Annotated in this window: 43 protein-coding genes; 15 read left to right on the top strand and 28 right to left on the bottom strand. The window is 45.8% G+C overall.

Features of this window, described 5'->3' with window-relative positions; translation table 11 throughout:
* Window positions 1-569: 569 nt before the first annotated feature.
* From QT987_RS15360 to QT987_RS15350, 3 genes are all read right to left on the bottom strand, one after another.
* Window positions 570-2,273 carry an NAD(P)/FAD-dependent oxidoreductase gene (locus QT987_RS15360; RefSeq protein ID WP_333241464.1) on the bottom strand — a complete coding sequence of 568 codons (1,704 nt, stop codon included), beginning with the start codon at window positions 2,271-2,273 and terminating at the stop codon, window positions 570-572.
* A 251-nt stretch (window positions 2,274-2,524) separates the two neighbouring features.
* The gene (locus QT987_RS15355; RefSeq protein WP_333241462.1) at window positions 2,525-2,749 is read right to left on the bottom strand and encodes a hypothetical protein; all 225 of its coding nucleotides are present in this window, start codon (window positions 2,747-2,749) and stop codon (window positions 2,525-2,527) included.
* Between the two features lie 84 nt (window positions 2,750-2,833).
* Window positions 2,834-3,580 (bottom strand): hypothetical protein, encoded by a 747-nt coding sequence (locus tag QT987_RS15350; protein ID WP_333241460.1) that lies wholly within the window; start codon window positions 3,578-3,580, stop codon window positions 2,834-2,836.
* A gap of 501 nt (window positions 3,581-4,081) precedes the next feature.
* Between QT987_RS15350 and QT987_RS15345 the strand changes: the two genes are divergently transcribed.
* On the top strand, window positions 4,082-9,994 hold the full coding sequence (locus QT987_RS15345) for an AAA family ATPase (protein WP_333241458.1): 5,913 nt from the start codon (window positions 4,082-4,084) through the stop codon (window positions 9,992-9,994).
* Window positions 9,995-10,261: 267 nt separating this feature from the next.
* Here the strand turns inward: QT987_RS15345 and QT987_RS15340 are convergent, their stop codons facing one another.
* From QT987_RS15340 to QT987_RS15330, 3 genes are all read right to left on the bottom strand, one after another.
* The gene (locus tag QT987_RS15340; protein ID WP_333241456.1) at window positions 10,262-11,449 is read right to left on the bottom strand and encodes a glycosyltransferase family 2 protein; all 1,188 of its coding nucleotides are present in this window, start codon (window positions 11,447-11,449) and stop codon (window positions 10,262-10,264) included.
* A 598-nt stretch (window positions 11,450-12,047) separates the two neighbouring features.
* The gene (locus tag QT987_RS15335) at window positions 12,048-13,679 is read right to left on the bottom strand and encodes a polysaccharide biosynthesis protein (RefSeq protein WP_333241454.1); all 1,632 of its coding nucleotides are present in this window, start codon (window positions 13,677-13,679) and stop codon (window positions 12,048-12,050) included.
* 570 nt (window positions 13,680-14,249) lie between these two features.
* A complete protein-coding gene (locus QT987_RS15330; RefSeq protein ID WP_333056086.1) occupies window positions 14,250-15,530 on the bottom strand; it encodes a PilT/PilU family type 4a pilus ATPase in 1,281 nt (426 codons plus the stop codon).
* 279 nt (window positions 15,531-15,809) lie between these two features.
* On the opposite strand from QT987_RS15330, the gene QT987_RS15325 reads away from it, so the two are divergent.
* Both QT987_RS15325 and QT987_RS15320 read left to right on the top strand, forming a co-directional pair.
* Window positions 15,810-16,979, top strand: a complete 1,170-nt coding sequence (locus QT987_RS15325) for a DUF58 domain-containing protein (protein WP_333241452.1) — start codon at window positions 15,810-15,812, stop codon at window positions 16,977-16,979.
* A 218-nt stretch (window positions 16,980-17,197) separates the two neighbouring features.
* The gene (locus QT987_RS15320) at window positions 17,198-17,653 is read left to right on the top strand and encodes a TerB family tellurite resistance protein (protein WP_333209493.1); all 456 of its coding nucleotides are present in this window, start codon (window positions 17,198-17,200) and stop codon (window positions 17,651-17,653) included.
* Window positions 17,654-17,680: 27 nt separating this feature from the next.
* On the opposite strand, the gene QT987_RS15315 is transcribed toward QT987_RS15320, so the two are convergent.
* The 6 genes from QT987_RS15315 to minC all read right to left on the bottom strand — a co-directional run bounded on the left by QT987_RS15315 (window position 17,681) and on the right by minC (window position 22,851).
* Window positions 17,681-18,382, bottom strand: a complete 702-nt coding sequence (locus QT987_RS15315; RefSeq protein WP_333241450.1) for a zinc-dependent metalloprotease family protein — start codon at window positions 18,380-18,382, stop codon at window positions 17,681-17,683.
* Between the two features lie 160 nt (window positions 18,383-18,542).
* Entirely contained in the window at window positions 18,543-19,145 is a 603-nt protein-coding gene (locus QT987_RS15310; RefSeq protein ID WP_333056081.1) for a TerD family protein, read from the bottom strand.
* Between the two features lie 12 nt (window positions 19,146-19,157).
* A complete protein-coding gene (locus tag QT987_RS15305; RefSeq protein WP_333056080.1) occupies window positions 19,158-19,733 on the bottom strand; it encodes a TerD family protein in 576 nt (191 codons plus the stop codon).
* 614 nt (window positions 19,734-20,347) lie between these two features.
* On the bottom strand, window positions 20,348-20,719 hold the full coding sequence (gene minE, locus QT987_RS15300; RefSeq protein ID WP_333056077.1) for a cell division topological specificity factor MinE: 372 nt from the start codon (window positions 20,717-20,719) through the stop codon (window positions 20,348-20,350).
* A gap of 206 nt (window positions 20,720-20,925) precedes the next feature.
* On the bottom strand, window positions 20,926-21,732 hold the full coding sequence (minD, locus tag QT987_RS15295) for a septum site-determining protein MinD (protein ID WP_333241448.1): 807 nt from the start codon (window positions 21,730-21,732) through the stop codon (window positions 20,926-20,928).
* 318 nt (window positions 21,733-22,050) lie between these two features.
* Window positions 22,051-22,851, bottom strand: a complete 801-nt coding sequence (gene minC, locus QT987_RS15290) for a septum site-determining protein MinC (RefSeq protein WP_333056111.1) — start codon at window positions 22,849-22,851, stop codon at window positions 22,051-22,053.
* A gap of 321 nt (window positions 22,852-23,172) precedes the next feature.
* Here minC and QT987_RS15285 point away from each other — a divergent pair, with 321 nt between their 5' ends.
* Window positions 23,173-24,096: an ADP-ribosylglycohydrolase family protein gene (locus QT987_RS15285; RefSeq protein WP_333241446.1), complete on the top strand. Its 924-nt coding sequence runs from the start codon at window positions 23,173-23,175 to the stop codon at window positions 24,094-24,096.
* Window positions 24,097-24,472: 376 nt separating this feature from the next.
* Here QT987_RS15285 and QT987_RS15280 read toward each other — a convergent pair whose 3' ends face one another.
* The 5 genes from QT987_RS15280 to QT987_RS15260 form a co-directional block, all read right to left on the bottom strand.
* On the bottom strand, window positions 24,473-24,748 hold the full coding sequence (locus QT987_RS15280) for a DUF1816 domain-containing protein (RefSeq protein ID WP_333157253.1): 276 nt from the start codon (window positions 24,746-24,748) through the stop codon (window positions 24,473-24,475).
* A 265-nt stretch (window positions 24,749-25,013) separates the two neighbouring features.
* Complete coding sequence (locus QT987_RS15275) at window positions 25,014-25,304, bottom strand: DUF1816 domain-containing protein (protein WP_333241444.1); 291 nt, start codon at window positions 25,302-25,304, stop codon at window positions 25,014-25,016.
* A 235-nt stretch (window positions 25,305-25,539) separates the two neighbouring features.
* On the bottom strand, window positions 25,540-26,295 hold the full coding sequence (locus tag QT987_RS15270; protein ID WP_333056071.1) for a DUF2993 domain-containing protein: 756 nt from the start codon (window positions 26,293-26,295) through the stop codon (window positions 25,540-25,542).
* A 127-nt stretch (window positions 26,296-26,422) separates the two neighbouring features.
* Window positions 26,423-27,016 carry a pentapeptide repeat-containing protein gene (locus QT987_RS15265; protein ID WP_333241443.1) on the bottom strand — a complete coding sequence of 198 codons (594 nt, stop codon included), beginning with the start codon at window positions 27,014-27,016 and terminating at the stop codon, window positions 26,423-26,425.
* Window positions 27,017-27,110: 94 nt separating this feature from the next.
* A complete protein-coding gene (locus QT987_RS15260) occupies window positions 27,111-28,520 on the bottom strand; it encodes an HD domain-containing phosphohydrolase (RefSeq protein ID WP_333241441.1) in 1,410 nt (469 codons plus the stop codon).
* A 431-nt stretch (window positions 28,521-28,951) separates the two neighbouring features.
* Here QT987_RS15260 and QT987_RS15255 point away from each other — a divergent pair, with 431 nt between their 5' ends.
* The gene (locus QT987_RS15255; protein ID WP_333241439.1) at window positions 28,952-29,689 is read left to right on the top strand and encodes a DUF2993 domain-containing protein; all 738 of its coding nucleotides are present in this window, start codon (window positions 28,952-28,954) and stop codon (window positions 29,687-29,689) included.
* A gap of 238 nt (window positions 29,690-29,927) precedes the next feature.
* Entirely contained in the window at window positions 29,928-30,512 is a 585-nt protein-coding gene (locus tag QT987_RS15250; RefSeq protein ID WP_333241437.1) for a DUF6658 family protein, read from the top strand.
* A gap of 379 nt (window positions 30,513-30,891) precedes the next feature.
* On the opposite strand, the gene psb35 is transcribed toward QT987_RS15250, so the two are convergent.
* A complete protein-coding gene (gene psb35, locus QT987_RS15245; RefSeq protein WP_333157259.1) occupies window positions 30,892-31,086 on the bottom strand; it encodes a photosystem II assembly protein Psb35 in 195 nt (64 codons plus the stop codon).
* 137 nt (window positions 31,087-31,223) lie between these two features.
* Here psb35 and QT987_RS15240 point away from each other — a divergent pair, with 137 nt between their 5' ends.
* A complete protein-coding gene (locus QT987_RS15240) occupies window positions 31,224-34,133 on the top strand; it encodes a glycerol-3-phosphate acyltransferase (protein ID WP_333241434.1) in 2,910 nt (969 codons plus the stop codon).
* Window positions 34,134-34,263: 130 nt separating this feature from the next.
* Here the strand turns inward: QT987_RS15240 and QT987_RS15235 are convergent, their stop codons facing one another.
* The 4 genes from QT987_RS15235 to QT987_RS15220 form a co-directional block, all read right to left on the bottom strand.
* On the bottom strand, window positions 34,264-35,994 hold the full coding sequence (locus QT987_RS15235) for a chemotaxis protein CheB (protein WP_333241431.1): 1,731 nt from the start codon (window positions 35,992-35,994) through the stop codon (window positions 34,264-34,266).
* 320 nt (window positions 35,995-36,314) lie between these two features.
* Window positions 36,315-37,535 (bottom strand): ABC transporter permease, encoded by a 1,221-nt coding sequence (locus QT987_RS15230; RefSeq protein WP_333241486.1) that lies wholly within the window; start codon window positions 37,533-37,535, stop codon window positions 36,315-36,317.
* A gap of 129 nt (window positions 37,536-37,664) precedes the next feature.
* Entirely contained in the window at window positions 37,665-38,882 is a 1,218-nt protein-coding gene (locus QT987_RS15225) for an ABC transporter permease (RefSeq protein WP_333241428.1), read from the bottom strand.
* A gap of 386 nt (window positions 38,883-39,268) precedes the next feature.
* Entirely contained in the window at window positions 39,269-41,155 is a 1,887-nt protein-coding gene (locus QT987_RS15220; protein WP_333241426.1) for an efflux RND transporter periplasmic adaptor subunit, read from the bottom strand.
* Window positions 41,156-41,673: 518 nt separating this feature from the next.
* On the opposite strand from QT987_RS15220, the gene QT987_RS15215 reads away from it, so the two are divergent.
* Complete coding sequence (locus QT987_RS15215; protein WP_333241423.1) at window positions 41,674-42,084, top strand: hypothetical protein; 411 nt, start codon at window positions 41,674-41,676, stop codon at window positions 42,082-42,084.
* 11 nt (window positions 42,085-42,095) lie between these two features.
* On the opposite strand, the gene QT987_RS15210 is transcribed toward QT987_RS15215, so the two are convergent.
* The 3 genes from QT987_RS15210 to QT987_RS15200 all read right to left on the bottom strand — a co-directional run bounded on the left by QT987_RS15210 (window position 42,096) and on the right by QT987_RS15200 (window position 45,533).
* Window positions 42,096-43,106 (bottom strand): ABC transporter permease, encoded by a 1,011-nt coding sequence (locus tag QT987_RS15210; protein ID WP_333241420.1) that lies wholly within the window; start codon window positions 43,104-43,106, stop codon window positions 42,096-42,098.
* A gap of 54 nt (window positions 43,107-43,160) precedes the next feature.
* Window positions 43,161-43,772 (bottom strand): Uma2 family endonuclease, encoded by a 612-nt coding sequence (locus tag QT987_RS15205; protein ID WP_333241417.1) that lies wholly within the window; start codon window positions 43,770-43,772, stop codon window positions 43,161-43,163.
* Window positions 43,773-43,877: 105 nt separating this feature from the next.
* Window positions 43,878-45,533, bottom strand: a complete 1,656-nt coding sequence (locus tag QT987_RS15200; protein ID WP_333241415.1) for an ABC transporter substrate-binding protein — start codon at window positions 45,531-45,533, stop codon at window positions 43,878-43,880.
* 648 nt (window positions 45,534-46,181) lie between these two features.
* On the opposite strand from QT987_RS15200, the gene QT987_RS15190 reads away from it, so the two are divergent.
* A complete protein-coding gene (locus QT987_RS15190) occupies window positions 46,182-46,355 on the top strand; it encodes a hypothetical protein (protein WP_333241411.1) in 174 nt (57 codons plus the stop codon).
* A gap of 131 nt (window positions 46,356-46,486) precedes the next feature.
* Here the strand turns inward: QT987_RS15190 and QT987_RS15185 are convergent, their stop codons facing one another.
* A complete protein-coding gene (locus QT987_RS15185; protein ID WP_333042238.1) occupies window positions 46,487-47,101 on the bottom strand; it encodes a hypothetical protein in 615 nt (204 codons plus the stop codon).
* Window positions 47,102-47,860: 759 nt separating this feature from the next.
* Between QT987_RS15185 and QT987_RS15180 the strand changes: the two genes are divergently transcribed.
* The 6 genes from QT987_RS15180 (at window position 47,861) to QT987_RS15155 (ending at window position 55,863) form a co-directional block, all read left to right on the top strand.
* Complete coding sequence (locus tag QT987_RS15180; protein WP_333241408.1) at window positions 47,861-49,429, top strand: serine/threonine-protein kinase; 1,569 nt, start codon at window positions 47,861-47,863, stop codon at window positions 49,427-49,429.
* Window positions 49,430-50,315: 886 nt separating this feature from the next.
* Window positions 50,316-50,648, top strand: coding sequence for a DUF6825 family protein (locus QT987_RS15175; RefSeq protein ID WP_190660406.1), 333 nt, complete (start codon window positions 50,316-50,318; stop codon window positions 50,646-50,648).
* Window positions 50,649-50,759: 111 nt separating this feature from the next.
* Window positions 50,760-52,526 (top strand): AarF/ABC1/UbiB kinase family protein, encoded by a 1,767-nt coding sequence (locus QT987_RS15170; protein ID WP_333234158.1) that lies wholly within the window; start codon window positions 50,760-50,762, stop codon window positions 52,524-52,526.
* A gap of 782 nt (window positions 52,527-53,308) precedes the next feature.
* Window positions 53,309-54,040 (top strand): PP2C family serine/threonine-protein phosphatase, encoded by a 732-nt coding sequence (locus QT987_RS15165; RefSeq protein ID WP_333224993.1) that lies wholly within the window; start codon window positions 53,309-53,311, stop codon window positions 54,038-54,040.
* A 90-nt stretch (window positions 54,041-54,130) separates the two neighbouring features.
* Window positions 54,131-55,333 (top strand): anhydro-N-acetylmuramic acid kinase, encoded by a 1,203-nt coding sequence (locus QT987_RS15160; RefSeq protein ID WP_333241402.1) that lies wholly within the window; start codon window positions 54,131-54,133, stop codon window positions 55,331-55,333.
* 98 nt (window positions 55,334-55,431) lie between these two features.
* Window positions 55,432-55,863 (top strand): hypothetical protein, encoded by a 432-nt coding sequence (locus QT987_RS15155; protein WP_445243021.1) that lies wholly within the window; start codon window positions 55,432-55,434, stop codon window positions 55,861-55,863.
* 436 nt (window positions 55,864-56,299) lie between these two features.
* On the opposite strand, the gene QT987_RS15150 is transcribed toward QT987_RS15155, so the two are convergent.
* The gene (locus tag QT987_RS15150) at window positions 56,300-56,497 is read right to left on the bottom strand and encodes an NblA/ycf18 family protein (RefSeq protein ID WP_006635253.1); all 198 of its coding nucleotides are present in this window, start codon (window positions 56,495-56,497) and stop codon (window positions 56,300-56,302) included.
* 542 nt (window positions 56,498-57,039) lie between these two features.
* Window positions 57,040-57,671 (bottom strand): RNA-guided endonuclease TnpB family protein (locus QT987_RS15145; protein ID WP_333241399.1); only part of this gene is annotated, 632 nt, incomplete at its 5' end.

Here is a 57,671-nt window from a genome sequence, read left to right as displayed (position 1 = left end):
TGAAACCCGCTCCCTGTCTGACAAAAAAAAAGTTTCTCAAAGGCCTTGCCAAATCGAGGAAGTTCAGCTATTGTTAGTAAATGTGGGTAACAAAAACCCCCAATCCTCGGTAGCTCAGTGGCAGAGCGGTCGGCTGTAATGAATGCAAGCCTTTGGCATCAACCAAAAGCCCTAGTGACATAGCAGCTCTATCCGGTAACGGATACTGAAAAATCGGGTGAATTCAAGGAAACCGCAGCACTTCGGGTGGCGGCAATCTTGAGCCAAGTCTGGCGAAAGGCAGCGGTTGCGATCGCAAGTAGCTGGAAAGGTGCAGAGACTAGAGATGAGGAGCCTAACCAATAAATCTCATAGCGCCCGACATCCGACGACAAATCACAAACATGATTTGTAGGGATGATGAAATAGTCCGCGCCCTTCGGAAACGTTGGGATAAGTGTAACCGATTGGTCGTAGGTTCAAATCCTACCCGGGGAGTTAGTAAAAGTCTGAAGTTGGAATTTTCCAGCTTCAGACTTTTTGTTTTTTAAGATTTGAGATGGTTTGGGGTCAAGCTTTCTGGTAGCGCCTTAATTCACATCCCTGTGAGTGTGAATTAACTCACCTTCCATAGGTATGGAAATATTCAACTTAGACAACTCCGGGTTTAATATCGCCTTGACAATACCAGAACTCACCATCACCTCCAAACAACCAAGGGCTTGATGAAGAGCTACTCGTGCGTGTTGCACAGAAAAACGTTCCTTAAACACCAGTACCAACTGCCGATAAATTTGTTCAATGTACTGAGTGCGGCCCAAAATGTCAATCAGCAAACCATATAAACCTGTAACAGGCAATCGCTGACCGTTCTTCACATAACACTTGATCTTGCTAATTTGACCAGCATCATAAACAGCTACAAACTCGACTTCCGCATCCAATAAATCTAACTGAAACACATTGTATGCCGAAAGTAGCCACGGAACCTCCTGCTGCGAGAAGCGTTGCATCACCTGTTTCATAGAACCCAAATCAAATCCAGCAATCACAGCTTGACCCAAAATATCATTCGTGAATCCGCCTTGAGCCAACCACTGAAAAGCTTTTTCCGGGCTTAAATTCAACCCAGAATCCCGCGCGATTTCCCTAGAATGCTCTTGTAAATCAGTGAACTGACCATTAGCAGCGTACCAGTAATCCGCGAACCGAATGTGCTTTTTAACTCGGCTGCGCTGATTGTGGTCATATTGAGATTTAAGCCAGTTGCCGTCGTGCTTCTGCTGCTCTAGTTCCAAAATTGTGTAAGCCACTTCACGGGCACCAGTGTGAGCTAAAGTCATGCCAGCAGCTAAAATTGGATCAGCAAAACCTGCCGCTTCTCCCACCAAAAACCAGTTTTCTCCTACAGTTCTATCAGCCAAAAATGACCAATCTTTTGTAGTTTCAATCTTTCCGGTACTGGTAGCATTAGCGATTAACTTGCTGATGCGGGGTTCGCTGTTGACGGCTTGAGAGTATATATCCTCTGGCCGCTGTTTCATCTGCTTGTAATGTTCCACAGGGCAAATAAAGCCGATACTGGTGCGAGTAGGGCCCAAGGGAATAAACCAAATCCACCCGTGACTCAAACTCATTACCTGTACGCGGGTGCCACCAACGCCAATTTCATCGGCCCATTCAGCGTTTGTCCAGTAGTCCCAGATAGCGATATTTTGCAACCGCGTCGGGCAGTGTGTTTCGATTCCTAAAACTCGTCGCAACACGCCAATGTGACCGGAGGCGTCGATGTAGTAGCGGGCAGTTATTTGTTCTTGCCGCAAGTGCAAAGCGGTAATTCTATCGCCCTCTGTATCTACTTTAACAACGGGCGTTTCTTCTCTTACTAAACATCCCATTTCTTCCGCGTGACGCAGCAAAATTTCGTCATATTTTGCTCGATCGACTTGGAAAGCAGTTTGCCGTCTCTGTCCCTCAAATTTAGCAGGACGCTGCTCATCTTTAAACTGTTCAGGCTTGATAAAATTAAAATCCCAAGGATTTGGATCGCTTCCCCAGCGATAGGTAGCACCGATTTTAATTGGGAAGTCGGCTGCTTCTACTTTGTCCCAACATCCCATTTCTTGAAGCACATCACTAATTTGAGGCAATTGACTTTCCCCAACATGATCGCGAGGGAATTTTTCTTTCTCTAGGATTAGCACGCTCAGATTGGGATTGTATTTCTTGATCAGAGTGCCAGCAGTGCTCCCAGCGGGGCCGCCGCCCACAATTACAACGTCGTAATGGCTCATATCACAGAGAAATAGTAGATGCGAATTTTGGGCATTTACGAGAAAAATGTCTAACTATTCAGCCTCCAAATGAGCTAGGCTGAATAGTTATTTTCAACAGGTTTTATCTGAGATGTTGCACCATTCCCAAGAACTTGTAGGGGCGGGTTCACCAACCGCTTTAAATGGTACAAACAGGTTAAGTAAACCCGCCCCCACCCACGAAAAAGCCCCAATTAACATTGGTGCAACCTTTCAGTTTGCAACAGATTTTATCCGACTGCTACTTTCTCATCTTCAGCTATGGGAGAAGTCTGAGAAATATCCAGATTCTCAGTCCAGGTATGAGCAATATCCAAATTCTCAGTCCAGGTATGAGCGATATCCAAATTCTCAGTCCAGGTATGAGCGATATCCAAATTCTCAGTCCAAGTGTGGATCAAATTCGGTTCTAGTTCATTCATGAGCGGAGAAGAATTGCTGTTAAGTTGTGACATGATGGGTCTCCTTGTAAGTAGTAGATTTTGTCTAATTCTAAGATTGATCTGGTTCTAAAAATAGCCAACTTTACATCTCGTAAGCTACGCAACTTTTAAAGGTTCCAAAATCTCGCGGGGCTGGGTAAAAGGTTGGTCAAAGCTATGGGTTTTTGCATAAACCAGAAGTTCAGCAATCTGTTTCGTGAAAATTTCAAACAAATTCTCAACTATCTCAAAAATCTCTTGACGGCTCTCAATAGTCAGTGGTATATTTTTGATCGATTGCTCCACATCCGGCGTCCCTGTAGTATGACCTGTTTCCACATCCAAATGAAAACAGCCAAAATAGATAAGCTCCTTTTTAGTAATTGATCGGAGTTCTTCGGCAATTGATGCTGTCGCTGACAAGAACACGTTACCCGATGCTTCTACCACTTCCAAAATTGCTAGCTTGGTGATGGGACTGGCTCCAAAAGCGTATCGAAAAATTTGATATGTTACCAACCGTGAAGCTTTTAGTTGTTCACTCCAGACAAAATTCAAAGCATCGCTGAACTTCAAGGATTTGTTATTAATACCCAGTGTTTCCATGTCTGCTAAAAACCACAACCAGTGATGATCGTCTTCGTAAGTATGATTGTTGATCATTGCCTGAAGAGGATCGTTGGTTGGTTCTTCTCGGAAAATAGACTGGTTCAATTCACCAAAACTCATTGCAAAGTGAGCAATGCAGGGAGCGAAAGCTAGGCGTTGTCTTGGGTCTATACTTTTGTCTCGCATAAACTCAAATAGCTCTGCTTTAGCAAATTCTTGCTTCTTCTTTTCAATCAATTCTAGGACTTCTTCCATTGTGATGCACCTGATTAATGAATCTATAGGCTAGTAACTTAATCACGACGTAAATGTGATTTAAATCAATAATTGTTGTGTTTGATATCACGTTTAATTGTGTTCTCGATCGCCTAAACCTGCGTTTTCCTGCCCCGGGCGTCCCCTTCGTTGTTGTTTACCGGACTCAAACATTGAGCAAAACTTTGAGTATATAAAAATTTGTCTGTCATGTGTGCGATCGACATCACAGAATTTGTTACAATAGTGTGAAGCTCGACTGCGTGAAGTGTCAAACCGCACATTTCAGCGGGAGATCCAAGGAGATGTGCTGTTCTGGGCCAGTTCACACCCCCTTAAACTTTTATGCATCTACTTACCTCAAAAAACACCGAGTAATTGCTTAAGTTTTTAGGTATATAAAAAAACATAATTTATTAAAAATACTTAAGTACCGCCGCCCCGCCGCCCGATCGACATCAAGCACGATGTTAACCCAACAATTAGTCACAGAATAAAAGCATGAATGCACTTCCCGGTTACAAAATCACAGAAGTTGTTCAAATTGGTGTCAAGTCAATCATTTATCGCGCTGTCAGAGAGTGCGATCGAGCGTCAGTCATTATTAAAACACTCAATACCGAGTACCCCACAATAGAAGAAATTACCCGTTTGAGACATGAATACAAAATTAGCTCGAATCTCAAACTCGAAGGGATTGTCAAACCCCATAGCTTAGAAAAATATAACAACAGTTTCGCTCTGATCTTAGAAGATTGTGGCGGTCAATCTCTCAAGCACCATCAAGCTGGTAAAAGCATTAAACTTCATAAATTTTTGCCACTAGCTATTCAAGTGGCTCAAACTCTCGGAGAAGTGCATTACAACCAGATTATTCATAAAGATATAAAACCCTCAAATATTATCATAACACCAGATTTTGAACAAGTAAAAATCACCGACTTTAGCATGGCGACGCGCCTATCGAGAGAAGTCCACCAAAATAGCAATACTATGGTGCTAGAAGGCACTCTAGCCTATATATCCCCAGAGCAAACTGGTCGGATGAACCGAGACCTCGACTACCGGACTGACTTGTACTCTCTAGGCATCACCTTTTATGAAATGCTGACAGGAGAGTTGCCCTTTAATTCAACCGACCCGCTAGAATTAATTCACAGCCACATTGCGGTGACGCCAGTTCCTCCCCATCGACTAAACAATCAAGTCCCGCAGATAATTTCATCCATTGTCATGAAACTATTAGCGAAAAATGCCGAAGACCGATATCAAAGTGCCTTTGGAGTAAAAGCAGACCTGGAAAATTGTCTAACTCAGCTACAAACTACTGGCAAAATTGAAAATTTTATTCCTGGGACACTTGACAAATCAGGTCAATTTTTGATTCCCCAAAAACTCTACGGTCGCACACAAGAAGTCGCTGATTTGATGACATCTTTCGAGCGAGTCAGTTGGGGACAAACTGAGATGGTGTTGGTAAGCGGTTACTCAGGCATCGGTAAAACCTCAGTGGTTAGTGAAATCCACAAACCAATTGTCAGGCAGCGGAGTTATTTTATTGCTGGTAAATTTGACCAATTTAAGCGGGATATTCCTTATGCTTCCCTGACTCAAGCCTTTGAGTCATTGATGCAGCAGTTATTAACAAAAAGCTCAGAGGAGTTGGCAATTTGGAAAGAAAAGCTCTTGTCGCGGCTAGGTCAAAACGGTCACATTATTATTGATGTTGTCCCTTCTGTCGAACTAATAATTGGTTCGCAGCCTGCTGTTCCACAATTGGGGCCTACAGAATCTCAAAATCGCTTTAATCGATTGTTCAAAGAATTCTTGAAGGTGTTTGCCCAAGCAGAACACCCCTTAGTTCTATTTCTGGATGATTTGCAGTGGGCAGATTTAGCTTCCTTAAAATTGATTCAGGAACTGGTAACAGACTTGGAGAGCCGATATTTTTTACTGATAGGAGCCTATCGAGATAACGAAGTCAATTCGACTCATCCTTTAGTTCAAACTGTCGAAAAAATTCAACAGACTGGTGCTCAGGTGCATCACATTATGCTCCCATGTTTAGAGTTGAGCAGCGTCACTGAGCTAGTATGCGATACTTTGGGTAATCAAACTGAAAAGTTAAAGTCTTTGAGCGAGTTAATTTTTAATAAAACTGGCGGAAATCCTTTTTTTATAACTCAACTTCTTTCAACTATTCACTCAGAACAACTGTTAGTTTTTGATTTCACTGTTGGTGCATGGCAGTGGGACATCACGGAAATTGAAGCCGCTGGCATTGCAGATTACAGTGTCGTTGAATTAGTTGCTCGGAATCTGCAACAACTGCCGGAGGAGACGCAGCAAGTATTAAAATTAGCGGCTTGTATGGGCAACCGTTTTAATTTAGAGAATTTGGCAATTGTTAGAGAAAAATCCGGTCCTGAAACGGCGGCTGATTTATGGGATGCACTTCAAGCTGGTTTAATTCTACCAATGAGCGATGCTTACAAAATTCCGATGCTTGATGAAGAAATCGTGAAAACACACGGGAGGGGTGGGAGGCCCATCCCACAAAACAATCAAAATCATCCCGCAATTATGCAACGCTCAATTGATTACAGGTTTTTGCACGATCGCGTACAGCAAGCCGCCTATTCTCTCATTCCCGACTCCCAGAAAAAACAAACCCACTTAAAAATCGGCTTCCTGCTACTGGATTCAACTCCCGCGTCAGAAATCGCAGAAAATATCTTTGATATTGTCAACCAACTCAATATCGGAGTGGAATTCATCACCACTCAGTCAAAGCGAGATGAATTAGCTAACTTTAATCTCATAGCTGGCAAGAAAGCTAAGAGTTCTGCCGCCTATGAAGCGGCACTCAAGTATTTTAATGCAGGTCTAGGACTTTTAGCTGAAGAAGCTTGGCAGAGTCACTACGATTTAATCATGGAACTCCATATCGAAGCGCTGGAATTGTCCTACATAAATACCGACTTTGAGCGAGCGTTTCAGCTATCAGATGTGATTATATTCCGCGCCCAAAAGTTGCTAGAAAAAATTAAGGTTTATGAGCTAAAAATAGTTTTTTATTTTAATCAAAATCAAGCTCAACATTCGATAGATATAGCTCTCGAAGCTTTGAAAATGCTGGGAATTTATATCCCTAAAACCCCCAAAAAACTGAATATTCTCATGGAGCTATTTCTGACAAAACTAGCTTTAAAAAACAAGCAGATTGATGATTTATTGAATCTGCCGCCAATGACTGACCCTAATAAAATTGCGGCTATAAGGATTTTAACGAATATGACTCCTGCTGCTTTTATAGTAGCACCTGATCTGTACCCACTGATCATCTTTAAAATGGTTATTCTTTCTCTGAAGTACGGGAATACGCCGCTGTCTAGTTTCGGGTATGTAGGGTATGGTTTGATTCTCTGTGGAGTGTTAGGTGATATGGATTCGGGATACCGATACGGTCAACTAGCTCAGGCAGTGTTAGAGCGATTTCATACCAACTTGCACAACTCTCTAATCTCACTAAGCTTTAATGGTTTTATCCGTCACTGGTCTGAACACGTCAGGGAAAGTCTTAGCGGTTTACTGGAGGGTATTCAGAGTGGACTGGAAACCGGAGATGTCAACAATGCTTGTTATTGTGCTAGTTTTTACAGCAATTATATATTTTTGAGTGGGGAACCTCTGGATTCTGTAGAGACTAAGCAGAGTCACTATATTCAAATGTTGGTGAATTATAAGAATGAATTTATGATTTATCAAGCCAGAGTTGGGGCGCAAGTTGTCTTAAATTTGCAAGGTAAAACAGACAATCCTTGCCTATTGACGGGCGAAAAGTTTAATGAAGAAACTATGCTACCAGGATTAAGAGATGGTCAAAACAATCTGGTAATATTTGTAGTATATATGTCTAAATTATGGCTAAATTATCTATTTAAGAATTATGCAATATCTGCTGAAAATGCCATTATGGCATCAAATTATTCTGAGGCTGTGATGGGCATGATGTATGTTCCCCTCCACAATTTTTACTATTCCCTAGCACTCTTAGCTTTGTATCCCACAGCTTCAAAATTTGAACAGAAAAAATACTTAAAAAAAGTTGCTTCGCTTCAGAAAAAAATGAAGCATTGGGCTGTGAACTCTCCGAGAAATTATCAGCATAAATATGACTTGGTAGAGGCAGAGAAAGCGCGAGTATTGGGACAATATGAAAAAGCTGCTCTGTATTACGATCGAGCAGTGAAAGGAGCTTCGGAGAATGAATACATCCACGAAGAAGCGCTAGCCAACGAACGCGCGGCAGAATTTTATCTGGCTCGCGGTCGAAACAAAGTGGCTCAGAGTTATCTAATAGATGCTTACTACGGCTATATTCACTGGGGAGCAACCGCCAAGGTCAAACATTTGGAGTCACAGTATCCGCTCTCTTTACCCCCTGCCTCGATGGCAAAAGCGGGCGCAGATAGAACTATTACTAGCACTAATTATAGCACGAGCAGCAGTCACAGCAGTTTATTGGATTTGACAACTGTTGTTAAAGCATCTCAAGCGCTAGCTAGCGAAATTGTGTTGGACAAGTTGTTAGAAAAGTTAATGAAAATGGCGATCGAGAATGCTGGTGCACAAAAAGGTTTTCTGTTGATGCCCAAGGGAGGCAAATTGCTGATTCAAGCAGCGGCATCGGTGGAGTCTTCGGATGTTGCAGTTGAACAATGCCCTAGAGTATCTCCTGCAGAGGTTTTGCCAATAACCGTGATTAATTATGTTGAAAAAACGCACTTAGATGTAGTTTTAAGTCAGGCTGCTAGAGAAGGTCTATTTACAGACGATCCCTATATTAAAAGGCAGCAAGTGAAATCTGCGCTTTGTACTCCTATTCTGAATCAAAGCAAACTCGTAGGTCTCCTTTATCTGGAAAATAATTTAGCTACTGAAGCGTTTTCTCCAACTAGGTTGGAGGTTTTGAAAATACTTTCTTCTCAAGCTGCTATCTCTTTAGAAAATGCGGTACTTGTTGCTAATTTGTCGGAGGCTAAGGAACAGTTGGAGGATTATTCGCGGACGCTGGAGGTGAGAGTAGAAGAGCGCACGCAGGAATTAAAGACTAAAGAAGCTAAGCTGCAAGAAGCTCAAAAACTGGCGCACCTCGGCAACTGGGAATTTGATTTGGAGGGGGATAAATTAACTTGGTCTGAGGAAGTATTCCGAATTTTTGGCATTGACCCTAAACTACCAGAACCCACTATTTTAGAACACAGGAAGCAAATTCATCCAGATGACCTAAAGTTGTGGTTAGAGGCAGTAGAGCAGATTAGTCTGTTAGGAAATCCTTGCGAGTATGAGATGAGAATTTTGCGCGCTGATGGAGCGGTCAGATATATTTATCTTAAGGCGCAAGCTATTTTTGATGGCGGTAAGGTGATTAAGTTATTTGGGACGATACAGGACATTACGGAGCGCAAGTTAGCGGAGGATGCTTTGCGACTGTCGGAGGGGCAATTGAGAGAAAAAGCGACACAATTAGAAGTTACTTTGTCCCAATTACGCTCGACGCAGACTCAACTAATTCAAACTGAAAAAATGTCTTCTTTGGGACAGTTGGTGGCGGGGGTTGCTCACGAAATTAATAATCCGATTAATTTCATTTATGGCAATGTTCTCCATGCTAGCGATTATAGCTCGGAGCTGCTGGGATTGATTGAGCTTTACCAGGAATCTTACCCGAATGCTAATCCTGAGATTGTTGCTAGAACAGAAGATATTGACCTCGCTTTTATTCAAGAAGATTTGCCTAAAATTCTAAAATCAATGCAGGTTGGGGTCGATCGCGTTCGCAATATTGTGCTGTCGCTGCGGAATTTCTCACGCCTGGATGAAGCCGAGATGAAACCAGTGGATGTTCACTCCGGGATTGATTCGACTCTGCTAATTTTGCAGCACAGGTTGAAAAAGGATGCACTCGGACATGGGGTTGAGGTAGTTAAAGAATACGGTCAACTGCCGAACGTAAATTGTTATGCTTCTGGGTTAAATCAGGTGTTTATGAATATTTTGAGCAATGCAATTGATGCAGTGGAGTTAGGAGTTGGGCGACCGGAGACAACTGCCCAACTAGAAAATCCTTTATCTCCAATTTTTGAGCGAAGGATTAAGATTCGGACTGAGGTATGCGACCAAAACTTGGTGAGAATTTATATTGCTGATAATGGTCGGGGGATGACGGAGGAAGTACGATCGCGAATATTTGACCCTTTCTTTACTACAAAAGCTGTGGGCAAAGGTACCGGTTTAGGGTTAAGTATCAGTTATCAGATTGTGGTAGAGAAACACGGCGGGAAGCTAATGTGCTTTTCCGCGCCCGGTGAGGGGGCTGAGTTTGTGATTGAAATTCCCGTGAAGCAGTGAACTTTTTGTAAGGATCGTCAATTAAATAATTTCCCTTTTTTCTTGTGGGATGGGCGTCCCGCCCGTCCTTTCTGGGCGGGCGGGACGCCCATCCCACAACAGTCATGAAAAGTGGATTTTATTTAATTCTCATCCCTAAGTTTTTATATATGTTTTTTTAACCGCCGATAAACGCAGATGAACGCAGATACAATTATATCTGCGTTCATCTGCGTTCATCTGTGTTTATCTGCTGATATCTGCGGTTAAAACTTCTCAATTTAAATATTAAACATCGCGTTCTGTCCGCACCCATTTAGTTTGCCGCTTCAGGAGAAAACCTAGATACAAAGGGATTTTCCAAAGGATGTAAAAAGGTACAGATAAGAGAGTTGAGCCAGAAATATCGGCACGCCCGAATTTTGCCCAAGCGCCGACAATTGAAACTAAAATCAGCAATCCTTGTACTGCTAACAAGACGGCGGGAATTGAGGATGTTCCCAAAATTGCTGCTAGTAAAGAGGTGGCAAAAGCAGCTAGCCAGATCGCGACTAAAAGCGATAGGGGAGGGACGGATAAGTCGAGGGCGATCGCCAATAAGTCAAAACGTTTTTGTTCGACTGAAGCTGCTGTCAGCCGGGGAGTTTGAGTTAACAATGTCTGTATGTGACCGTGTTCCCATCTGGTTCTTTGACTTTTAGCTGCTTGCTGCTGCTGTGGCAAACACCCGGTGACGTTGGCTTCGGGGCAGAATACTGTTGGGTGTCCGGCGATCGCCAAATCCAAACTCATCTGCATATCTTCAACAATATTGCTGCTAGCTAGGGAAACCGATCGAATTATCGACCAGGGAAAAGCCATGCCAGTACCTGTTAGTAATGATGGGAATCCTAACTGTTTTAATCCGCTGGGACGGACTAAGTTTTTCACAAGAAATGCTAAAGCAGAAATGGAATCTTTGGGAGTAGGATTTGGTGGCTGTTCCATGAGATAAGTTGCTTGCACTGGTCTTTGTTCAGTAACTGCAACCCGGGCTAATTTTTCTATAGAGTCTGGCTGACAGATGCAGTCTGCGTCAACCATGATGACTACTTCGGGGGGGTCTGATTCGATCGACTGCAAGCCAAAATCCAGTGCGTATCCTTTGCCCTTGCGTTGTGTGTCTTGGCGCTCGATCGCACTTGCACCGCAGTTACGGGCGATTTCTGCCGTAGCGTCCGTGCAGTTGTCAGCAATCACTAACAGGCGGTCTTGAGGTGTTAGCTGTGGCAAGATTGTGGAGAGGGTGGCGGCAATTCCTGCTGCTTCGTTGTAAGCGGGAATTAAAACTGCTACTTTGGGGCGGGGCGCTTTGCTTTCGGCTGTCTCGCCCTGGCCGGACAAGAAAGCTGCACTGCATTCTAGAAATAGAACTGCAACGGGAATTAGAAGGATTAGGGCGATCGCCAATAGCACAACATCAATCAATAGGAACATTAGCTGATTAATTTCCACAATTCTAGTACCTTAATTTAATTTTATTTGTTGCGTTCATTGAGTGTATTTAATCTTATTGCATCTTTGTTAACTCACTGCGCCACGCTATCTAAAGTATGATTATATCATGCCCGCCAACAATCACCCTTCTCACATTTGTTGTGAGAACTTAAGTCCTCCTAAAAATATTAGGACTAGCCTCCTCACTAAAAATTAATTTGATTGCGGTTGTGCGGTTTCCAGTAAGATCATATCATGTCAATTATGACAATGTTAAGTCACTCAATTTAATTAAACGTCAAACAAGCCCAGACTGGAGAAACCCGGTTTCAAAAAGAAACCAGGTTTCTACGTGTTCTATTTTTAATCCACTAAACACTTAGGCGATGTTTAACATCAAATCCGGTTGCATCGGAATCATAAAATCGAGTCAACAATCAACACTCAACCATTGAGTTTTTCGACCCCTCCTTCTACAGTCAACAGTCAACAGTCAATAGTCAACAATCATTTCGCTCGTGCAACCGGAATTGATATAACTCATCCCCTGTGGGTGGGAACTCAGGAAGTAATCTCCCAACTCAAAACTATGTTCAAGCTACGCTGCATCGCGGATAGCAACAGGTTCAGATTTTTTGGTGGTGAACTGTGCGGGGGGTGCAAATTCTCTTAGATATCTCGATATCGATCGCAAATATCCCACTTCTGCTTGAATCGAATCCAGGGTAGAAAGACTCTCAACTAAGTCATCAAACTCATCTGCCGTAACTCCAGCATTGTGCAAGACTTCTTGGCTAAGTCGCCCGCAAATTCCTTGCAGGAGGAGTTCGATAATCTCGCTATAGTCAGCGATTTCTGTTCCGTAACCTTGCAATTTCTTGGGATTGATTCCCCACTGCAAAATCTTCAACAAGTCTTCAGGCGCACTCCACGCAAAAGAGGAAGCAATGACTTCTTTTTCCGCTGCGACAAGAGCGTGCTTGATTTGCACTTCGGGGAAATCTGGATCGATGATTAAGCTTTCCAGCTTTGAAACTTGTTTATCTAATACGGGCAAAGAAAAAGGAGCTAATTCTACACTCACCATGTCGCCAGCATCGTTAACACTTCTAAAAGGATCTTCCAAGACATTAATTAGAAGGTGAATATCGGTAGGCTTTTTCCAGTCAAATTGTCCTAGGAAAAACGGTTCTTCATATCCCGGCAAAAGTCCTTGAAAATAAATCGGCAGATTTTTGCCTGATTCAAGAATTTTATAAAGAGCTACTTCCAAGGTTTCTGTCGGCCAACCGAGATTACTTACTGCGACAAACTTCAGTTTGCCGGGAACGGACACAACCAAAGAATTCAGCAATAAATGTACGGCTTCGACCAGATTTTGAGCAGTTACGTAACGGTGGGGAGCGTGAACGTTGACAGTTTTACCTTGTTCTACTTTTTTGGACATTTGCTCGCAGAACAAGCTATTTTCCAACATATGAGTAAAGCGAACCATCCCGTAAGTGACATCTCCTTCTTGAGCTGCTTTGGCAAATTGCCATTCGGCAAACTTCTTCGAGGCGGCGTAAACTTCGGTTGTAAAATATCGAGATGTTTTGCCTGTGGAAGAGAAGATGCAGTGTTCTACGCCGTATTCTTCGCAGAGTTGGATGACGTGTTTACATCCTAACAGGCTGGTTGTAACTGTTTCTCGGATTTTGATTTCAGCTAGTCCGGGTTGACGTTGGGCTGCTAGGTGAAAAACAATTTCTGGTTTTTCTACCTCAAATATGTGTTTGAGCGCGTCGAGGTTGCGAATATCGGCGGCATAGAAAGTTACACGACCTTCTCTGGTAAAAAGCGGGAGATTTTCTTCGGGGTTGTGACATCGGGCGTTGTCTGCGGAAATGATTTTAGTTGCGCCTAATTCGAGGAGTTTTGCGATTAAGAAACGACCGACACATCCTTCTCCACCGGTGATGAGGATGGTTTTTCCTTTGATTTTGCTGCTGCAGGCGGATGCGTATAGGTGAATAGTGCGATCGCGCACGTCGCTAAAAGGTTCGCTTTCTAATTGTCCGTCGGCTTGATAGGCGGAGATTAGCTGTGCGGTGAGAGTTTGTAATGCCGCGAGGATTTCAGGATCTTGGGGTTCCGGGGAACCGGGGCGAACTAGCTGCTGGATGCGATCGATTATTTCCGCTTTGCTGGCACCTTCAAACACTTCTCTTTGGTTAAATGCACTCTTCACTTTTTTTTCTCCTTTAAATTCTAGAAATACCGTTGCTGATAAGCGCGTTGTTAAACAAATTTTCGAGGAACAGAATCTTTAAAATTCTGGTGGGTTTTAGGATTTTTTCGACGACGAAAAGCTAGTTAATGGGAAAGACACGCGATCGGCTCGGCTTGTAGTTTTATTAAGCCCTTTTGTAACCTGCTTACTTCTGCGAGCTGCAAATATCGGCTAAGTCGGAATGTTTTCTGTCGAAAATTTGTCACTACAACTATATACTTAAATTGCTGATTGCTGCCAATACTCTGAACATATCTTTACTATTTCTTTGCAATAACCTGTGAGTTTTCACGTAATTTTAAAGTTTATGTAAAGTAGGGTCTACATTTAAAAAACTTAACAATACACTAGACATTGATTCTAGCACTTTACTATTTAATTAAAATGTATTTTTTGTTACTAAATGAAAGTGAAGTTTAAGTAAAAATACGCACAAAAATCTTAATCAAATATTTCCGTCTGCTCAAAATCTTGTTACTTGAGGGGTGGGGTAGTCCTGCAGTGCCTACCCCTGTATGTGTGCTGCTACTAGGCGCGAACGGTGCGTTCTTTTTTGCTGCCTTCAAAGCCGCGAGCGTCGGCAACATCGTAGCCTCCTGTCCGCAAGCGGCGGTCTAAATCGCTGGCTTCAGGAGAAGTTTTTGCTGCTTCTTCGATCGTCACTCTGCCTTCTAGCACCAGTTTGTAAAGACCTTGGTTGATAATCTGCATTCCTTCGTAAGTATCATGTTCCATCAACCGGAAAGCTTCATCATCAGCACCTTTCATCAAGTAATCGTGCATAGCAGGTGTATTCACCAAAATATCGTGAACTGCTACCCGACGGTTGTCAACTGTTGGCAGCAAAAGTTGGGCAATTACCGCTACTAAAGAATCGCAAATTTGAAGCCGCATCGCCTGTTGTTCTTCAGGTGGGTAGAGGTTCAACAACCGATTAATAGCGTTAATGGCGCTGCGAGTGTGGAGAGTTCCCAATACTAAGTGACCAGTTTGAGCTGCTTGCAAAGCTGTATTGATGGTAACTCTGTCGCGCATTTCCCCGATCAGAATTACATCGGGATCTTCCCGCAAAACTGCGCGCAAAGCCTGCTGAAACTCGTGGGTATGCAAGCCGACTTCCCGCTGGCTGACCAAGCATTTTTTAGAAGGATGAATGAATTCGATCGGGTCTTCAATTGTAACTACGTGCTTTTGCTCCATCTGGTTGAGGTGGTCGATCATCGCAGCTACAGTTGTCGATTTCCCCGAACCGGTAGGGCCTGTAACCAATATTAATCCCTGCGATCGCAAAATGATATTTTTGAGAACTTCTGGCAACCTCAAGGAATCGATAGTAGGTATTTCCAAACTAATCAACCGCAATACTATGGCACCGCCGCTGAGAGAATCAAAACAGTTTAGCCGACACCGCACGAAGCCAGGGTAAAAAATTGCTGAGTCTAATTCCTTGGTAGTTGCAAACTGTTTTCTCTGTTCGGGGGTGAGAATTTCGGCTAGGTAATTTTCAAAAATTTCTGGGGTTACTTTGGGGTGGTTAGTTGCTACTTGCATCACGCCCCGAATCCGAAATCGAGGTAGTTGGCCGACTCGAATGTGAATGTCGGAAGCGCTCGCTGCATGGGCATCTCTGACCATTTGTTCGATCGTACTGACGGGTGTCTCAACAGGCCGCTGCTGCTGGGCTGCGGGGGGCACACTCGGCGCTGGAGGCGGTGCGGGAGTTGCAGCCAAGGGCGGGGGCGGTGGCGGTGTTCGTCGGCGGCCTTGAGCCTCTGGTTGAACGGGTGTAGGATTGTTTAATGGGTTCATTTTTTGGTCTCCAGTCAATCGATTTTAGATTTTAGATTTTAGATTTTAGATTTACTCGACAGATTAATCTGGGAGCTTGAACTAAGCTCTAAAATTGGGGTATGTCCACAAAGCGAGTGTTGGGGCTTGTATCCGTTGTTGGGCGCGGTCAATGTATTAATTGCGAAAAAAGGCCCGATTTCTAATTTTATCGCTCGCAGCTAATTCGGTGTTAAATGCTGAGAATATTTTACAATTAGGCTTGATGGGGCGATCGAGTAATTAACAATTTTAACTCCTATGAACATCGGTCACAAAATTGCCGACTGGCTCGAAAATCGCGCTGTTACACCTGCCTACGCGGGTTGGCTGCTGTCGGGGATGACGGTTTTCTTTTTTGGGTCGGCAACTAATACAATGTCTGGGTGGCTGTACGTGCTCAGCGGTGGGGGTTTGGCGTTGTTGGGAGTAGCGGCGGTTTTGCCTGGAAAATCGCTCCGTTCCTTGGAAGTCCGTCGCCGCCCGATCGAACCAGTGAGTGCGGGCGATCAAATCACCGTTGAACTAGAAATCGAAAATCGCGCCCGCGAACCTAAGACTCTGTTGCAAGTGGTAGACATCTTGCCGTTTGTATTGGGAGAACCAGTTGTCCGCCCGATCGAAGTCATAGAGCCTAACAGTATATACAGGGATACATACTATCTGGAAGTCCGGCAGCGCGGCGTCTATCGTTGGCAAGAGATAAACTTGAGGACGGCGGCACCTTTAGGGTTGTTTTGGTGCAGACGCAGCCGCGCAGTCAAAGCGGTGGCGGTTGTGTATCCAAAGGTTTTGCCGTTGAGCACTTGTCCTTTGATCGATCGCATCGGTCAAGAAGACAGCCCGCAATTTTACAATCGCAGTCGATCGCAAACTGCCACCGAAGGCCTCACCCGCAACCTGAGACCTTACCGCCACGGAGACCCCACCCGCCTGATTCACTGGCGCACCAGCGCCCGCTACGGAGAACTGCGGGTGAGAGAGTTAGAAGTTGCAGCCGGCGGTCAAGAAATTATTATTGCTCTCGACAGCGCTGCGGCGTGGCAGCCAGAAGAATTTGAACGAGCCGTGACAGTAGCTGCGTCTCTTTACTTCTATGCTAGCAAGCGCCTGTTAAACGTCAAACTTTGGACTGCCGGGACTGGACTTGTTTCGGGGAACCGGGTAGTTTTGGAAACTTTAGCGGCGGTTAATGCTGGGGAAGATGCGATCGATAATCGGTCGAAACTGCCGATAATTTGGCTGACTCAAAACTCTGCAAGTTTAAACACTCTTTCCCCTGGCAGTCGCTGGGTACTTTGGTCGAGTGCCACTGCTGAAACAGGCGAAAAAATGTTAGTCAAACATGAGTTACCCGGTTTAGAAATTCGCTCCGATCGACCCTTAGAACTTCAGTTACAAGATCCTCTGGAAAGAGCGATTAGTTATTAAGTAAGATAGTCCACGAAAAAACCTGTGAAAGAGCGATTAGTTATGAAAATTGACTTGATTAATCTAAAATCTCAAGAAACATGATAAACTACAGAAGTATAATCCATAAACTTGAGCGTCTTACAGGAGCCGGCAATTGCTTGGCAAGTTAAGAGCAGGTTAGATTACTCGGACTCCGGTCGCAAACATCATATCTCATTCACCAAATAGGAGAAAAAATGAGTTTCTGGGAGAAATTAAAGCAGAACGTATCGCAAATGAACGATTCTCTGCAAACCAACATTTCCAAGTTTAAAAATAATGAGTTTGCTGAAGCCTCAATGGCCATCTGTGCATTGATTGCTGCTGCTGATGGCACTATCAATACCGAGGAAAGACAAAAAACGGCGGCTCTAATAATTTCCAATGAAACACTCCAAATTTTTCCGGCGTCGGAGTTGAAGCAAAAATTTGATTTTTATTGTGAGAAGCTATCACAAGACTTCGATTTTGGTAAAATTGAGGCTATCCAAGCGATAGGGAAACTTAATAAAAAACTAGACCAAGGTCGTGCAGTCATCCAAATTGGCATTATTATCGGTGGTGCGGATGGTAATTTTGACAAAGATGAAAAGAAGGTTGTCAAAGAAGCTTGCCATGCTGTAGGCATTAATCCAGGGGAATTCGATCTCTAAATTCAGCTATTTTATGGTTCTAGCCCATCAATTATTCAAGGCTTTATATCTGCGAATAGCATTGTTCATGGAGTTTATTTGCTCTGCGTGAAATGAGGGAGGCATTAAACTATGAACAGTATGAAGGAGTCCATTGTGCATGACATCGGTCGGAAGTGCAGAATGATCGAGTCCTAGTGTATGTCCTATTTCATGGGCAATGGTATTTGCAATTAAGTTAGATAGTTGATTGAGACTAAGGCTGGCATTGTAAGAAGCATAGAATACTTGATCGATCCGAATAATCGCCCGATCTGTAACCATTCCCGATTTGAAGCTAGCCACGCCGAGATAGTCAACCGGCTGGCTATCAACGAATATATAAACATGAGTAAAATCTTCGCCCCACTCTTTGCGATCGGGGGGATCGGAGGTCAAAAATACCTTGACGCTTCTAAATGCGCCGTAGAGTTTGGAGAAAGCGTCCATCAGTAAGGAAAAGATCGCTTCTTTATTTTCGGGTGCGACATCCATTCCTGATAAATCTACCCAAATACAACGGCGAAAATCGCTATCATTATCAATTAGAACTCTTCCACAGGAAGGGCAAAACTCCCACTGAGGCTGGGTACGGGAACGACAGCCGTGACAGCGGAGTTTGGGGGTTCTAGTGAGATTTAGCCGTTGAGAGAGGGGGAGTTTTAGCTTGCGATTGTGTTTGGTTAAGTCTAGGCGATCGTACAGCGACATTGACTGAGTGTAGGAATTTTTTCTCGTAACATAACGTATTTTTCATCTCATGTAAATTACGCTGATTACTTCAGGTATTTCAACAAAACAAAGGGTATTCATCGTTGTTGTCCACTTCTGATTCCAGCAAGTAAGGAGCATCTATGTACCGAAGGAGTTGTTAAGCATAGGTTTTCACAAGTTCCTGTAACCCATTAACCTTAACACCGTTACCGATGGCTGCCATTTTCCACTCATTATTATGCTTGTAGATTTCTGCCATCAGCATCCCCGTCATGCCTTTGTATTCAGAACCTGAGAGGTTGTATTTTGCAAGTTCTTGATTATTAGACGTATTAACCAAACGCACAAACGCATTTTGAACTTGTCCGAAGTCTTGCTTGCGTGCAATGCAATCGTAAATGTTAACTGTAAAAACCAGTTTGACAATTTGCGAGGGAATTCGAGATAAATCGACGAGAATTTGCTCGTCATCTCCCTCTCCCGCTCCAGTCAAATTATCACCTAGATGCGTAATAGCTCCTGAACGGTGGGAGAGATTGCCAAAATAAACGATATTGGTCATATCATTCACTTTGTCATTTCCATCTAAACAAATCACTGAGGCATCCAGGTCATAATCGGGAGCACTGCTAAAAGCCCCAAACAAACCTCCACCGGAGCGTTTCGCCACATCCCACCCTAATCCGCACATCAGTTTTGTTAGCCCGGGTGCTTCTTTGGAAAGCGAGATGCGCTGTCCTTTTTGTAGGTTAATTCCCATGTGTTTTACCTTTTAGCTATAGCGATCGAGTAATGCTTGTAAACCACCTTGATAACCTGATCCCACTGCATTGAGACGCCACTCGCCGTCTTTCCGGTAAAGTTCAGCCATGATCAGCGCTGTCTCTATGGAATAATCTTCTACCAGGTCATAGCGAACAGCTTCCTGTTGTGTTTGGGCATTAACGAGCCGCACGAAGGCATTTTGCACCTGACCAAAATTTTGACGGCGTTGCTGTGCTTCATGGATGGTTACAGTTACAAGAATTTTTTGGACATCATTAGGCACTTTTTTGAGGTTGATTTTGATAACTTCATCATCCCCCTCGCCGGCCCCCGTGAGATTATCTCCCAGGTGCTGCACTGATTTGTCTGGATCTGGACTTGTGAGATTGTTATAAAAAATGAAGTGATTGTCAGAAATTAATTTTTCATTAGCACCTAAGAGGAACAATGATGAGTCTAGGTCAAAGTCAGAGCCCGTGTCTGTAGCTTTAACGTCCCATCCCAGTCCTATGAATACTTCTGAGAGACCGGGTGAAATTTTCTCAAGCGATATCCGTTGTCCTTTGCTCAGAGATACTGCCATGATTCAATCTTCCTCTTTATTAGAAGTGGTTATGGAGGGAGGCGCGGACTTGAAAACTTTTTTAAGTTTTTGCTGGAAATAGTTGTAGAATTTTTAATCTTAAATAATAAGAATATTAGCTAACTGTGCAGATGTCAATAGGGATGACAACTCTTAATTATTTTTTGGGTCTGAGTACAAAGTAATCATGCCCTGCCTCCCACAGTTGTGTATTCTCAACTTGGGTTATTGTGCTTGTGTATTTTGAACTCTCGGAACTTGACTCTGTTTTGTGATGCAAGTGACCATTACCAGGCCGTTTCCACAAGGCCCTCCGCTTGGAAGTCTCCTGTGATGCAATACCATCGACTTGTGGCGTCGATGGTGTTGCGACGGATTCCCAACTCTTGAGCGGCTTCGATTTTCTTCATGCCATTTAACTCGATCGCTCGGATGACCTGATGAAGGATGTATAAATGTACAGTTTGGGCCCAAAAGTCGGCGCGATCGCTCTGCAAAACTGGCCACTAATTGTAGTCTATTTTCTAACCGACGAAAGCGGTTGCTATAGTTTAATTTAAATGCCGATCGGCTCGAATCGAACTCTTTGCCTGACAATAAAATCTCAATCCCTATCACTCCGTAGTGTCGGGGAGAATTTCGACTACATACTCCGGTACATATTCGGGTCGATTTTCGGGCCGATTCGGGGGCAAATTCTTGGGCAAATTCTCCGGTGGATGCTCGATCCTGACTCGCCGGATCGGAAGATTTGCAATTAGTGCTGTGGCCCGCTGGTCGCTCTCCAGCGAGAACTCAGACCCAGTGGTATCGATTTCCACGTAGCGAGACACCACCTCTAGAATTTCTCGGCGCATCGACTCAACCATTTCTGGGCTGAGTTCTGAGCGATCGTGGGCTAGAACCAGTTTGAGGCGCCGTTTTACCTCGTCGCGGCTGTTGTCAGGGGTGCGCGGGAAAAGTCGTTCGAGAAGTGTGTGTATCATGGGTCAGGCTGATTTGTCAAGGGTTAGGCATAGAAAACGTTATACGATTTTCGATTTTCGATTGGGGAATCACTCATTCCCTAATGGTTTAAAGTTGACCTACAGTTTCATTCTTTTTGGGAACTGGTGTCACTGGGGGAAAATTTGGGCTAGTTTTTTTGATGAAGTCGCTGCTGTTAAAGATCGATCGCCCATATTGCAGCACATCACATAATTTTAGTATTTAAGAACTTGCGGAGGCGAGTAAAGAAGTTTTCTCGATGGGGATTGAGATCTAGAAATTCAACTTTTTCGCCTTCTAAGCGGCGGGCAATATTGTCGAAGGCAGTTCCAGCTAAAGAGGCAGTTTCCGACAATACTAATGGTTCGCCTCGGTTGGTGGAAACGATGACGCGCTCGTCGTCGGGAACCACGCCTAACAGCGGAATGGCGAGGATTTCCCGCACGTCTTGCACCGACATCATATCATTTGCCAGCACCATTGCGGGTCTGATCCGGTTGACGATCAGGTTGATTTTCTTGACGTTGTTGGCTTCCAGCAGGCCGATGACTCGATCGGCATCGCGGACAGCAGCGATTTCGGGAGTGGTGACAATTATCCCTTCTTGAGCCGGCGCGATCGCATTTTGAAAACCTTGTTCAATTCCAGCAGGAGAGTCGATCAAAATATAGTCGTATTTTGCTCCCAACATCCCCACAAGCTGCTTCATTTGCTGGGCGCTGATGGCATCTTTCATCCGAGTTTGGGCAGCCGGCAACAGCACCAAGCGCGGCTGCCGCTTATCTTTCACCAAAGCTTGCTCTAATCGGCACTCTCCAGCGAGAACTTCTAATGCCGTGTAAACAATCCGATTTTCTAAGCCCAGCAGCAAGTCTAAATTTCTGAGACCGAAATCGGCATCAATTACGGCAACGTTGCGCCCCCGCTTAGCTAAAGCCATGCCGAGATTGGCTGTGGAGGTGGTTTTTCCTACCCCGCCTTTCCCTGATGTAACAACAATAATGCGAGCCATAAGCGATTTTAGATTTATTGGGAATTTGTGATTTGTGATTGGTAATTAGTAATTGGTAATTGGCAATGGGTAATTGGTCTTATTATCGGTTGATGATTAGCAACGATTATTTGGCAATTTGGCAGCAATCTGTTATTCAGTGAATTAACTCAAAACTAAAAACTCTCCTTGTAATACTAATTCTATATGAAGCTGCGCTTAATTTTAAAATCGTCCTTTAGTGGCTGATTTAGCCAAGGGAAAAATTATCAAGTGCAGGCTTAAAGAGAAATAGTATTACAAATTACCCATTACCAATTCCCAATTACCAATTACCGATTACTCATTACCCCCGACTAACTGCGATTTGTCAAAATCAGAGGCTCTACCGATCCGAATCCCTTGGGGCGTCACATAGGCGACTTCCGGGAAAAACTGAGCGGGTGAGGTTTCTGGGCCTCTGGCAACATACTTAGCAATCCTAATCACCATCGGTTCCATCTGCAAGGTCATAATCACGCTTTTGGTGTTGCCACCGGCACCGGCGTGCACGACTCCCCGCAAACGGCCCCAAACTAGGATATCGCCTCCGGCGATGACTGAGCCGCCGGGATTTACGTCTCCCAAAAGTACGACGGTGCCCGGATGGCGAATTTCTACGCCTGATCGCACTGTCATCTGCAAATATAAAGGTTCCGCCAGCGATTGCGGTTTTTCAGCGGCGGCTTTATTCAGGGAAGAAACCGGAGGCTGCTGTTCTACACAATAGCCTGCTGTAGCTGCGGCAACGGCGGTTTGGCGGCGACTGGTGTGGACTCGTTTGAGTTGCAGTTCCACTTCGGAGAGGGCATCGGCGATTTCTTGCAGTTGGCGGATATCTAAAAGTCGATCGTTCCCCATCAATTGTACTTCTGCGTTTGGCTGCCAAAAGCGTTCTCCTGCGTTCAGTCTGACTTTTAGCTGCTGCCAAAGTTCAGTCCAAGTCGAGGCGGAGGCTGTTGCGGGTTCGCTATTGGTTTCTGGGGGGAGTAGCAACAGTAGCTGTCCATCTTCGGTTTTGAGTCTGACTTGCAGCTCCAAGCTGACTTCGGGTGTTGATTGAGGGGCGGCAGCGGCTCCGGCGGTGGCATCGGGTGTCATGGACAGGTCTGAGTTCAGGTAGGGACAGGTTAACATCAATATTAGCTCGATCGGTCTTTTGGCTCAGCTTCGTTTGTGAACAAGATTTTTTTTATTAACCGCAGAGGGCGCAGAGGACACAGAGAAAGAGAATAGAGAGGAGAAGAGAGAAATAGTTTTGACAAGCTATAGCAATCCTCGCATCATTTGTGAATTTCTTACTCCGTCCCCGCGAGTTCGGGGAGAGTTGGGGAGGGGTAAAAAATTCACGACTCCTGCAAGGATTGCTATATGATAATTCAATAATAACGGGCTTACTAATTATTGATTTTTAATTACGTTATGCAACAAATTGAACGTTATCGCGGCAGTCTTCTCGGTTTGGCAGTTGGCGATGCTTTGGGAACAAGTTTAGAGTTCTGTCGCCCCGGAACTTTTACACCTATTAACGATATGATTGGCGGTGGCCCGTTTCGACTGCAACCGGGTGAGTGGACGGATGATACTTCGATGGCGCTTTGTTTGGCCCAAAGTTTGATTGAGAAGCAAGGTTTCGATCCAGTCCATCAGTTAGAAACTTATTTGCGGTGGTCGCGAGACGGACATTTGAGCAGTACGGGCGAGTGTTTTGATATTGGCAATACGGTTCAGCAAGCTCTTTGGAAGTTTGAAGATACAAGAAAACCTTACTGCGGTTTTACCGATGCTCAGACTGCTGGCAACGGTTCGATTATGCGCTTGGCTCCCGTGCCTTTGTTTTATGCTACAAATCCTTTGGAAGTCATAGAAAAATCTGGAGAAAGTTCGAGAACTACTCACGGTGCTGCTACTTGTGTGGATGCTTGCCGTTATTTGGGTGCTTTAATTGCGGGGGCGGTGAATGGAGTTGCTAAAGATGTGTTGCTGTCGGAAAGATATTGTCCTATTTCGGGATATTGGGCCGCAAATCCGCTGGTAGCAGAGATTGATGAGATTGCGGCGGGTTCTTTTAAATTGCGACAACCTCCTGAAATTAAAGGTACTGGTTATGTTGTCAAGTCTTTGGAGGCGGCACTTTGGGCGTTTTACAACAGTTCTTCTTTTGCCGAAGGCTGTTTGTTGGCTGTGAATTTGGGCGACGATGCGGATACAACTGGTGCGGTTTACGGACAGTTGGCGGGGGCTTTTTACGGAGAATCTGGTATACCGGAAAAATGGATCTCGCAATTAGCCGATCGCACTTTAATTGTATCTTTTGGCGATCGGCTTTTCTCTTTATCTAGTTAAAACCGATGTTTTAAATCAAGGGTGACAATTCCCAGGCATAACATAAATAATTGTAGATACTGTCAGGACTTGTTTCATGACAAGATTGTATTACGTATGGAATAAATTCTGTTGTTTTTATAGATAATTCGTTCAGCTCTTGAGCCTCACGCGCATTCCTCCCGTCACTCACCGGAGTACCGTTAGACTGCGGGACTCCTGCTTTTTTAATTGAAAAAACGTGCATTTCTCGGACGCAGATAATACCCTTTCTTAACTATTTCATCGGGACACAGCATTGTTGTGTCCCTACTGTATGCAAGCGCGATCTCATTTGAAAAATACCCTGTTAATAAGTCAACTTTTCTTCGCCCGTAATTTGCACTTTCCCACCTTCTCAAGACTCTTCGCTAGCTCTTAGCTGAGTAGGTTGGCTACCTTGTTTGATGTTGATGCTAATTTTTTTAGATCCTTTGTTTTCCAAGTCCCGGATGTAGTCGTTCGAGTTGTCGGAAGCTTCCTGTCTGCTGTCATAGGGCCCGAAGTAATAGGTACGCTTTGGCGAATCTGTATCAACTTCTACCCACCATTCGTCGCGTCGAGTGCTGCTAGCAGGTTGAGCTAGTAGCCAAAAAGCCGTGAAAAACATACCCAACATAGAGATTTCAAACATATTTACCTCTGGGAATACTTAAGTAGTGTTTACTCTTATCAACTTATCCGGGCAAATAACTCGATCGCCTCATCCTCAGTGCTGATTTGACGCAGGTAATTTTTGAGAGTAAGTGCTGCATCAAATCAGCATTTTGGTGGAGAAGAGTTCTAGGCTGGGTGGCGGTAAGTGACTGCTAGACATACAAAGTCCGCAAGGTAAGGACTAGAAGAAGAGTGTGTTTATATTATTGTTGAGGTTTGAGTTAAGTCAAAACTCAACTTTTTTAAATCTCTACACTTGCTGATAATTCTTCTTCGCAAATGGTAAGATGCGAAGGCTGACAGCGTTTGATGCGGATACTAACCCTTTTAGCTCCCTCGCTTTCCAAGTCTTCGATGTAGCCTGGAATATTGCTGGAAGCTTCTTTGTCGGTGTCGAAGGGGCCAAAATAGTAGGTACAGTGGGGCAAATCGGTGACAATTTCTACCCACCATTTCTCAGACCGGCGGTGGTTCGGCCCGGCCAACACGGACAAGACTGCAACGTAGATACAAAATAAATAAAATCCGAGCATCTTTATTCTTGAGGGTGGTTTAATTTATTATTTAAATCTATCAAAATAATTTGCCAGATCGAATCAACCTCAGTGCTGATTTTGCGTCGATCGACTTTAGATGCGAGATTTTAGATCCTAGATTTTTCTTCCCATCTAAAATCTAAAGCAAAACCCGCCGGTGCGGGTTGTTTGCTAACTAAAAAATGCTCTTTTTCCAAACTAGATGGCTGGGTAAACCTCAGCAGGCTGAGGTTTAGCGCTTGCCTTTGGGGAACTGTTCGATACCCGCCCAACCGTAGAAAACCAGCTCGTCGTTCTGAACTCGGCAGCGGTCTACTCGCAGTTGAGTGCCTTCTAAGGCAAATTTGTCTAAGTCTAGCAAGTTATTTACGTGGGCAATTATAGCTTGGCCCAAGTCTACTGCTTGCTCGTCACCGCCGTAAGTAACGCTGACAAATTGGATTTTGCGTCTGTCTTCTACTTGCAACTGAGCTGTAATATCTATTTTGACCGGTTCGCTGGCCTCGCCTACGGTAATTTCGGACTGAAGCCGAATTGATTTGTCGGTTCCGAAGCTGACTTCAGTGTTTTGAAAGTGCAGAGATTGCTCTTGGTACTTCAGCTTCTGGAGTTTTTCAACTACAAAAGGTGTATTGAATGAGGTGGTTAAATCCGATCGACTTAAGACTACTCGCATATTTGCCTGGGTAGGCTGCCGCAATTTCACTTGACCTGCAAAAATCGCCCCAAAATCAATGGAGAGTGCTTGCAGATAGAGTTCCATCACTTCTATGCGAAGGCCGTTGTACATCAACATACCTTTGCCAACGAAGTCGAAACCGTCGATGCTTCCCTGCAAGAGTTTGGCTACTGGTTCGACTCGGATGTTGGCCTCGGCCTTTTCAGAACGCTTGAATAAGGCTGCGATCGCAGCTCCTGCTACTTTACTAACAAGGCGATCGCCACTTTGACCTTGAAAGGATGTACCGCTAAACAAAGCTGCTACCATTTATTCGTTTGCTCATCTACAGTCGCCATTATAACCTCATATTAAGAAATGTAAAAATAGCTTGTGCTTATTCACATCATAAGCAGATCTTGTTTTTTGTCTGTCTTCAAAACAACATTGTTGAAATTTAAAGGCTCAGGGGGGTGCCTTGGAGACAGGCGCGATCGAGCAAAGCTCCATCCCAAACGGTTTGTTCGATCATGGCGCAAAGCAAATTAGCCCCGGTCAAGTTAGCGCCGCGCAATACGGCTCCATTCAGGATCGCTTCTTCCAAGTCAGCTCCCGATAAATCAGCGCCGGATAAATTGGCATGGCTCAAATCGGCACCAAGCAAAATTGCCCTAGCCAAAGCAGCGCCCCGCAAATCGGCGCCCCGCAAATCGACACCGCTCAAATCCAAATTGCCGATGGATGCCCCCGTCAAAAAAGCACCCCCAAAACTGGCGTCGCGGACTAAAGCGTTAGCGAAGGAAGCTCCCCGCAAATCGGCATTCCGAAAATCTGCCCCTCGCAGGTTGGCGCCGCTCAAGTCAGCGCCGCGGAGGTTGGCTCGCAATACGGCCCGCTGCAAGTTAGCGCCGGCGAGATTAGTTCCACTCAAGTTGGCTTGAGACAAGTTAGCACCGGCGAGATCGGCTCCCGCTAAGTCTTGGCCGGCTAAATCAGTGCCGGCCAACATCAAAATTTTGCCTTTGCGTATGGCTTCGAGGTCATTAGTCATTAGTCAGTTGTCAGTTGTTGGTTGTCAGTTGTTGGTTAACAGTCAACAGTCAACAGTCAACAGTCAACAGTCAACAGTCAACAGTCGAGTTATTTTATAATGCCGGAGCGGCCGAGGTCGTTCGATCGCCCTCCTCCAACCACACGTTAGGCAGTTGGCTTGGGCGAGTTGGTAACTCCATCAAACCAATTTCTGTCATTCTGACGACGTTGCTGAGAGTTTCCAGCAAAGCCGGATCGAAGCGAGTGCCCGACAGTTCGCGGCACTGTTCCAAAGCTTCGCTCAAACTCAAAGCCGGACGATCGCCACGTGGTTGAGTCAGTTCTTGAAAATAAGCGACTAACCCCAAAATCCGCGAAGTCATCGGTATCGCTTCGGCTCGCAAACCCTCTGGCCTGCCGCTGCCGTCCCAATATTCGAGTTTATGCTTGACAATTTCCGCTACAGGTGCTAGTTCCGGCATTGCTTGCAGCAGTTGGGAACCAATGAAACTGCGATCGCGCCAAAACGAGAAAGTTGCTTCGTCAAAAGCATCGGGAGTGCGATCGAACACCTCATTTGGGGCCGAAATTAAGCCGACTCGAAATAGCAATCCAGCCAGCCGCAGCCTCCGCAACTGCAAAGCCGGCAAATCCAGCAGTTGACCCAAAGTTTCCGACAAAGCCGCCACCTGCAATGACGCTGTAGGATTGGAGGTATCGCGTTCGTCCACGCGCTGGGCCATCCGCAGAAAAGCTTGAAGTTTGTTAGCGTTCAAATTGCGGCTGACGCGCAAAGCTTGACCTTCCAATTCCCACAACTCGCGGGTTTGGCGGTTAATTGCTACCATTTGCTGCTGAGAACTTTGCAGGTAAGTGACTATCCGCGATACCACGCCACTAATGTCGGCCAAGGGCGGGCCTTTGGTTGCCAGGATTTCGTGGTACATTTCCAGCAAACTCTCGGCCAAGGGAGAGTTGTAATATCGCGTCTGTTCTATAAAAATTTCAGCAGCAGCCGACACCAAAGACTGGTCAAACGACCACAAACCGTAGAACTTGCGTTCTGTATCTACTTCGGGCTTGCCTTCTGGCAAGTATTCTTGGTCTGAAAGTTCGCGACAAAGCACCATTGCTTTGTATGTCGGGGCGAGGATGATTAAATTCCATTCTTGAATTATGGGATCGCTCTCATCAAGATTTATTAAAGATACATTTTCTAATTGCCCGGTTTTGTGGGTAGCGAAACCGCTGTCGGCTACTGCACCGATGACAACGCGCCTAGAGGCATTAGCAATATCTAGGTAGCGATCGGCTTCCTGTAAATACCATTTACCCTGCTGAAACGTTACCAAAACTAAGGGTTGGAGTTCACTCTTGTCCCCGCCACTGGTTTGCAAAATGTGGTCTTCTAGGGCGTGACATAGGGCTACTAGGGTGTTTTTGAAGTATACCCCGTAGCTAGAAGGCAGTTTTCCGTCGGGAAGTGTAGCTTGTAGTCTAGCGAGAGTTGATTCTGAATTCATTGCAAATGGCGGTGCCGGCTCTTAACTTAATTGTAGCGGGCGATCGAACTTCTCGAAAAGACTTTTGGCAAAAATCCGAGTTTTTGAGTTTTTACCGCTTCGCAACCGAGTCAATCGATTTTAGATTTTAGATTTTAGATTTTAGATTTTAGAATTGACCCACGGATAAGTTCGGGGGTTCCTTTATCGGATACAGGTTTTTTATTTCTCCGTCCTGAGTCTGCGAAGGAATGAATCCGGCGGCTTGTATCCTGGATGCTTTCGGTCAATGTAGAGTGCGCCGAAGACTACCTGATTAATTTTAGCAATTTTCTGGAAACCCTCTGTCTTTGGCTGAGTTTTTTTCAGACGAGAAACCTCCCAAGAGGAAGACGCTAACTCAATTAGGTATTAACTACTATTTGAAAACAATATTATTAGGAATTCTGAGCGTGCTTCAACAAAATAGAAGTTTAGGGGAACAGGCGATCGACAAAGTGGCCGAGATTGCTATTGCTAGCAAATTAGACGAATCCGAAACTTTGTCTGTCACAGTTAACACCGATCCGGGCCAGCTAGCCCAGGGAGAAGTAGAGGCCGTTGCGGTTGAGGGCAAAGGATTGGTAATGCAACAAGATTTGCGCGTGGAAGAATTGCAAATTCACGTCAAGGATATTGCTGTCAATCCCCTCACCGCTATGTTTGGTAAAATTGAACTGAATGGGCCTGCCTTCGGTGGGGCGCGCGCAGTTTTAACAGAAAGCGATATCAACCGCGCTTTTAATTCCGAATACATCAGCAGGAAACTGAAAAACTTAAAAGTTACTGTTGAGGGACAACTGCTGACAATAGACGTTAAAACTATTGAGTGCCAATTGCTAGACGGAAAAATCGCTTTAAATGCTGAGGTATTGGTGCGAGAAACTGCCTCCACGGAAAAAATTTATTTTACATCAAAACCTCAGATCGCAGCGGGCGGTTGGGCAATTTCTCTTCAGGATGTCGAGTATCCCGAAAACAAGGAATTTTCGCCGGAGTTAACTGAAGCTTTGGCTGACAAAGCTGGTGAAGTTTTAAACTTGCGAAATTTTGAACTTGAGGGAATGTCCCTGCGAATTCAGCAGCTAAATGTGGAAGCTGGTGTGCTGACTTTGCAAGCTGAAGCGAAAGTCGAAAAATTCCCTAATTAAGTAAGAGCTTTTAGGGTGTGTCAGAAACAAAAAAGCTCTTCAATTCCAGCAACTATTGGAACTGGCGCACCCTACCATTATGCTTTGCTTGGGAAAAATCTCCGCCGTTAATGAAATCCCTCTAAAGTTATAAAAAAGTCGGTAGCAACCCGCACCAAAATATCACCGCCGTTAGAGGCAGGCATGGGGAGTTGACTTTTACTCTTGACAAGTAGTAGTAAAAATTTGGAAAAGTTTTGTGAACACTGTAACTGCTTTTTTTAAAAGACTGCGTATCGGTCAATTTTTGAGTCAATTTTTGACTGTATTTATGGCAGGTGTGCTGCTGTTTATCAGCACCGCTTGCAATTCGGGCGATGTTCGAGGTGCTCGGCCTGACAATCCTCCCGTTCAAGCTGGAGGAATGAATAACCCTCACAAGGGTGGCGGTGATGGATACACGAATTATAAAACCTCCACCGATCCTAAAGTCAATCAATCGCCTGCTCAAGCAGAAAAAAATCGGGCTGATTTGTCGATTATAGGCGATCGTCTCCTGGCTGCGACTACCGCTGAATCTAATTCCTCAAAGCTGCTTTATCCCGGTTCTGCACCGATGGAAACGGACAAGTTCGACCTCGAACTCGGCGGAGATAAAACTCTGTTAGAAGCGCCAGACGGACAGCCGGCTAAGGCTCAACCCGTATTCGATCGCAGCGATCCCGATGCCAATATTTTAGAGAGAGTAGGCGCCGCCTTTAAGGATGCTTCTGGTTTCCTCCAAGATAGCGCTGAAGATGCCAAGGAAAGCTCGGTGACGAAACTCAATCCGCTGCAAAAATAAGCAATTAAAACTGGCGCGGTATAGCCAATTTGTAGGGGCTTTTTCTGAATAGTCCCTACACAATATTCACAAGACTTACCCAGAACTTCTATATCAGTCTTACGCGCAGCATCTGTAGGTGCACTGGGCGCACCTTACGCTATATGTATCGTCTAAAACTACTTTTTAGCCTTATGCCTGTATATGTAAAGTGCTTAGGGACGCACCTGATTGTAGATTTTAGATGGGGATTTTAAATTTCTAGGACTTGTGCAAAAAATGGGAAAATGAACCATTGAAATTGCAGCGCTCCGGCTGGCACTGACAAACTCGCACTGACCGAGTTTTTTCATTAATTAATGCACAAGTCCTGCTTTTATTGCTCTAAAGAAACTTTGTTTTATTTACCTTTGGAGTCAGAAACATCAGCAATCAAATCGTCTTTATCAACTTTCGGTACAAAATCAGGACGTTCTTTGGATTCCCAACCGGGTGGGCGCTTGGAGTTGTACCAGGCGATCGAGCCGATCGTAACTGCGGCAATAAAGCCAGCGACAAGAACTGCTATTGGGGTCGTCAAGCTGACATCTGTCATGATAGTTAAATCCTTATCTACTCTACTTTTACATTATCTTAAGTGTTAATGCCGTTTGGTTGATATATCGGAAGACAGAAAAATTGACATAATTGCCGTCATAATGTTTAGAGGTTGAAAATAGGAGAGCTGATTTTATGCCGTTGGGGACAATAGCATTGCTGTTTGCTGCTAGTTTCAGCCTGGGTGCTTTACCGCTAACGGGATGGGCGGTACGAGTCTTTACCCGCCGAGATTTGAGGGCGCTGGGCACGGGGAATGTGGGGGTGTCGGCTGCTTTCATTCACGGGGGGAAATTAGCGGGAATTGCGGCGGTGTTGGCGGAAATTGCCAGGGGTATTCTGCCGGTGTTGGCGGGGCGATTTTGCTTCCCGGATGCACCGGCGATCGCGATCGCCCTGTTAATTCCTCTAGTGGCGGGCAGATATGCGATCGCCCGAGGTGGAGGTGTGACCAACGCTGTTTGGGGTCTTTTGGTATTTTCGCCGCCGGTGGCTGTATCATCGGGCATTTGGGGGCTGCTGGTGTGGGGTTTGGCACAGCGGTGGTGGGGTGAGGGCGATCGGGCGAGACTATTTGCTTCCCGTTGCGGATGTCTGTGTACTCCTATCTGGGTTTGGGTGTGGCGACAATCAATGCCCGAATTTTTAGCAGCAGCAGGATTAGCTTTGTTGTTAGCAGCAATTAATTTCAGTCAAGGTGACGATATGGCTTTATCTAAATCAGAACAATTGTTTTCTCTTGATGACTCGTTAGATGCTGCAATCTGCGGCGATAAAGCTGCTAAATTGTCTCAACTCAAACGCGCAGGTTTTAATGTACCCTCTGGTTGGATATTATCACAAGAAGCGGGCATCGGGCATCGGGCATCGGGCATCGGGCATCGAGGAAATAGTGAGGAATTGTCAATTCCTAATTCTTTAATCGAAAATCTAAAATCCAAAATCCAAAATCGAATGATTGTGCGTTCTTCTGCTGCGGGAGAAGATGGCGATACGAGTTCTGCCGCCGGACAATATCAAACTATTGGCCCTGTTTTCACTGAAGCAGAATTGCTCGACGGCATTAATCGCTGCCGCCAGTCTTATTGGACTTCCGAAGCCGTTGCTTACCGCCGACAGCGACAATTGCCCGACACCCAAATAGCTGTATTAATTCAGCCTTATATTGACAGCCAGTTTGCGGGAGTCATGTTCAGTCGCAATCCTTTAGATGGCGGTTCCCAGGTAATTATAGAAGCATTACCGGGAGGAGCAGAATCTGTCGTTGGCGGCCAATGTACTCCGGTTCATTTAGAAATTGATTTTAGTAAACCTGAATCCTTAGAAAAAAAATTAACTGAAATCCAAGAAAATTCAATTATTTCTCCACCGATTTTAGCAGAATTGGTGAAACAAGCGCAAGCAATTGAAGCATTTTTTCACGGAATTCCGCAGGATATTGAGTGGAGTTGGGACGGGGAAAAAGTGTGGATTTTGCAAAGTCGCCCAATTACTAATTTGCAGCCTTTTTGGACGCGCACTATTGCAGCAGAAGTGATTCCCGGTGCAATTCGCCCGCTAACTTGGTCGATTAATCGGCCGCTGACTTGCGGGGTTTGGGGGGAGATTTTCAAGGTGGTTTTGGGCGATCGCGCCCGTGGCTTAAACTTTAATGAAACGGCAACTTTGCTCGGTTCTCACGCCTATTTTAATGCGACTTTGTTGGGCGAAATCTTTCGGATGATGGGATTGCCAGAGCAGGGTTTGGAATTTTTGCTGAGAGGGCAAAAAATGGGCAAGCCGCCTTTGGGGAAGATTTTGCCTTCTTTGCCTGGTTTGTGGCGTTTGGTGCAGCGGGAGAGGGCGCTGAATGCAGAATTTAAGGGCGATCATACTTCTATTTTCCTCCCGGCACTGCAAAGTCTGGAGAAGGAAGAAGGAAGTTCGGCAACGGATTTAACGGAATTGTTGGAGAGAGCGGAGCAAATTCAGGAGTGGCTGAAACCGATTACTTACTACAATATATTAGGGCCGATCGGGCTGGCTATTCGCAAGGCAATTTTTCGCGTTAATGATGATTGGCTGGCTAATGACACCGCTCCTGAAATTGCTTCTGTGCGAGCTTTGCAGCAGTTGGCTCAGAAATTGCGGCAAGCTGCTGTTTCGCAGTCTGACGAAACTGTTTCAGTCGCACATTTAGCACAGACATTTGCGGCAAGTCCGGCTTTACAAGGAGACTTTGAAAAGTGGCTTGATATTTACGGATATTTGAGCGAGGTGGGAACGGATATCGCTGTTCCTACTTGGCGAGAACAACCGGAAGTTTACCAAAAACTGCTAATAAATATGGCTCAAAAAGCCGAAACTAATTTAGTCGAAAAGCGGAAATTAGGATTGACTTTTGGGCAGAAGTGGCGACTAGATAAATGTCAGGAAAGAGCGATCGTCAAAAACGAAATTAGCGAAATTTACGCGCGGTTGTTGGCTCATTTACGGTGGACTTTTTTGGAGATTGAAGCTTGCGGGTTGGGAATGCAGGTGTTTCAGGAAAACGGGGATATTTTTTATCTGGAATTTGGGGAAATTCAGCAGTGGATTCGCAGCGGCGCGAGTGTTTCTTTTCAGGATACAATTAGGGAAAGGCGCGATCGCCTGGTAGCCGATCGCGATCGCCCGATTCCCCCTGTTGTATACGGCAATTTGCTGCCAAATTCTCACAGAAGGGCGATCGACTCCGCAACATCGGAAACTAATATCATCCAGGGAATTCCAGCAAGTATTGGTAGTGTCGAAGGCTTTGTCAAGATTTGCCGCACTGCGAGCACGGATTTAGGAGAAAATGCGATCGCAGTAGTTCCTTACACCGATGCAGGTTGGGCACCGCTGCTATTAGGAGCAACAGCAATTATCGCCGAAGTTGGCGGCCAACTATCTCACGGAGCAATAATCGCTCGCGAGTACAAAATTCCCGCAGTTATGAATATTGCTGAGGCTACAACTCGCTTCCGAGACGGTCAAAAAGTGCGAGTAGATGGGTATCTCGGCACTGTAGAACTGCTGGAATAATTAGGAACAGGCAAGATGCCTGTTCCACAAAGAGTTGATTTCTTGTGGAACAGGCATCTTGCCTGTTCCTAAAAAGATTATTGAAAATGGTGCAACATCTCAGCAATCTCGTAAACCCGTCCCAACTTTCCTAGGCTGTTAAGAAATTCTGGAGAACATAATTCCCCAGATTTCTACCCGCACTCAAACCATTTACGTTAGCACTCATGAAATGAATCCCTCCGTAAATTCGACTTATACCCGATTCGTCGGCCGCTTCGCTGAAGTTTTGATAGGTTCGCAAAGTGTTGACAGATGGATCGCCTCGATCGGCAAAGCCGTAATCTGAACCAAATACAGCACTCATAACAGGATCAGCGGCACCACTAAAGGTACTGTGGCCCGAGGTATACTCAGGGAACGGCGGAGTAGTTAGCAGAGGCGTCCACAGGGGGTCGGCTGTCGTGTTGGGGTTGTTGTCTGTGTCAGCTTGGCGGATAGCTGTCAGCGGCCGCCATAAATTGTACTGGTACTTGGCATCCCAGCAACTAATAGCTGCATCGGCGAGAGCAATATTCAGCAGGGCGAATAAGCGGGCGCTATCTTCTAAGGATTGACCAGTGAGAGTCGCTGTTTCTTCGGCGATTTGATTCCAGTGGCCCGGAGGCGTAAACGTCCCAGCGCCGTTGGCCCAGAATTTTGCGATCACAGTTTGGTCTGGGGTGCGCGTAAGACTGTCACTTTTGCCGATTTCTTGGACGTAGTTAACTTCCTCTGCGTACTGCGCGCTGTCAAGGGCGGGCGGGGCAGCCGGGCGGAACTGAGAACCGCTAGTCATCGCAAAGGGAGTAACTTCTCCCCACTGTGGTGCCAGCGGGGCGGCAAGGGCGGGGGGAGTCGGCACCCAACTGCCAAGGTTGCTTGAGGGGTTGTACTCCACTACTTTGGCGATGCCGTCTGTATTCCGCGAACTGATAATTTGGTCAGCAACTTGCTGTCCGAGGGCAATCCCGTCTTCTTTAGCTTTGCCGTCGGTAATTTTAGCTAAAGACGATGCGTATACTTCGTTGAATGTGGCTGCTTGCGCTGGGTAGACGCTGACTAAGACGCCGTGGGCTGCTGCGGCTGTGGCAGCTTCTGCTGATGTGCCTGCTGGTGCATCTATGTTGACCCGGTAAGGGCTGTATTTTTTGCTGATCGAGTTAACAGCATCGTGAATGGCTGCGTGAACCATTGCCATGTTGCGGGAGGCGAGGGGAGGCGCGGTACTGTCTGTCCGCACTGCATTCAGCATGACTCCGTTCCACTCAATGACAGGGTTTCCCGATAGCTGATTGGTGAATTGGTCGCGGTTGATTGTGTTGCTGTTGACTCCCGGCAATACTACTACATACTCGCCCGTGAGTTTGTCTTGAATTATGGTGCTGTTGCTGTTAGCGCCGGTGCCTTGCTGGATGTTTAAATCTTCAAAGCCCAGGCCGTCTAGCAATCGAATTTTGTCATTCCCGTTGCCGAAGTCGGCGATGTAGTCGGCTGTGACTACAGTTGGGCCACCGCTGCCTTTAGCAATGGCAAATATATCATCGCCTGTGCCACCACTCATGGTATCGCTGCCTGCGCCACCGTAGATGAGATCGTTGCCGGAATCGCCACTAATTAGGTCGCTGCCTTTGCCCCCCCAGAGGATGTCGTCGTCTGCACCACCAAAAATCGTATCGTTACCTTGGTCGCCACAGATTTTGTCTTTGCCGACATCGCCTTCGAGATAGTCGTCTCCGCTGTTGGCATAAATTATGTCGTTGCCATCCAAGGCGTTAAATCTGTCTGGTTGGATGGTTCCTTCAAGATAGTCAAAGTTAGGACTGGGGGTCAGGGATGCCATGTTTATTTATTGGATATTTTGATTAAAGCGCAAAGGTTCGTACCATCTGTAGATGCTTAGGTGTGTTTACCCCTTATTTAATAATATTAAACTTTCTGGTTGAGACGTAAACGTCACAACCAAGCTTTATTTAAAATTTAACGGGCTTTTTATGAAGTTTTGCGCTTTGAATATCCGTAAATATACAGACATTAAAACTGACTCAGATACTGCAAGGTTGCTAATTTTTCACAAAAAAAACAGTTTTTTTATATTTAGAGCAAGATACTTTTTACCAGCATAAAAGGCGCGGATTGTGTAACTGAGTAAGTAAATATTTATTAAGCACTCCTCAAAGCTGCGATCGGGTCTAGTTTGGCGGCTTGGCGGGCGGGGACAACGCCGAAGAAGAGGCCTACTGCACCGGATACACTGACAGCCAGGGCGATCGCCACGGGTGATATTCCAGCTTGCAAAGGCGTGAAATTACCTACAAGCAAGATACCGCCGACACCTACGCAAGTACCGACTATCCCTCCGGCAGCGGATAAAATTACAGCTTCGACAATAAATTGAAATAAGATGTCTTGTTGGGATGCGCCGATCGCCTTTCTGAGCCCAATTTCCTGAGTGCGTTCGCTAACGGACACAAGCATAATGTTCATAATCCCAATTCCGCCGACTAATAGGGAAATGCTGGCAACAGCAGTTAACATCAGAGTCAAAGCGCCGGAAATGGCCCCCATTCTTGCCATTAAATCTTTCTGATTTCTGACAGTAAAATCATCTTCGGTAGTAATTTTGTGCCGCAATCTCAGCAGGTTTTCCACCTGAAATTGCGCCGCGTCCATTTGCGATTCATCTTTAATCGAAATAAATATCGATGTGACAGCCAAACCGTAGGGAGATGTGCGCCCGACTATGCGATTGGCCATTGTGGTGATCGGCACAGCGGCGGAATTATCAAAATTCGTACCAAAAGATGTGCCTTTGGGCGCCAATACTCCAATTACTTTGACGCTGACATTTTTGATCCGCACTTGTTCGCCCAAGGGATTTGTATTGCCAAAAAGTTTCTCGGCCAATTCTGAACCGAGCACTACAACTTGGTTACTTTGCTTAACATCAAGTTCGGTCAAAAACCGCCCTTTTGCCATTTCAAAGCTTCTAACTTCTAGAAACTCTGGAATTGTGCCAAAAATTAGAGACGAAACATTTTTGTTGCTGTAGCGAACTATTTCGGAACTGTTAAGTTCTGCTGACACGCCTTGAACGGATGGGACTTGAGTTGCGATCGCCTTTGCATCTGGCAGTACGAGAGTTTGAGGCGCACTTGAGATGGTACTTCGCCTCGCGTTGGGAACTCCAGGCCTCACGATTAATACATTTGTACCCAGGGATTGAACTTGTCCTGCTACAAATTTTTGAGCTCCTTCTCCAATTCCAATCATCGCAATTACTGAGGCATTGCCGACAATCATCCCGATCATTGTTAAACTGCTGCGAGTTTTGTTGGCTAGTAGCGTTTGACCGGCCATTTTGACGCTTTCAATAAAATTCATAATTTGGGAATTGGGAATTGGAAATTTAGAATTGGGCATCGGGCATCGCGCATCGGGCATCGGGCATCGGGCATTGGTAATTGAAACCAACAAATAACCAATGACTACTGACTACTGACTACTGACTTCTTAAGCACTTCTCAATGCCACAATCGGGTCGAGTTTAGCAGCTTGTTTTGCAGGTACGATGCCGAAAAATAAGCCGATACTGCCGGAAACACCGACTGCAAGTGCGATCGCCATTGGGGAAACACTAGCTTGCAGGGGAGTAAAAGCAGCTACTAAAAGCACACCGCCGATACCGAATCCAGTGCCGATCGCCCCGCCTGCTGCTGACAAAATCACAGACTCTATCATAAACTGAATCAGGATATCCTGCTGAGAAGCTCCGATCGCCTTTCTCAATCCAATTTCCTTCGTGCGTTCGGTAACAGAAACCAGCATGATATTCATAATCCCGATGCCGCCTACAAACAGCGAAATTGCCGCCACAAAAGCCAACATCAACGTCAAAGCACCAGTAATACTGCCCAAAGTATTCATTAAATCTTTCTGGTTGCGAACAGTAAAATCATCCTCTTTAGTAATTTTATGACGCAATCTGAGCAAATTTTCTATTTGAAATTGGGCAGCTTGCATCATACTTTCATCTTTAATGGAAACCGAAATAAATGTTACTTTTGTACCGTAGGGAGACGAGCGACCTACGATTCTATTTGCCATTGTTGTTAGTGGCAAATAAACATTCATATCTTGATTGTCGCCAAAACTTGAGCCTTTAGACTGCATGACACCAATCACTTGAAAACTCGAATTTTTGATGCGGATGTATTGACCAATTGGCTGTGTATTACCAAACAATTGTTCGGCTGCTTCTGAACCTAAAGCAACCACATTTTCTTGTCTTTCTAAATCTAATTTGTTTAAAAAACGACCTTGGGCAACATCAAAGCTTCTGACGGTCAGAAATTCGGGAGTAGTTCCGACAATGGAAGATGAGACATTTTTGTTGCGGTAGGTAACGAGTTGACTATCATTGAGAGTTGGTGCGACTTCTTCGACAGAAGCAACTTGAGATGCGATCGCCTCTGCATCTTCCACTACTAAAGTCTGGGGCGGAATCACCGGGCGGCTTTGTGCTTCAGGACTTCCGGGAATAATAAATAGCAAGTTTGAACCCAGAGAGTTAACCTGTCCTTCGATAAATGTTTGAGCTCCTTCGCCGATACCGATCATCGAAATGACAGAAGCATTGCCGATGATAATTCCTAACATCGTCAAGGTGCTGCGAAGCTTGTTTGCCATCAAAGTTGTGACAGCCATTTTGACGCTTTCAACAATATCCATAATTCGATTTTAGATTTTAGATTTTAGATTTTCGATTGGGGATTATTCGATTTTAGATTTTAGATTTTAGATTTTAGATTTGGGATTGGATTATTCGATTTTAGATTTTAGATTTGGGATTTGGGATTTGGGATTGGGATTATTGGTGTCAACTTAATATTTAAACCCATAATAAACTCGCTTGTAGCCGAGTCTCGATCCCCCTAAATCCCCCTTAATAAGGGGAGTAGGGGTTGACTTTGAATACTCTTGTCCCCCCTTGTTAAGAGGGACTTTGACTGCTCTTGTCCCCCCCTTCTTAAGGGGGGTTAGGGGGGATCTCCGGGGAAAGAAAACACCCTAGAGCGATCGAGATAAATAATACCCCATGCCCTATGCCCCATGCCCTATTTCTGATTCTTGATAATATCCTCCAGCTTTTTACCTTGAGGAAGTTCGGTAAAAACGCGATCGCCCGCTTTTGCACCCTCCAAAATCTGAATCTTGTTGCCAATAGTCGATCCAACCGTAACAGGCTTAAACTGCGGCTGTTGTTTCTCATCAGGAACCAGCACACCAGTTTGACCTTTATTAGTCACAATTGCCACCGTCGGCACAACTAAAGCATTGCTCAGCTTTTGACCAACAAATCTCAAATCTACATTCATCCCCGATTGCAAGAAATCCTTGCCCGTATCAATGGCAACTCGCACTTGAAATAGCGTCACATCCCGTTCCTTAACAGCTTCCGGCGCAATTAATTTAACGCGACCTTTAAACACTTTATCTGGATAAGCATCAGCCACTATTTCAACTTCTTGACCCGATTTAATTTGACTGATATCAGCCTCCGGGACTTTCGCCAAAACCTCCACATCTCTAGCTAGAGCGACAATCGATGTCGAAGTTGCCGAAGTAGCTTCCGATGCCGAAGTGGCCGGAGTTACAAAAGCTCCTTGAATGGCGTATCTTTGGGTAATAATTCCAGCAAAAGGAGCGCGAACTTTCGTATCTTCTAACTGCACTTCTTGAAAGCGGACTTGAGCTTGAGCTTCCTCTAATTCAGCTTGAGCTTGAGCTATTTCTTCCGGGCGAGAACCGTTTTCTTGTGCCGCCAATTGGCTTTTGGCTTCAGCAACTGCTGCTTCGGCTTTGGCGATTTCTTCTGGACGGTTGCCGTTTTCTAGCTGCGCTAATTTGCTTCTAGCTTCGGCAACTTCTGCTTCAGCTCTGGCAATTTCTTCCGATCGCGTGCCGTTTTGCAATTGGTTCAATGCTTGCTGCTCGACTTGCACAGCAGCTTGCAGTTGCTTAATTTGCGACTCCCGACTTTCTTGTAGTTGTTGCAGGCGTCTTTGAGATTCTATTAATTTAGCTTGGGCAGTGCGATTTTCTTTAATTAATTCATCCAGTTTATCTTTAGCCAGAGCACCTTCTTCAACTAAAGGTCGGTTGCGTTCCACCCGTTGAGCTGTTAGTTCGGCTTGGGCTTTACTCGAGTCAATTTGCGTTTGTGCTTGGGCAATTTCTTGTTTGACACTACCAGTTTGAGCGTCTGCTAAACGAGCTTGAGCTTGGGCTAAACGAGCTCGCCCTTGGCTGACTTCTTCAACACGGCTGCCGGCTCGCAGTCGTTGCAAGCCAGCTTGAGTTTGCTGCAAGCGGGCTCTGGCTCCTGCCACTTCTTCAACGCGGCTGCCGGCTTGGGCTTGCGCGAGACTGGCTTCGGCTTGATCTAAGCGCGCTCGGGCGCTGGCGATGTCTTCCGATCGATTCCCGGCTTCAATTTTGGCGAGTCTAGCTCGCACGCTAGCTTCGCGGGCTTTAGCTTGAGCGAGTTGAGCTTCTACATCGCGGCTTTCCATGCGGGCCACGATTTGTCCTGCTTCGACTTTATCGCCCTGTTCGACAAATAATTCTGCGATCCGGCCGGAGCCTTTAGGGCTGAGATTCACGCGCTGTACGGGCTGCACGGTGCCGCTCGACGTGATCCGCACCGTGAGGTTTTGCGCCTCCACCGGCACTGTCATAGTGGCGATCGCATCTACTTTCGGCTGCGATCGACTTTTTGCTATATATATTGTGGTCGGTACAGCTAGCAACCCGGCTGCAACCAACCCAATCGCCCACCGCTGCGGTTTGCGCGCGGGTTTCTTCGGAGACTGCTTTTGGGCGGTTTTTTTATCTGCAATTTTGGTCTCTGCGGCCTTGGTGTCTACAGTCTGATTGGTGTCTACAGTCTGAGTATCTTCCACCTTGACCTGAGCAGTTTCCTTTTTAGGGCTAACGATCATACCGACTCACCTAATTTAATCTCAGGATTACCTTAAAGGTAAAATTTTTGCTGATGCTTGGCATCGTCTTTCAGACTCATCCGATCGGGTGATTTATAAAAAGTTCCCCAACCAGCACCTGTAAACAATTATAGCTAATCTTTGCAAGTTATTAAAAAATGTTAAGTTTTTTCAGCCAAAAGAGGTGGATCTAAACAAAATCGCTCCTGGCTGCTGGCAAAAGAAAATATATTTTAATAAATAATATCATTTTTGGGAGATCGGGGCGCGCGCCTGAGCAGCAACAAAGGCGGATCTGGCAGCGGGCGATCGACTACAGTACGTCATTGCGGACTCGTGTTAGCTATCGCAGCGGGATCTGCCAGTGCTAAGCTCGTAACGACACAGTATGGACACACTTAATTCTCATAAACCCGGTTTCACGGTTAGCGGTGCGTAAGTCCTGAATACATATCCGCCCTGTGCCCACAACAGGTTAAAATATTTTTCAAATCCGTTAAAAATGGAAAATAAAAACAATGAATCGTCCTCAAAGCGTAACAGTTTTGGCAATATTGCAGCTAATTAGCGGCGTCTTCAGCCTCCTTGACGGCTTGTTCATCTTACTTTTTGCTGGCATTTTTGGCGGTATCGGTGCGGCTGTCGGCGGGGCGAAAGTTGGCACTGTAATCGGGGGCTTCATTGCAATTTTTGCGGGAATCAGTTTTATTTTAGGCCTCCTCTCCTTACTCTTAACTTGGGGTTTGTTTCAACTCAAAAATTGGGCTTGGACGGGAACGTTAATTGTCCATATCATCGCCACCCTCGCGCAAATTGCCAAAATGTTTGGCAGCGGCGGTACAGCAGTCAATTTTTTAACTCTGGGTTTTGCTGTGGCTAGCATTTACTACCTCTTGCGGCCGGATGTTAAACAAGCATTTCGTGTCTGATTTCCTTTAAATTAACGGTACTGAATTCTCGGATCGAAAAAAGCATAGGAAATATCAACCGCCAGATTAATCAGTACAAAAGTCACAGACACAAAAATTACTCCTCCTTGGACAATTGGGTAATCCCGCGTCAGAATACCGCTATAAATCCAAGAACCAATTCCCGGCCACGAGAAAATCGTTTCAGTCAGAATAGCGCCGCCTAAAAGAGTGCCGAACTGCAAACCGATAGTTGTGACGATCGGCAAAAACGCATTTTTCAAAGCGTGTTTCAAAATCACCCAATATTCCGGCAATCCCTTCGCCCTAGCAGTACGGATGTAATCTTGAGAAAGCACTTCCAGCATCGCAGAACGAGTGATGCGAGCTATAATCGCCAGAGGAATAGTTCCTAAAGTCAAAGCTGGCAAGATTAAATGGGCGATCGCATCCCGCAAAGCCGCCAAATCCCACCTCAGCAAAGAATCCAAAACATAAACACCCGTAATCGACTTAAAACCAAACCCCAAATCTACACTAATTCGCCCGCTAGGAGGCAGCCATTTCAGATAAACAGCAAACAAATAAATCAACATCAATCCCAACCAATACACTGGCAAAGATACGCCAATTAACGAACCACTCATAGCGAGATTGTCCAGCCAGCTATTTTTCCGAACAGCCGCCAAAATCCCCGCCGGAATTCCAATAATAAGTGCCACCAACATCGCCACCACAGACAGTTCAAAAGTAGCAGGCCAGCGACTTGTAATTTCATCAATTATGGGAATACCGCTAATAATACTATTTCCCAAATCCAAGCGCAGCAAACTCCATAAAAACACTAAATATTGCAAAGGCAAAGGCTGATTCAAACCTAATCTCGCTCTCAAAATTTCCACCTGTTCGGGAGTTCCCCGTTCTCCCAAAAGCACTGTAGCTGGATCTCCTGGTATCAAATGCAAAAATATAAATACTAGCAGAGTGATTCCGAAAAGGACTGGCAATAGTCCCAGCAAGCGTTTAGCAATATAATTAATCATTTGTTTTAATTAGACATAGCGCAAGTGGTTCGCTACTTCTTTTAGGAACAGAACTTAAACCTCTCCGACTTCTGGTGTTGTTTCTGCATCTACCTGCTCAAACTTGACTTTGTTGTATATATCTGCTATTGAAATTTGAAACGGTATTGAAGCGAGCGCGAGCGCCTCATCCAATTCATTGTACTCAGCAAACGACCATCGTTTATTATCCCTCTTAGAAAAATGTTCGATATATCTCCGAGTTTGGTCGAGCAATAAGTATTCCTCAACAGTGGGAATTGTGCGGTATCCTTCAAATTTTTTACTGCGATCGTATCCTTTAGTTGAAGCTGACAAAACCTCAATAATTACTCTGGGATTGGTAATCGTATCCGTGCGGTTATTATAATACTCCGGCTTTCCAATCACTACCATCACATCGGGATAGGTATAGATGCGCTTCTTGGGTATCCACAAGCGGACATCACTCATGAAAACATCATAATCCTCTGTTTTGAAAGCAAAATTTAACGCGGCATAGAAATTGCCAGCAATCCGATTATGATTGGTAGAGCCACCTGCCATAGGAAATATTTCACCATCAATGTATTCGCTTTTGCAGTCAGCAGCCTCTTCTAATGCTAGATATTCCTCGATCGAGTAGTATCGCTCTTCAGTAAGTTGCATAGTTCTCTGGGAGCATTTAACTGAGAATTTTGTCTAGTCTAACATTTTTGGGGCGGATTTTACAAATAATATTTAATACAATGACTAATGACTAATGACTGCTGACTAATGACTAACATCCTCAAAAGACTCAGACCCCAAAGGACTCGGAATCCAACCTTGAATATTCTTGCGTTTCCCTAAAAGTGGCTGCGAATGTACGATCGGCAAACGCACAGCTTCCCCATGCAAAATCTGGCTAACTTCCGCATAAATTTTCGCCCTAGCTGCTTTATCCCCACTCGCCCTCCCCCGATCCAAAAGTTCCAGAACTTTCGGATTTTTCCAATTTCCCAAATCCGCCGTCGAACCCGGCCCGAAGTGAGGATAATAAAAATTGTCTGGATCGCCATAATCGCCCGTCCAACCCAACATAAAAGCTTGAAAGCCGGGAGGTTTAAGCCGATCGGCTAAATAAGCAGACCAATCCTTTGTCAGCAATTTTACCCGAATCCCGATCGCGCTCAAATCCGCCGCCAAAGCCTCAGCGATCGGCTTCGGCGTGGGAAAATAGGGACGGCTGACCGGCATATACCACAAATCCAAATCAAAACCGTTCGGATAACCAGCTTTCGCCAGCATTGCTTTAGCTTGCTGCGGGTTAAATTCATAATCTTTAACTTGATCGGACACCGCCCAATTCAGCGCAGGCGGAAGAAATTGCGAATCATGTTTTCCGAGTTCTCCCCAGAAAGCTTGGACTATGGCGGGCTTGTTAATTGTTTGGGCGATCGCCCGCCTGACTTCCGGTTTTGACAAAGGTTCGTAACTCGGATTTAACCCTAAATAACCGACATTAAAAGAAGGTCGCACAACAGCTTCTAAATTAGGATCTCCTTGAACTTCTTGCAGTTGATCCGGCGTTAAATCCACAGTAAAATCAAGTTGTCCTGCTCGCAACTGAGCCAGTCTCGCCGCCGGATCATCAACAAAACGAACTACCAATTGATTGACTTTTGGCGTCCCAGTTTTCCAATAACTCGGATTTTTCTCCAAAACAATGCGATCGCCCGATCGCCATTCCTGAAACACAAAAGGCCCCGTACCCACCGCCAGCGACCCCGGAGTGCCGTACTTAGCACCCGCTTTTTTCACCGCCGCCGGACTCGCCATCCCGAAATAAGCGGAACCTATCGCCGAGGGAAAAGCCGCAAAAGGTCGATTCAAAACAAATTTAATTGTAGACTTATCAACAACCGCCACATCTTTTACTAAAGAATCTTTTTCTCCCTTAAACCCGCCAAATAAATTTTTCCAAATCGGATAAGTCTTGCCCGCTTCTCGAAAACCGTTAGGATTTTTGGCATCCCACCAGCGATCCACATTAAACTTAACAGCTTCCGCGTCAAAATCCGTACCGTCGTGAAACTTTACCCCGGAACGCAACTTAAAAGTCCAAGTTTTACCATCTTTAGAACTTGACCATTCAGTAGCGAGACTCGGCTCAACTTCCACAGTTCCCGGTTTGAAATCAGTCAATCGATTGTAAATTTGGTCGATAACAATCACCGAATTGCCATCAGTAATATTTCCCGGTTCCAGGTTGATCGGCGGCCCGCCCGCACCGTAAACTAAAGCCCCAGCCGGAACCGGAGCAGGAGTTGTCGGAGTTGAAGAATTATTGCTAACCGTGTTTGAGGTGGTGCTGCAATTTGATAAAATTACAGCCATCCCAAAAACTAGACCTAATAAAAATAAACGCCAAGATTTTAACAATCTCATCTCAATAGCTCCCGTTTAATAGTAAATTATACTCATATCAATAAATTCTAATTTGCTCTTTCTCTCCCCTCTGTGGTCTCTGCGTTCTCTGCGGTTCATTTAGTAAATTATATATTAAAATCAAATTCCATTAAATTAACAAACCAAATAGAACACGCTGATGATATCATGTTCCAGGGCAAAATCTCAACTCACACCTTTACTTTAGGTGACGCAACCAGCATGAAAGCCAACGTTTGCTGACCCGCTAGAGGCTATCTCGAAGCCGATGCAATGCTGCACAAAAAAGGCATTCACAATTTATTCACTATCACCGAAATCAGATCGCAATTTTCAGCTAACAGCTAAAATCAAGTCCGCGTCAATAAATACAAAACCTTTACGGCGGGATGGAGGGGGTATTTGTCAACCCGCCGCGACTCAATAGGCAAAAGTCATGCGGCTGCGAATAAACTGAGGCAGCTCAACTTCATGCAGCATTTCGATCAAACCATTCTAAAACGTTTTTAACTGCTAAATCGAGCGTTTCCGGGTCTTTATAAATTAGTACCTATTAGTACAGGTTCGGTGATCCACACCTGCGGTTAGTACCCAAATCCATTTACTAATGCTAGAATCGACTAAGAAAATTATTAAAAAGTATCACCAATGAATGAAAAGGAAAGACAGGAATGGCATGAGAATGTAAAAGAAGAATTGCGAGACTTGAGAGAGAGACTGAAGGATCCCAATCTCAGTGAAGAAAAGTGGAGAATACTTGATCGAAAAGAAGACAAGCTGATTGCACAGGAGCTGAGATTATCTCTAGATTTAGAAGACTGAGAGAGTAATTCAAAATTAGTAAGTCAAGTTAAATAGGATGTCAGTGTAATTTCTGATGCCTTAAAATATTGAAAGTCAGAGCTATTACACTGACTTTCTAGCGGGCTGCCAAAAACGGCTCATTGCGAAGGCTACAAATCAAAACTCTCTTCACCAATACTTCCCAGTTCCCCGCTACCGAGAAACTCTTCCTCCTCTACTTCCTCACTCCCAGACTCGAAACTTTCCACCACAAACGGCAAACCAGCCGCCATCAAACCCCGTTGAATCAGTTCCGGCGTTTCCTCAAACAAAACAAATAGCGGATGAACAGCCTCAGCTTCATCGCTGTAAATATGTCTGTAGCGCTGTGGCATCACCCATTCGTAACCTTTATCCAGCCAAACCTGAGACTGCCGCCAGCGGCCAAGCAACTCAGAAAACTCTTCGCCCGGACGATGAATGAAAATCAAAATTTCCACTCCAATTTTAACTTTCCATTCAGGATCGCACATCAAAATCGCCAAATCGCAGGGCAAACAAACTGCCTGTCCGGGCGATATGCTAGTGCCGCTGCTTCCGGCATAAGAGACCCCGTCCCGCAAGCGCGCAATTGGCAAAGGAATTGTGATTAAACTCTCATGGGCGCGGCGGATACTCGGAATCATTTCCATGTAAACCCGATATTTTTTCAGCAGGGCGATCGCGGCAGAAGATTCGCTGTACTCTGCTAGTAAAGTCTCGTAATGTGATTGTTTAACAGACATTTTCAAACCAAAGAATAAGTAATTACTAATTGCTGCTAATTGCTAATCGATCGCTTCTCGTTACTAGGAAGACCCCATTGGTGACAACTTAAGCTCAAGTTCCCCGAAGGGGGGAACTTGAGCTTGCCTCCAGGCCTTGCTGTGTAACGCGAACAGCGATTGAAGCATTGATGGCTGTGGGCTACAAATGTCGGGAGAATGCTTACAGCCTTTTTATTTACAAGGTTTGAGCCATGTGCAGTCTCAAGATTAAGCCCGATACGATGCCTCTTTGTTATTTTATGCCGCTCGCCTGAACTTCATCTGAGCCAAAAAGGTAATCTGGTCTGTAATGTTTGACTCTGGGAGCAACATCAGACGTGAGAGTGTCAATTCCCCAAGCTCAAGATCGCCATCCGGCAATCTTAGTGCTCATAAGATTGCTCATAAGTCAACATAAAACCTAAATTTTTACAAAAATCGGCTAATTTTAAAGACTTGCTAAAGCAATGAGGGGTTGTACCCCCCATAAGTTAGAGTCTGATCATTATAGATGCACCCTGATGGCTTTCCCGTTCCACAAGAGCGGGATTTTTATTATTGGAAAGCCGGAGCGTGAAGTTTCACGCTACTACAGATAAAATGACGTGGGGATGCCAAGATTAAAGATATAGCAGAGCTAAAGCTCAAACTAGGGTGCCGATCGATCGAACCTCACCCCTAACTCTGCGAAATAACCCAAAGGCGGTAGCATAGTTTGGGAAACGGCATCAACTGAAGATGAACTTAGCGCCAGCAACAGTCCTGCAACAGGGCAAATACACAATTAACGCCACTTTAGGCATAGGAGGGTTCGGCATCACTTACCGAGCTATCCACACCCATTTAAACCAAACCGTCGTACTCAAAACCCTCAACGAAAGTCTGCGCCAACACCCAGAATCTGCCCAATTTCAGCAGCAGTTTATTGCCGAAGCCCAACACCGATCGCGGTGTCAGCATCCCAACATAGTCAGGGTAATCGACTTTTTTGAAGAAGCCGGACAGTCTTTTATTGCAATGGACTACATTCCGGGCCAAACTCTCGCCCAAATAGTCGAAACCGATGGGCCGCTCCCAGAAGCCCAGGCCCTGCACTATATTCGGCAAATAGCCTCAGCCTTAAGTACAGTTCACCACAGCGGATTGCTGCACGGAGATATCAAGCCAGAAAATATTATCCGGCGAGCCGATTCTCACGTAGTAATGTTAATAGATTTCGGAATTGCCCGCGGCTTTACCGCCGGCACCAAGCAAACCCACACCAACTTGCTCTCCCCTGGGTACGCGCCGATCGAACAATACCTCCATGACGGTAAATGTACATCGGCCACTGACATCTACGCGATCTCCGCCACCCTCTACTACTTACTCTCCGGCGTGGCGCCCGTAGCAGCACCCCTGCGCGATCGCATTCCCTTGACTGACTTACGGCAATTTCAGCCCAACCTCAGCCCAGGAATCGAGCGAGCCATCCTTCAGGGACTCGAAATCGACCCCCACAACCGCCCTCAGACAGTGGAAAATTGGCTCACCATGCTGCAAGAAACAGAGCGAGTATCAGTAAAAAGAAAAGGCAAGCAAAGTCTAAGATTGCCCGCACCTCCCCCGCCGCAGTTGACTTTTGTGGCATTTGTGGTAACGGCTGCAATTGCAGGCTGGATGGGTTTTGACCTAGCATCGCACTACAACAGCACCAGTCTCAGTAATAGTCCCAAAATTGAATCCTTCCCATCTCTCGAAGATTTGCTCAAATCCCGCGATTTATCAGAGCCGATGTTCGGACAGCCGTCTGTCGAAAGCACCCCTCTCTACCCCATCGAACTCAACAAGCTCCCCAAACCCCCCTTAGACAGCAGCAACATTCCCGAACAAATCGAGTCCTCAGAAACTAGCGCCGAACTTTCTGAGTCTCCAAACGAGGAAACTCCCGCCCCAGATCCCGAAGCGGAATCTGAGCCATCCCCGGCGCCAGAACCCGCAGAGGAGCCTTCTGAGTCCCTCATTCCAGAGCCTCAAACCGAAATCGAGCCAGAGCCCGAACCAGAAGCCGCACCGGTACCGGAAGTTGCGCCCCTGCCTCCAGAACCGCCCGCCGCACCCGCCCCACCTGCCCCTGAGAGTGCTAGCGCTGAAACCTGGCCGTCGTCGGAATCCCCGTCACCAGTAATAGCCTCGCCGATCGAGCGATCGCCTGAGCCTGCAATACCAAGCGGCAGTGACAACTATTCAGATAGTTCGATCGCACCTGATTCACCACCCCCTGTTGCAGATCCCACAATGCCTTTTCCCGAACCTGCGACAAATTAGTATGGTTTTTGTTGGTTAAAAGTGCGGACAAATACTTGGTTTTATGAGTCAGCAAATATCCGCTCAGTAGTTGAGATAATAAGGCCCTACCTAGCCAACGACTATCTTCCAAAAACTTCCGTCGAATCTGAAAATCCCAACAGTCGCCGTCTGAGTTTATCGAATATTTCCTATTCCCTCGGCAATCTAAATGCCCGCAAAAAATTGCAGGACTGTTTTCTATTTGGATTTAAATTATGTTAGAATATGTGCGCGGCGCTGAGGTGGTGTGATGTCGCGTATTAATACTGCCAAGCTGCAAACATTTTGGTACAAAGCAACCCCAACCTCGAATTTGAGCCAGTGTAAGCGACGCTTTAGGGCTACGCCGTGGCGCGTTAGACTGTTCTAAATCTCAAGAATCCCATCTCCGACACTCGGGGTGGGAGTGTCAATTCCCCCAAAATTCCTTCCTTTGGGAGCAAGCATCATCGGGGACAAGCAAGTTATAATTTGTTGCGGAAGCGCACAGAGATTTTTTGTCAGGAACTCAGGGCTAAAGCCACTGAGCTTGTAAGAAATTACAAGCTGTTCTGACCAGACCCCTCTCAGGAGGAGGCGTTATTCAGGTCACGACACCGGAGAGTGCGACGCCAGTTTTCCGCTCTGTCATCTGCAATTAAACAGTTTTAAAGTCACTGAAACAGTGTTGCAGGTCTAACAAGCCTTTATAACCAGGTCGAGGCGAACATTACCCCGCAAGGGAGGAAGGAGACAACTGTATCTCCATTGGAGGGGCAACCATACCCCTCTAACCCCGAAAGGGGATTCAAGGCGGTTGAAACCGCCGAGTCGTTTTCCTCTCAGGTCTAAAGACTCTGAGTTTCCCACTTACCGAATATTTTTTATGAGTAAACCCCCAGTTCATGCTTTTTTTGTAGGCAGAGCACTTGCCGAAGCACTGTACGAGCAATTAGAAAGCGCGGCCACCAACGCTTTCTCTGAACTCGGCAAATTTGACGCAGAACAAAGAGAACGCCTGCGGCAGTTCACCGATCGAGTTGTGGAACGGGCAAATCGAGCTTCGGATGAGGCGATGCAGACCAGAACTGGCACTGCAAGCACCACCACCATTCAAGACATCCATCCTGCAGATTTGCAAGCGACTATTGATGAGCTGCGCGCCGAAGTGGCTCTGGTGCGATCGGAATTGCAGCGTTACCGCAGCAGTTTGCCCTAGCGATCGACTCGACCACAACTATTATTTACAACGTGAGCGCACTGCTTTGCGCTCCTGCGCTCCTACTTTCAATCAAAGCAACAACATAAAATAAGCAATTTGGGAACCCAAGTGTCTGCTCTCCTTGATGACTCTGTTAATCGCCAGCGCTCCCCCAAGCACACTGGCGAAGCCGATGAGCAAAAAACTCCTAGTAAATCCTACAAAAGTAAAGCTTATCGCTGGAATCGCGAAAAATACTCCCGGAAGCGGCGCTTCTTCGACATTTGGGCCTTTGTCTTGCTCTGGCTGGCTTCCCTCTGGCTCGACAGCAAAAATTGGAGCTACTGGGGAGGCGTGACTGAAGAAAAGAAAGTTGCCAGACGCCGCTTTCAAGCTATCTGGGTTCGAGAAACACTCTTGGATTTGGGGCCAACTTTCATTAAAGTCGGCCAATTATTTTCCACCCGCGCCGACTTGTTCCCCGCAGAGTTTGTCGAGGAACTTTCTAAGCTGCAAGATAAAGTGCCTGCTTTCAGCTACGAGCAGTTAGAGGTAATTGTCGAGCAAGACTTGGGCAAGACTGTTCAAGAACTCTACCGCAGCTTTGACCCGGTGCCCCTGGCTGCTGCCAGTCTGGGTCAGGTACACAAAGCTCAACTGCATTCGGGCCCGGAAGTGGTTGTCAAGGTGCAGCGACCGGGACTGCGGAAACTGTTCGAGATCGATTTGCAAATTCTTAAGGGAATTGCCCGCTACTTTCAAAACCATCCTAAGTGGGGCCGCGGTCGAGATTGGATGGGGATTTATGAGGAATGCTGTCGCATTCTGTGGCTGGAAATTGACTATCTCCATGAAGGCCGCAATGCTGATACTTTTCGCCGCAATTTTAGCAACTGTGACTGGGTGCGGGTGCCGAGGGTTTATTGGCGGTACGCGGCTCCGCGAGTGCTGACTTTGGAATACCTGCCAGGAATAAAAATCAGCCACTACGAAGCTTTGGAAGCGGCCGGTATCGATCGTAAATTAATCGCTCAGTTGGGCGCAAAAGCTTATTTGCGCCAGTTGCTCAACGACGGCTTTTTCCACGCTGACCCACACCCCGGCAACATCGCAGTTAGTGCTGACGGTTGTCTGATTTTCTACGATTTTGGCATGATGGGGCAAATCCAGTCGAACGTCCGCGAAGGACTGATGGAGACGCTCTACGGCATTGCTTCCAAGGATGGACAGCGGATTATGGATTCTCTGATCAATTTGGGAGCTTTGGTGCCTACGGGTGATATGAGTCCGGTGCGCCGCAGCATCCAGTATATGCTGGATAACTTCATGGACAAGCCTTTTGAAAATCAGTCTGTGAGCGCGATTACCGACGACCTTTACGATATTGCCTACAATCAACCTTTTCGCTTCCCAGCTACTTTTACTTTTGTAATGCGAGCTTTTTCCACCATCGAAGGGGTGGGCCGAGGTTTAGATCCCGAGTTCAACTTTATGGAGGTGGCACAACCTTTTGCCATGCAGCTTATGACTAATGGAAATGGCCATGATACAAGTAGCAGCATTTTTAACGAAATCGGCCGTCAGGCGGCTCAGGTGAGTTCGAGTGCTTTGGGTTTGCCCCGCCGGATTGAGGAGACTATTGATAAACTCGAACAGGGAGATTTGCGGATTCGCGTCCGTTCTGCCGAAACTGAACGCTTGCTCCGCCGGATGAGCAGCGCTCAAATGGGCACGAATTATGCTTTGCTGATGAGTGCTTTTACTTTGTCGGCGACAATTTTGTTTGTCAGCAATCAGGTCTGGCCGGCTGTCGCTGTTGCCGTGCTGGCTGCGGGTGCAGGGTTTGCTCTTATGCGTTTGTTCAAGCGGATCGATCGTTTAGACCGGATGTCATAATTGTGCAATTTGCGATTTGAAATTTCAGGTTTGAGATTTCTCGCCAGCCAAAATTTGACATGGAATGTTAAGTTTTGGCTGGCTGACCACAGATTGCTGAAATTTACAACATTTACGCGCTTTGAGGCTAAAAACCCGCTTGCTGCCTAGATTTATCGCCAGCCAAACCTCTAATTTTGGGTAGAAATCCAGTTTTTTTTTGCAGGTGCTGCTGAATTTACTGGATTTACCGAAATTTTAAGATGGGATTACCATCATCAGAAAATTGGGTAGAAACCTCGTCGTTTTAGGACGGCTTTATATTACAATATAATTGGTCAACGACCCACCCGAGACGATGGATCAAACAGCCTATACGAGCGAAGTTCAGCCCGAGGTGCTGGCGGCGAAGCAAAATCGGTAGACCGGTTCAAGAGGATAGGGCAATGGTAAACATCCCTAGAATCAAAACGAAGAAGAATTCCGTTTGGTATTCGACACGTAAAAACCGCCTGGCTTGCGGGGTTAGTCTGTGGAGCGAACATAAGACCAAATCTCTTTTAGGGTGGAGGCAGTTGCGAAGAAGCAGAAATTCAAATCGTGAGGTTTGGGAATCCCCGTCCGCGACGGTCGGGGTGGAAGTCAAACGATCTACAATATGAGGTCAAGGAAGTGCAATTTTTCCAAAACTCGCGATCGCGGGCTGCAGAATTTCAAGCCCGTTCGGGATTTAAGTTTTGGAATAAAAAATCGCACCCCATTAAATTAAGCTTTCAAGTTCGATGAGTCCAATCACCCAATCTATGAAACGCTCTTTCGCAGGTAAGACAGACACAGGGCTAGTTCGTTCCGTAAATCAGGATTCGTACTACATAGACTCTGACGGGCGATTTTTCATAGTGGCCGATGGAATGGGAGGACACGCCGGAGGTCAAGAAGCCAGCCGGATTGCGACTCAGGCGATTCAATCTTATTTGCTCGAACATTGGGAAGGGCCAGAGGATTCTCCGGTGTTGTTGGAAAAGGCTTTTTTAATTGCCAATCAAGCAATTTTGACGGATCAGCTCGACCACCCAGAGCGTGCTGATATGGGAACTACGGCTGTGGTTCTCATGTTTAGGGATGAGGGCCGACCCTGGTGCGCTAATATCGGGGACTCTCGCTTGTACCGACTGCACGGCTCTCGCTTGGAACAGATTACTGAAGACCAGACTTGGGTGGCTCAGGCTGTGAAAAGAAAGGCCCTAACTCCTGACCAAGCTCGCAGTCATCCTTGGCGTCACGTTTTGTCGCAGTGTTTGGGCCGCGATGATTTGCGGGAGATAGATATTTTGCCGGTGGACGTGCAGCCTGGGGATCGCTTGCTGCTCTGCAGCGATGGCTTGACTGAAGAACTTTCCGATCCTTTGATAGCTTCGCCTCTGAAGTCGATTCGCGCCTGCGAGGGCGCTGCAAATGCTTTAATTCAAGCAGCGAAGGATAAAGGTGGACGCGATAATATTACTGTGGTGATCGTGACGATCGACCTCAAATAATATTCATCGCCCGATCGCACCCGACCATCTAAAATCGAAAAATCGAAAAATTGAACAATCTAAAATCTAAAATCTAAAATCTAAAATAGAATGACCCGCGTTATCGGTTTGATCAGCGGCACGTCGGTGGATGGCATTGATGCTGCTTTGGTGGATGTGGTCGGTTCCCAAACAGACTTGAAAGTGCAATTGGTGGCCGGCCACACTTTCCCTTATCCTGCTAATTTGCGATCGCAAATTCTCTCGGTTTGCAGTGGCTCAGCTTTGTCAATGGCTGAACTAGCCCAATTAGATGATGCCATCGCCCAAGAATTTGCGACGGCGGCATTGACAATTCAAGCAGAATATGATAAAGCCGAATTAATCGGCTCTCACGGTCAAACCGTCTACCACCGACCTGCTGGGAAAGCCCAGAAAGACAGCGCCGGTGCGTTAATGGGCTACAGCTTGCAAATCGGGCGGGGCGCGCTAATTGCGGAATTGACAGGAATTACTACGGTGAGTAACTTTCGATCGGCAGACATTGCGGCCGGGGGTCAAGGAGCACCCTTAGTGTCAATAGTTGATGCCTGCCTGCTGGCGGAACCCAACATCAGCCTCTGCATCCAAAATCTAGGGGGAATTGGCAATGTTACCTATCTTCCGGCCAGGGGAAAAGGGGGAAAGAATGACGAGTCTGAGATTTTCAGTCTTGGGGATGGCATATCGGGCTGGGATACAGGCCCGGCGAATTCCCTGTTAGATTTGGCAGTACAGCACTTCTCAGGTGGCACTAAGACGATCGACGAAGGTGGAGCTTGGGCGGCATCGGGCACTCCCTGTCAAGCTTTAGTCGAGGATTGGCTCGCATCAGAGTTCTTCCGCCAAGCACCTCCGAAATCAACGGGGCGAGAGCTATTTGGTGTAGACTATTTTGACAGGTGTTTGGTCGAGGCCGAAGGTTACAACCTCAGTCCTGCTGACGTGCTGGCTACTCTGACAGAACTGACTGTTGCCTCGATCGTTCACAGTTACCAAACTTTTTTACCGGCTATGCCCGATCGAGTTTTACTATGCGGGGGCGGCAGCCACAACCTCTACTTAAAACGCCGATTGCAATCTCAATTGCATCCAGTGCAAGTGTTGACTACTTCTGAGGCAGGCTTGAATGTAGATTTTAAAGAGGCGATCGCGTTCGCGGTTTTAGCCGCATGGCGGGTTCGGGGCATTCCCGGCAATCTGCCTCAAGTTACTGGTGCCCGGACATCGGTACTTTTAGGAGAAATTAACTCTTGTTGGCACAGTTGGGCGTGATAGCATAGAGTCTGAGGGACAACGGCTGTGCGTTGTTGCACCAGCATTGTAGCCAGCAGGAAAAGCATAGGAACAGCACTGTGGCTCACACGTTTTTAATGGAATCTGGCCAATGGACGCTCGAAGGAAGCTGGATTGAGCGCAATGGCGTGCCAATTACGGTTAAAGGCAAAACTTTAGTGAGCTGGAACCGAACAGATTGGTTCAGTATGGTGACAAAGCTCGTATTTCCTGGAGGCGATCGCGAAGAGATTATTTTGCAGTACCGAGGACACCTCAACAGTGATGAACGGCAGTATACTTTTGTACTCCAACACAGCGAACTCGCCCGCGTCGAGGGCGAAGGTTGGATTGCTCCCCAGTCGATCGTCCAGCGTTATTGGGTATTGGGAGACGAACGCCAGCGGCGGACGGGTTTTGATACCCTTCACCGGGTTGATGAGAACCGCTACTACCAATCTAGCGGCATTATGTCAGGTCATTACTTGACCAGTACAATGGAGGCGACTCTGGAACGTCAGCCGGAATAACTCTTTCTAGAGTCCACAGTTGCCAGTTCTAGGGATTGTGATGTGAAAACTGAAGGTTTTGCTAGTCGGAGGTCGCGCTCAGATGTCCGACTAGCGCCATTGTTGTCAAACCTCATCCGCTGCAAATAAACACAAATATATTGAATTTGTTAAAACTTTTAAGTGGTTAAAAAATTAACACTTTTTATTAATAGTTGTCCAATTTTCGAGTTGAGACGCGATAAATTATCTTTGCACTCTCCAGTGGTGTCGATCGACAAAATGCTGAGTTCGACTCCCCAATTCGAGTGAAATCCACAAAGAAACTTTCCAATTTTCCTCAAGTCTCGATACAGGTCTTCTAGCTTCTGCCTTCGAGTGACGCCCCATCACCCCCAACTCCTTTCCGCTTGAGGGAACAGAGTAAGAGACGGAGGTCGCCGACTGCGACTCTTGGTTATTCAACGCCTGGGTTAGGTTCTAAACCCCAGTGGTGTTTCAGAAAATGCCGGTACATGGTTTCTCGTAGCATCATTTGCTCGTAAAGCTTGACCAAAAACTCCTGAGCTTGTTCGCGGCTCATGTCACTTACCTGTGTTTTGAAGGAACACAGGCTAAATTGCTGTTCCAAAGACAATTCTGCTGGTTGGCTCATGACTTTGACTCCTCTGTAAGTAAAGGTGACTTAAAACTGAACACCTGGATTAACCAGATTTGTAAGTTGTTTCAGCGATCGACCATTGGTTTCGGGATGCCCGATTTCCCATCTGGCTTTAGTCTATATTACAAAAGGTAACAATGATTTGACAAAATTACCATATGTCCTAAGAAATAACTTACTTAGGGATAGAGATGCCGAGATGTCTGCAAAAGTTCCTTCCCCAGGCATATACAAGTGTATCTACTTGTCAAGAGAAAAAAGGCTCAGTACGAACCAAAAGAATTGAAGCCCTTTATACCAAATCCGGCGGAGATTCTCTCCGCGAGGGGGATAGCGGGAGATGAGGAGAGCGGGAGATGAGGAGAGCGGGAGATGAGGAGATTGAAAGATGAGGAGATGAGGAGCGGAAGAGCGGGAGAGCGGGAGATGAGGAGATTGGGAAAATTTCTATTTCTGCTACACAAATACTAGACAAGTCTAGACATTTGCTTCTTACTTCATCGGGAGCATGGGAGCGGTTATCCCTCAGTAAGCTTTCACGGTTTAGCCAACCGCGATAACATAATTGCTGCGTTTAAATCTCTGTCCATCGAATGACCACAACTTCCACAGTTATAAGTCCTTTCTTTGAGTGGCATATCTTGGATGTGTCCACAGTTTGAACAGGTCTTGCTCGACGGGAACCATCGGTCGGCAACGATTATTTCACAGCCAAACTTTTTAGCCTTGTACTCTAACTGGCGTTTGAATTCATGGAATCCACAATCAGCTATTACTTGAGCTAGTTTATAATTTGCCAACATCCCGGAAACGTTCAAATTTTCTACTACTATTTTTGCGTGGTTTTTGCATAAGTAAGTAGTGATTTGATGCCGAGTATTTTTTCTAAGATTTGCTACCTTAGCGTGATGCTTTGCTAATTGAATTTTGGCTTTGTATCTATTCTCGGAACCCTTGACTTTTCTGGCAAGAACCCTTGACAACCTCTTGAGTTTTGCGAGATGTGCTTTGTAGTGCTTTGGGTTCGGAAATACTACGCCAGTTGAAAGTGTAGCTAACTCTTTGACTCCCAAATCAACTCCTACAACATCAGGGAGCATCCCGATTTTGCAAGTATACAAAAGTATGATATGATGTATTGTTTTTTTGGAAAACCGACACTTAGCTT

The sequence above is a fragment of the Microcoleus sp. SVA1B4 genome, assembly GCF_036700545.1.
Taxonomy (GTDB): Bacteria; Cyanobacteriota; Cyanobacteriia; order Cyanobacteriales; family Microcoleaceae; genus Microcoleus.
This window is presented reverse-complemented; position numbering and strand designations above follow the sequence as displayed.

Bases quoted from the DNA above. Each gene is read 5' to 3' on its own strand.
- QT987_RS15360 (WP_333241464.1), bottom strand. From the start codon at position 2,273: ATGAGCCATTACGACGTTGTAATTGTGGGCGGCGGCCCCGCTGGGAGC.
- QT987_RS15355 (WP_333241462.1), bottom strand. From the start codon at position 2,749: ATGTCACAACTTAACAGCAATTCTTCTCCGCTCATGAATGAACTAGAA.
- QT987_RS15350 (WP_333241460.1), bottom strand. From the start codon at position 3,580: ATGGAAGAAGTCCTAGAATTGATTGAAAAGAAGAAGCAAGAATTTGCT.
- QT987_RS15345 (WP_333241458.1), top strand. From the start codon at position 4,082: ATGAATGCACTTCCCGGTTACAAAATCACAGAAGTTGTTCAAATTGGT.
- QT987_RS15340 (WP_333241456.1), bottom strand. From the start codon at position 11,449: ATGTTCCTATTGATTGATGTTGTGCTATTGGCGATCGCCCTAATCCTT.
- QT987_RS15330 (WP_333056086.1), bottom strand. From the start codon at position 15,530: ATGAACCCATTAAACAATCCTACACCCGTTCAACCAGAGGCTCAAGGC.
- QT987_RS15325 (WP_333241452.1), top strand. From the start codon at position 15,810: ATGAACATCGGTCACAAAATTGCCGACTGGCTCGAAAATCGCGCTGTT.
- QT987_RS15320 (WP_333209493.1), top strand. From the start codon at position 17,198: ATGAGTTTCTGGGAGAAATTAAAGCAGAACGTATCGCAAATGAACGAT.
- QT987_RS15315 (WP_333241450.1), bottom strand. From the start codon at position 18,382: ATGTCGCTGTACGATCGCCTAGACTTAACCAAACACAATCGCAAGCTA.
- QT987_RS15310 (WP_333056081.1), bottom strand. From the start codon at position 19,145: ATGGGAATTAACCTACAAAAAGGACAGCGCATCTCGCTTTCCAAAGAA.
- QT987_RS15305 (WP_333056080.1), bottom strand. From the start codon at position 19,733: ATGGCAGTATCTCTGAGCAAAGGACAACGGATATCGCTTGAGAAAATT.
- minE (WP_333056077.1), bottom strand. From the start codon at position 20,719: ATGATACACACACTTCTCGAACGACTTTTCCCGCGCACCCCTGACAAC.
- minD (WP_333241448.1), bottom strand. From the start codon at position 21,732: ATGGCTCGCATTATTGTTGTTACATCAGGGAAAGGCGGGGTAGGAAAA.
- minC (WP_333056111.1), bottom strand. From the start codon at position 22,851: ATGACACCCGATGCCACCGCCGGAGCCGCTGCCGCCCCTCAATCAACA.
- QT987_RS15285 (WP_333241446.1), top strand. From the start codon at position 23,173: ATGCAACAAATTGAACGTTATCGCGGCAGTCTTCTCGGTTTGGCAGTT.
- QT987_RS15280 (WP_333157253.1), bottom strand. From the start codon at position 24,748: ATGTTTGAAATCTCTATGTTGGGTATGTTTTTCACGGCTTTTTGGCTA.
- QT987_RS15275 (WP_333241444.1), bottom strand. From the start codon at position 25,304: ATGCTCGGATTTTATTTATTTTGTATCTACGTTGCAGTCTTGTCCGTG.
- QT987_RS15270 (WP_333056071.1), bottom strand. From the start codon at position 26,295: ATGGTAGCAGCTTTGTTTAGCGGTACATCCTTTCAAGGTCAAAGTGGC.
- QT987_RS15265 (WP_333241443.1), bottom strand. From the start codon at position 27,016: ATGACTAATGACCTCGAAGCCATACGCAAAGGCAAAATTTTGATGTTG.
- QT987_RS15260 (WP_333241441.1), bottom strand. From the start codon at position 28,520: ATGAATTCAGAATCAACTCTCGCTAGACTACAAGCTACACTTCCCGAC.
- psb35 (WP_333157259.1), bottom strand. From the start codon at position 31,086: ATGACAGATGTCAGCTTGACGACCCCAATAGCAGTTCTTGTCGCTGGC.
- QT987_RS15240 (WP_333241434.1), top strand. From the start codon at position 31,224: ATGCCGTTGGGGACAATAGCATTGCTGTTTGCTGCTAGTTTCAGCCTG.
- QT987_RS15235 (WP_333241431.1), bottom strand. From the start codon at position 35,994: ATGGCATCCCTGACCCCCAGTCCTAACTTTGACTATCTTGAAGGAACC.
- QT987_RS15230 (WP_333241486.1), bottom strand. From the start codon at position 37,535: ATGAATTTTATTGAAAGCGTCAAAATGGCCGGTCAAACGCTACTAGCC.
- QT987_RS15225 (WP_333241428.1), bottom strand. From the start codon at position 38,882: ATGGATATTGTTGAAAGCGTCAAAATGGCTGTCACAACTTTGATGGCA.
- QT987_RS15220 (WP_333241426.1), bottom strand. From the start codon at position 41,155: ATGATCGTTAGCCCTAAAAAGGAAACTGCTCAGGTCAAGGTGGAAGAT.
- QT987_RS15215 (WP_333241423.1), top strand. From the start codon at position 41,674: ATGAATCGTCCTCAAAGCGTAACAGTTTTGGCAATATTGCAGCTAATT.
- QT987_RS15210 (WP_333241420.1), bottom strand. From the start codon at position 43,106: ATGATTAATTATATTGCTAAACGCTTGCTGGGACTATTGCCAGTCCTT.
- QT987_RS15205 (WP_333241417.1), bottom strand. From the start codon at position 43,772: ATGCAACTTACTGAAGAGCGATACTACTCGATCGAGGAATATCTAGCA.
- QT987_RS15200 (WP_333241415.1), bottom strand. From the start codon at position 45,533: ATGAGATTGTTAAAATCTTGGCGTTTATTTTTATTAGGTCTAGTTTTT.
- QT987_RS15190 (WP_333241411.1), top strand. From the start codon at position 46,182: ATGAATGAAAAGGAAAGACAGGAATGGCATGAGAATGTAAAAGAAGAA.
- QT987_RS15185 (WP_333042238.1), bottom strand. From the start codon at position 47,101: ATGTCTGTTAAACAATCACATTACGAGACTTTACTAGCAGAGTACAGC.
- QT987_RS15180 (WP_333241408.1), top strand. From the start codon at position 47,861: ATGAACTTAGCGCCAGCAACAGTCCTGCAACAGGGCAAATACACAATT.
- QT987_RS15175 (WP_190660406.1), top strand. From the start codon at position 50,316: ATGAGTAAACCCCCAGTTCATGCTTTTTTTGTAGGCAGAGCACTTGCC.
- QT987_RS15165 (WP_333224993.1), top strand. From the start codon at position 53,309: ATGAAACGCTCTTTCGCAGGTAAGACAGACACAGGGCTAGTTCGTTCC.
- QT987_RS15160 (WP_333241402.1), top strand. From the start codon at position 54,131: ATGACCCGCGTTATCGGTTTGATCAGCGGCACGTCGGTGGATGGCATT.
- QT987_RS15155 (WP_445243021.1), top strand. From the start codon at position 55,432: ATGGAATCTGGCCAATGGACGCTCGAAGGAAGCTGGATTGAGCGCAAT.
- QT987_RS15150 (WP_006635253.1), bottom strand. From the start codon at position 56,497: ATGAGCCAACCAGCAGAATTGTCTTTGGAACAGCAATTTAGCCTGTGT.